The sequence below is a fragment of the Cellulomonas sp. URHE0023 genome (genome assembly GCF_000688475.1).
GTDB lineage: Bacteria > Actinomycetota > Actinomycetes > Actinomycetales > Cellulomonadaceae > Cellulomonas.
The window spans coordinates 57,672-114,474 of sequence record NZ_JIAN01000007.1; the positions used below are offsets into that span (position 1 = coordinate 57,672).

The window sequence follows — 56,803 nt, forward strand, 5'->3', positions numbered from 1 at the left end:
CCCCGGAAGGCCGCGAGACCGCTCGCGGCAGCGACCGGATCCGTGCCGAGGCGCCGTGCGGCCGCCCACGCGCCGCCCGCGTTGAGCGCGTTGTGCGCGCCGGGAACCGCGAGCCGGACTGTCAGCACGCCGTCGGGCGTCGTCAGATCCACGCTCCAGGCCGAGCCGTCAGGTCGCAGGTCCCCCACCACCACGTCCGCGCTGGGCGACGTGCCGTACGTGACGACGTCGACGCTGCGCGCGGTGAGCTGGGCGCGCGCACGGTCGACGAGACGAACCGCACCCGCGTCGTCGGCGCACGCCACCAGGGCACCCCCGGGTCGGATGCGCTCGGCGAACTGAACGAACGCGTCCTCGAAGGCCTCCACGGAGCCGTAGTGGTCCAGGTGGTCGGCCTCGACGTTCGTCACGACGGCGACCAGCGGTGCGTACGCGAGGAACGAGCCGTCCGACTCGTCGGCCTCTGCGACGAAGGCACGGCCGGAGCCGTCCCTGCTGCCCCCGAGAGGTCCGTCGGCGGTGAGCACGGTGCCACCGATCGCGAAGGACGGGTCGGCACCGGCGTCCAGCAGCGCCGTCGCGACCATCGCCGACGTCGTCGTCTTGCCGTGGGCGCCCGCGACCGCGATGGCGTCACGGCCGACCATGAGCGCGGCGAGGGCTTCCGACCGGTGCAGCACCCGGACGCCCTGCTCCCGGGCCCGGACGAGCTCCGGGTTGGACTCGCGCACCGCCGACGACACGACGAGCGTGTCGACCCCGTCGACGAGCGCGGCGTCGTGCCCGACGTGGACCGTCACACCGGCCTCCCGCAGCGCTGGCAGCGCCGGGCCGTCGGCGGCGTCGGAACCGCTCACGGTCAGCCCTCGTGCGACGAGCAACGCGGCGACAGCTGACATCCCCGCTCCCCCGACCCCGACGAGGTGCACCCGGCCCAGCGTGGCCGCCGGCAGCGGCTCCGGCGCAGGCTTCCGTGCGGCAGGGAGCTGGAGCTCGACGAGCCGGGCCACGCGGGCGGCTGCATCCCGGACACCGACGCTCGCGGCAGCGCGTCCCATCCGCGCACGCGTCTCGGTAGCCGTGTCCCCGACCAGCAGCACGGGCAGGTGCGCGAGCAACCAGGCGGGATCGAGGTCGCCGTCGTCGACGAGCAGTCCACCGCCCGCGGCCACGACCGCGGCTGCGTTGAGCCGCTGCTCGCCGTTGCCGACGGGCAGCGGGACGTAGACAGCCGGGATGCCCAGAGCGGCGAGCTCGCACACCGTGCCGGCACCGGATCGTCCGACCACGACGTCGGCGACCGCCAGGGCCAGATGCATGTCCGTCAGGTACTCGCGCACCTGGTACCGCTCCGCGAACGGCACACCGACGAGCGCCGACCGCACGGCGTCAGCCTTGCCGGCACCCGTGAGGTGCAGGACCTGCACCCCCCTGGCGAGGAGGTCCCGGGCGGCACCCGCGACAGCGGCGTTGACGCTCACGGCGCCGAGGGAGCCCCCCGAGACCACGAGCGTCGGGAGCGTCGGGTCCAGACCCAAGGACGCTGCAGCGGCGACGCGCGCGCTGTGTGCGTCCGCGGTGCGCTCGGCGAGCAGCCGGGCGATGGGCGCGCGCAGCGGCAGGCCCGTGACCTGTGCGCCGCGCAGCGCCGTCCCGGGGAACGTCACCGCCACCGACGCCGCCCAGCGGGCGCCGAGCCGGTTGGCCAGGCCCGGGCGCGCGTTCGCCTCGTGGATCACGACCGGGATCCCGCGCCGGCGGGCCGCAAGGTAGGCCGGGGTGGAGACGTACCCACCGAATCCGACGACGACCTGTGCGCCGGACTCGTCGATCGCGGCTCCAGCCGCCCTGACCGCGGCACGCAGCCGGCCGGGCAGGCGGAACCAGTCGAGGGTCGGCCGTCGCGGCAGCGGGACCCTCGGGACCAGGGCGAGCTCGAGCCCGTGCTCAGGCACGAGGCGCGTCTCGAGGCCCTGCGCGGTGCCGAGGACGGTCAGGCGTGCGTTCGGGTGCCGGCGGTGGAGCTCGTCAGCCACCGCGAGCAGCGGGTTGACGTGGCCCGCCGTCCCGCCGCCGGCGAGGAGCACCGACGGGACCCGGCGGTCGTCAGCCACGGGACCGCCCGATGACGGCGAGCGAGCGACGCACGACGCTCGGCCGTGCGGCGAGCGCCTCGGCAGCGCCCGGCTCCGACCGTGCGAACGCGATGAGCACCCCGAGGGCGGCCATGGTCATGACGAGTGCCGACCCACCCGCGGACACGAGCGGGAGCGGCACGCCGATCACGGGTGCGAGGCCGATGACGACGGCGATGTTCACGAGGGCCTGCCCGATGATCCAGCACAGGATCGCGCCGGTGGTGATCTGCACGAAGGGGTCGGGGTGCCGCCGGATGATCCGGATCATGGCGAACGCGAGCAGACCGAACAGGGCGAGCACCAGCAGCGTGCCGATCAGGCCGAGCTCCTCGCCGAGGATCGCGAAGATGAAGTCGTTGTGGGCGGCCGGCAGGTAGGACCACTTCTCGCGGCTCTCCCCCAGACCGAGGCCGCCCCAGCCGCCGCTGGCGAGCCCGTAGCCGCCGTGCAGGGTCTGGTAGCAGGACGACTGCACGTCGCACTCCGCGGACACCCAGTCGAGGATGCGGTGCATCCGGTTCTTGCTGGTCACCGTCAGCAGGGCCGTCATGCCGATCGCGAGCAGCGCTGCCAGGCCGAACATCCGCAGCGGCACACCCGCGACGAACAGGGCGCCCGCGACCAGGAGCAGGAGCACCATCGCCGTGCCGAGGTCGTGGCCCGCGAGGATGACGCCGAGAGCGAGCCCGGCGACCGGCACCGCCGGAACCAGCGCGTGCCGCCACTGGTGCAGGAGCGGGAGCTTGCGAGCCAGGACGGCGCCGAGCCACACGGCGAGCGCGAGCTTGATCGCCTCGGAAGGCTGCGCGTTGATGCCACCGATCCGGACCCAGTTCTGGTTTCCGCCGACGCCTGTGCCCACGTGCGGCACGAACACCAGCAGCTGGAACAGGATCGCCGCGCCGAGGACCGGCCAGGCGAACCGTTTGAAGATCCGCACCGGCATCCGCGACAGCACGATGAGGATCGGCAGGCCGATCAGCGCGAACTGCGCCTGGTTCAGGAACACGGCGTAGGGCGTGCCGTTCTTGTCCAGCGACTCCACGCTCGAGCTCGACAGGACCATCACGAGCCCGACCACGAGCAGCAGCGCCGCCGCACCGATGAGCACGTAGTAGCTGGTGACCGCACTGTTCCACTGCCCGAGCATCGACCCCGACCGCCCCGGCACGGTCGGCTCGCGTGCAGGCTCCCGGGCGGGTCGCGAGGTCGTCGCGGTCATGCCCAGGCTCCCCTCCGCCCTGCTCACACGTCCTCGCCGAGCGCACGCACGGCGGCGGCGAACTCCTCACCTCGGGCGGCGTACGACGTGAACTGGTCCATCGACGCGCACGCGGGGGCGAGCAGCACGGTGATGCGCCCGTGAGCAGGCAGCAGCCGGGCGGTGCCGACGGCGAGCCGACGAGCCTCGTGCACGGCGCGGGTCATCACCGCCTCAGTCTCACCGGCGTCCACCTCGACCACGGGGACCTCGGGTGCGTGTCGGGCGAGTGCCTCGCGCAAGGGCTCCCGATCCACCCCGATCAGGACCGCGGCGGCGAGACGGTCCTTTCTGCTGCGGACCAGCTCGTCGAACCGGGCTCCCTTGGCCAGGCCCCCAGCGACCCAGACGACGGACTCGGCGGCGAAGGCCCCGAGCGCAGCGGCCGCGGCGTGCGCGTTCGTCGCCTTCGAGTCGTCGACGTACGCGATGCCGTCGACGGTGGCGACGGTCTCCAGCCGGTGGGAGCCCGCGGAGTAGGCACGCAGCCCGGCGCGCACGACGGCGGGCTCGACACCGTGCGCGAGCGCCAGCGCAGCCGCGGCCAGGGCGTTGGTGACGACGTGCGGCGGCACGTTCCCGTCCGGGCCTGCCAGGTGCGCGAGGTCGTCGAGCGTGCCGAGCTCGGCAGCGTGGGTGTGCCGCAGGCGCGCGAACCCGCGGTCCACCAGCACGTCTTCGACGAGCCCCACCTGCCCGACGAGCGGTGTGCCGAGCGTGAACCCGACGGCCACGGCACCGTCGACCACGTCGGCGTCACGCACGAGGTCCTCGGTCCGCGTGTCGGCGAGGTTGTAGACGCACGCCACCTGGGCGCGCTCGAAGATCCGTCCCTTGTCCGCGGCGTACGCCTCGAGGGTGCCGTGCCAGTCGAGGTGGTCCGCGGCGACGTTGAGCACAGCCGCGGCCTGCGCCGACATCGAGTGCGTGAAGTGCAGCTGGAAGCTCGACAGCTCGACCACCACCACGTCGACGGACGGGTCGACCGCTGCGAGCGTGACGGGCGTCCCCACGTTGCCCACAGCCGCGACGTGCTCCCCGGCTGCGCGCAGGATCGACTCGAGCATGCCCACCGTGGTCGTCTTGCCGTTGGTTCCCGTCACCGCCAGCCACGGAGCGGGACCGTCGCCCGATGCCCGGTCGACTCGCACCCGCCACGCGAGCTCGACCTCGCTCCACACCGGCAGGCCCCGTTCGAGCGCCGCGGCGAGGAGCGGGTGGTGCGGAGCCAGCCCCGGCGAGGCGACGACGAGCGACGCTCGGTCGAGCGCAGTCCCGGCGAGCAGCTCGTCGGTGCCGATGACGTCGTCGGCGCGGTCGTCGACCGGCACCACACGAGCCCCCCGCGAGGCGAGCACCTCGGCTGCCGCGCGACCCGAGACCCCGAGGCCGGCGACGATCACCAGGGCGCCGTCGAGCTCGACCTCAGCCACCTAGCCGGACCCACTCGGCGTAGAAGATCCCGACGCCCAGCGCCACGAAGAGCCCGGCGATGATCCAGAACCGGATGACGATCGTCACCTCGCCCCACCCCGAGAGCTCGAAGTGGTGGTGCAGCGGCGCCATCTTGAAGACCCGTTTCCCGGTCATCTTGAAGAAGCCGATCTGGATGACGTCGGACATCACCTCGAGGACGAAGAGGCCACCGATGATCGCGGCCAGGATCTCCGTCCGGGTGAGGATCGACAGACCGGCCAACGCGCCGCCGAGGGCGAGCGAACCTGTGTCCCCCATGAAGATCTTGGCCGGGCTGGCGTTCCACCACAGGAAGCCGAAGCACGCGCCCACGATCGCGGCGGCCACGACCGCGAGGTCCAGCGGGTCTCTCGTCTCGTAGCAGCTCGGGCCCGCGGTCGCGAGGAACTGGCAGCTCTGGTTGTTCTGCCAGACACCGACGATGACGTAGGCGCCGAACACGATGAGAGAGACACCGGTGGCCAGCCCGTCGAGACCGTCCGTGAGGTTCACGGCGTTCGACCAGGCCGTGATGAGGAAGTTCGCCCAGACGACGAAGAGCAGGACGCCGACCGTCACACCCCAGAACGCCAGGTCGATCTTGGTGTCCCGGATGAACGAGATGTTCGTCGAGGCCGGTGCGCGGAACTTGTCGTTGGAGAACTGGAGCGCCGCCACGGCGAAAGTCACGCCGACGAGCCCCTGCCCGAGGATCTTCCAGCGCGCCTTCAGCCCGAGGCTGCGCTGGCGCGAGATCTTGATGAAGTCGTCGAGGAACCCGACCAGCCCGAGCCCCGTCATGAGGAACAGGACGAGGACCGCTGACGCACTCGGCATCGTCTGGGTGGCGAGCAGTCCGCCGATCCAGCCGAGCAGCGTGGCACCGATGATGACGACGCCGCCCATGGTCGGTGTGCCGCGCTTGGTGAAGTGCGCGGTCGGACCGTCCTGCCGGATGAACTGGCCGTACTGCTTGCGCACCAGGAACCGGATGAACACGGGCGTCCCGAGCAGGGCGATGATCATCGACAGCCCGCCGGAGATCATGAGCGCCCTCATGACGCGCCGCCCTCCACGAGCCGGTCGCCGAGACGCCACAGACCGGCGTCGTACGAGGACTTCACCAGGACGACGTCACCGGAGCGCAGCTCGGCCTCCAGGAACCGGGTCGCGACGTCGAGATCGTCGGCGAGCACGACCTCGTCCCCCCACGAGCCCTCGTGGTTGGCACCGTCACGGATGGCGCGGGCGCCCTCTCCGACGACGATCGTGAGCCCGATGTTCAACCGGACGCAGAGCCGCCCGATCGCGTCGTGCGCGGTGCGAGCTTCCGGGCCGAGCTCGAGCATCTCGCCGAGGACGGCGATCGAGCGTCGGTCACGGCCGGCCAGGACGGCGAGGGCCTTCAGGGCCGCGCGCATCGAGTCGGGGTTCGCGTTGTAGGAGTCGTCGACGACCGTGACGCCGTCGGCGCGGTCCACGACGTGCATGCGGTGCGGGCTGAGGGCGTCGGCGGCGGTCAGACCTGACGCGACCGCGTCGACGTCCAGCCCGAGGGCCACGGCCGCTGCTGCGGCGGCGAGGGCGTTGTGCACGTGGTGCTCACCGACCAGGCGAAGCTCGACCGCTGCGGTTCGCTCGCCTCGCTCCGAACGGGACACGAGCGTGAACCGCGCACGTCCGGCGCGGTCCAGGACCACGTCCCGGGCTCCCACCGACGCCTCCGGCGCGGCGCCGAAGGTCACCACGTCGCCGGGTGCGAGCGGAGCCATGGCCGTGACGCGCGGGTCGTCGATGTTGAGGACCGCGACACCGTCCCCCACCAGACCCTGCACGATCTCGGCCTTCGCTCGCGCGACCGCTTCGATCCCGCCGAAGCCGCCCAGGTGCGCCTGCCCGACGACCAGCACGACGGCGACGTCCGGCGGCGCGATCTGCGTGAGGTAGGTGAGGTGCCCCGGACCGCTGGCGCCCATCTCGAGCACGAGGAAGCGCGTGGACTCGTCGGCGCGCAGGACGGTCAGCGGAAGCCCGATCTCGTTGTTGAACGAGCGCACGGGCGCGACGGTAGGTCCGACGCTGCCGCACAGCTGTGCGAGCAGGTCCTTGGTGGTCGTCTTGCCGACGGACCCGGTGATGCCGATGACCTTGAGCCCGCTGCCGCCCGGTTCCCACGACGCCTCGCGCAACCGCTCCAGCACCACACGGGCGAGGTCACCGAGGGCCTTCTCCACATCGGGGACGACGACGCTCGGCACGGTGCGGCCGCCATCGCCCACCACTTCCCGCGCTGCGAGCACGAGCACCGCACCTGCCTGGACAGCGACGGACGCGTACTCGTGACCGTCGACGTGCTCACCCGGGAGCGCGACGAACAGGCCGCCGAGCACCTCCTCGCGGGAGTCGATGACCACCGGACCGCCGACCAGCAGCGCCGGGTCGACGTCTCCGCACAGCACGCCGCCCGTCGCGGCCGCGATCTCGGCCGCTGTCAGGGCGATCACGCGTGCAGCTCCTGACGGTTCTCGTGCACGGCGAGCAGCACGGACCGGTCGTTGTACCGGTGGAACACTCCAGCGATCTCCTGCGTCGGTTCGTGACCCTTGCCCGTGATGATCACGGTGTCCCGCTCGTCGGCGAGGGCGAGGGCGTCGCGGATGGCCTGGGCACGGCTCGTCGCCTCGTGGACGTCGGCCAGGTCGGGGCGCTTGACGCGCACTCCGTCAAGGATGGCCGACCGGATGGCCGCCGGCTCCTCGGATCGTGGGTTCTCGTCCGTGACGACGATCACGTCGGCCAGCTCGGCGGCGATCTCGCCCATGATCGGGCGCTTTCCCTGGTCCCGGTCGCCGTCCGAGCCGAAGACGAGGATCAGCCGGCCGGGGGTGATCGGCCGGACGGCCTGCAGCGCGAGGGTCAGCGCGTCGGGCGTGTGCGCGTAGTCGACGAGTGACAGCGGGAAGCCGTCGCCACGCTCGATGACCCGCTCCATGCGGCCGGGGATCTCGTCAGCGTGGCCGACCGCCTCGATCGCGACCGGGAGGTCCACCCCCGCAACGTGCGCCAGGACGACGGCCAGGGCTGCGTTCGACACGTTGACGAGGCCGGGCAGAGGGCTCGCAGCCTCGTGCTCCGTGCCGTCGGGGGCACGCAGCGTGAACGTGGAGCCCACACCGTCGAGCCCGACGTCCGCCGCGGTCACGGCCCAGTCGGCGTCGATGCCCGACCCCACGCGGGTCGAGAGCGACTGCACGGGGATCCGCGCCTCGGACACCAGCCGTCGACCCCACTCGTCGTCGACGACGACGACTCCCTGGCGTGCCTGGCCCGGGGCGAACAGGCGCGCCTTGTCCCGGAAGTACCCCTCCATGTCACCGTGGAAGTCGAGGTGGTCGCGCTGCAGGTTGGTGAACCCGACGACGTCGAACACGAGCCCGTTGACCCGGCCCAGCGCGAGGGCGTGCGAGGAGACCTCCATGGCGACGGCCGTCGCGTCCCGTTCGAGCGCCGCTGCGAGCAGAGCCTGCAGAGCGGGTGCCTCGACCGTCGTCCGCGGACTCTCGATCGCGTCGTCGCCGATCCGCAGCTCCACGGTGCCGAGCAGCGCGGTGAGCCGGTGCGCGGCGCGAAGGGCAGCGTCGACGAAGTAGGTCGTCGTGGTCTTGCCGTTGGTCCCGGTCACGCCGAGCGTGACGAGCCGGCTACCGGGATCGTCGTGGGCCCACGCCGCAACCGGTCCGGCGACCCCGCGGGGGTCCTCGGTCAGCAGGACGGGCACGCGCTCTGCCAGCGCGCCGAGCATCTCGAGACCAGCCCGGTCCGTGAGGATCGCCGAGGCGCCCGCGTCGACCGCCTGCGTGGCGTACGTCGCACCGTGCACCTTGAGGCCGGGGACGGCGACGAACACGTCACCGGCGACCACGTCACCGCTGGCCAGGCTCACACCGGTCAGCGTCGCGTCCGTGGCTACGGGCAGACCTGCCGTGACCAGGCCGAACGCACCGACGAGGTCGACGACCCGGTGTGCTGCGGGATGCTTCGGGCGCATCCGAGCCGGGGTCGTCATGGGGAGAATCTACCCTGGGCGAACCCGCAGGAGCGTTCGGCCGGGCGTGGGCGAGCCCACCTCACCACGTCGTCGGGAACAGGGTTCCCGCGGTGCCGGACGGCGCCACCCCGAGCTCGCCGAGCGTGTAGCCGGCGACGTCGCTGAACACGGGTGCCGCGACCACACCGCCGTAGACGGACGAGCGCGGGTTGTGCAGGATGACCGCGACCGCGATGCGCGGGTCGTCGGCGGGTGCGACACCGATGAAGGACGCCGTGATCCCCTGCGCCCCGTTGGCGAGCCACGCCTGCGCCGTCCCCGTCTTGCCTGCCACCCGGTAGCCGGGGATCGCAGCGCTGGAGCCCGTGCCGTCGTCGACCACGCTCTCCATCATCGTGAGCACCGTCTGCGCGGTCTCCGGCGAGACGACCTGCGTCGTGGTCGGCGGGTCCGACGGTGTGAAGGTGCCGTCGGGCGACGTCCACCCCTTGATGATGTGCGGCTCCACGCGGACGCCGCCGTTGGCGATCGTCGCGAACACCTGGGTGGCCTGCAGGGCGGTCACCGAGAGCGACTGCCCGAACAGCACGGCGAACTTGTCGCGTCGCTGCCAGCTGTCGACGGGGTGCAGGATGCCGACGGACTCCCCCGGCATCTCGATGCCGGTCTTCGACCCGAAGCCGAACTTCTTGAGGTAGTCGAACCGGGTCTGCACGGGAAGGTTCTGGCCGATCATCACCGTGCCGGTGTTCGAGGACTCCGCCAGGACACCGGTCGTCGTGAGCTGGAGCACCCCGTGCGGGTGGGAGTCGTGGAACGTCTCCTTGCCGTCCGGGGAGTACTCGTAGGGCACCGACCACTGCGACAGGGGCGTCGCCACGTGGTTGTCCAGGATGGCCGACATCGTGATGACCTTGCCCGTCGAGCCCGGCTCGAACACGTCGGAGATCGCGCTGGACAGCGAGCCGCCGTTCGAGTCACCCGGGTTGTTCGGGTCCACGGTGTTGGAGTCCGCGATCGCGTAGATCTCACCGGTCTTGGTGTCGATCACGATGACCGATCCCGAGTCCGCGCCGGTTGCCGCCACCTGAGCCTTGAGCGCCGCGTAGGCGCGGAACTGGATGTCGGACTTGAGCGTGAGGGTGACCGAGTCGCCCTGTCGGGCCGGGGTCTCCTGCGAGTAGCCGCCCGGGATCGCCTGACCCATGCGTCCCCGCTCGTACGTCTCCTCGCCGGCCGTGCCGGTCAGCCGATCGTTCAGCGAGAGCTCGAGACCGTCCAGGCCGGTCCCGTTGGAGTTGACGAACCCGAGCACGTTCCCGGCGAGGTTGCCGTTCGGGTAGACGCGCTCCGCGACACGGTCCACGTTGACCCCGGGCAGGCCGAGCTTGCGCACCTCTCGGGCGACGTCGGGCAGCACGCCCTTCTTGATGTAGACGAACCCCCGGTCACCCACGAGCTTTCCGCCCAGCTCGGCCGCGTTCATGTCGAGCAGGGGAGCCAGACGCGCTGCGACGCCGGCTGCACCGTCCGGACCGTCGACGGCCCCCGTCGACCGGTACTCCGGCACGGTCTTCTGGTTGACGGAGATGTCGTAGCGCTCGACGGACGCCGCGAGCGCGACCCCGTCCGCGTCGGTGATCTCCCCCCGCCCGCCGAGCTCGGCCACCGAGACGAGCCGCGCGTCACGTGCCTGCGCGGCGATGCTCGGGCCGCGCAGCCCCTGCACATAGACGAGACGCCCGCCGAACACGACGAGCGTCAGGACGATGGCGATCGTGAGGAAGGTCATCCGGCCGCGCGAACCGGACCGCGGCGGACGGCCACCAGGACGCGTCGGAACCTCGACCGTGCGGGGCGGTCCCGCCGCACCGGGGACGCGCCCGCCCGAGCGGGGCCGCGGGACGGTGCCGTTGCCCCCCGGGCGTGCAGCGCTCGGCGGGCGTGCGCCCGTGCGCGGGCGACCGGTGACCGGCGTCGTCATCCGGCGGCCCCGGCGGGTTCGGGTGCGCCCTGCACGCTGCCGTCGGCAAGCTTCAACCAGCCCGTTCCGTTGGTGGGCACCATCCCGAGCGCCGCCGCGGCCTCCGCGAGGTGGGCGGGCGACGCCTGGGCGTCCAGGGCCGCCTGCTTGTCCTTGGCATCCTGGTCGAGCTGCCCCAGCTGGTTGGACAGGTCGTACTTGGCGTAGGCGGTCGACGCCATCGAGGTGTTCAGCAGCAGGGCCGAGAGCAGAGCTCCCGCGAGGACGGCCATGCAGGCCAGGATGAACGGCATCCGGGTCCGAGCATGCAGCGGCGCGCGGACAACCCTCAGACGAGGGGCGGGTGGATTCTGTGGCGCGGTACGGGGACGTGCCGGGGCCGTTGCCGTGCGGACAGCTGACTGGGCGCTCATGCTGCCCTCCTTCCCGTGGGTCGCGTAGGTGGTGCTGGTCGGTTGCGCAGGTGGTCGGGTGTGGGACGGGTCCGCTCCGCGGCTCGGAGACGGACCGACTGCGAGCGAGGGTTTCGGGTGATCTCGGCCTCGTCGGCCTCCTCGGCACCGCGGGTGACGAGACGCAGGTAGGGCGCGTGGGTCTCCGGCTCGACGGGCAGGTCGGGGGGCGCGCTCGACGTCGCACCGGCCGCCATGGCCCGCTTGACGGCGCGGTCCTCGAGCGAGTGGTACGACTCGACGACCAGGCGGCCGCCCACGGCGAGCGCCTCGATCGACTCCGGCAGGGCACGCTCGAGGGTCTCGATCTCGCCGTTCACCTCGATGCGCAGCGCCTGGAACGTGCGCTTGGCCGGGTTGCCGCCGGTCTTGCGCGTCGCGGCCGGGATGTTCGCGCGCACGATGCTCACCAGCTCGCCCGTGCGCTCGAGGGGCCGACGAGCACGCTGGGCGACGATCGCGCGAGCGATCCGCGGTGCGAACCTCTCCTCGCCGTACTCGCGCAGGATCCGGGCGAGCTCACGCTCGTCGTACGTGTTGAGCACGTCGGCCGCGGTCTGCCCCGTCGTGGCGTCCATCCGCATGTCGAGCGGTGCGTCGGCCGAGTAGGAGAAGCCACGTTCGCGCTCGTCGAGCTGCAGGGACGACACCCCGAGGTCCATGAGGACGCCCTGGACCTGGTCGATCCCGAGATCGGCGAGCACGTCGTTGATCTCGTCGTAGATGGCGTGCACGCCGGTGAAGCGGTCACCGAAGGGTGCGAGGCGCCGGCCGGCCAGCTCGAGAGCCTGAGGGTCTCGGTCCAGCCCGACCACCCGAACCTGGGGAAAGGCGGCCAGGACCCCCTCGGTGTGCCCTCCCATGCCTAGCGTCGAGTCGACCAGCACCGCCGAGTCGCGGTCCGCGAACGCGGGTGCGAGCAGCTCGAGGCAGCGCTGCAGGAGCACCGGCGTGTGGCGGGAGGCGGCGTCGTCCAGGTCGCTCATGGCCTGCCTCCCAGCTCGTGTGCCGCGTCGTGCGTGGTGAAGATCGAGGTCGGACGGCCCTCCGCCGTCCGACCAGATCCCCCTCCGACCCTCTGACGCCGGGGAAGTGCGTCAGGAAAGTCGGGGGGAGGTCTCACCGGGCGGCCCACCGGGCCAGGTGCTGCTGTCAGAACGGTCCGTTCGGGAAGACCTCCTCCGCCGTGTCGGCGTAGCCGGCCTCCTGCTCGGACAGGTACGTCTCCCATGCCTGCAGGTCCCAGATCTCGACGCGGGTACCCGTTCCGATGACGGCGACGTCGCGATCCAGGCCTGCGTACTTGCGCAGCATCGGCGGGATCGAGATCCGACCCTGCTTGTCGGGCAGCTCGTCGCTCGCACCCGACAGGAACACACGCAGGTAGTCACGAGCCTGGCGGCTCGTCACCGGCGCCTGGCGGAGCTGGTCGTGCATGCGCTGGAACTCCGCCATCGGGAGCAGGAACAGGCACCGCTCCTGACCGCGCGTCATGACGAGACCCGGGGCGAGCTGGCCGCGGAACTTGGCCGGAAGGATGAGCCGGCCCTTCTCGTCCAGGCGGGGCGTGTACGTCCCGAGGAAGGGCGCGAACGAGCCAAAAGTGCCGGTCGTCGGCTCATAGGTCACCCCGCCTCCCCTCGGCCCTTTGGTACGACGCTCCCCGCCTCACCACGTGCCTCCACGCTACTCCACTTCGCTCCACCGAGGCCCGTTGAAAGGTCGGATTCACCCGGTCGGAGCGATAAACATGCAGGTCACAGCGGTGGAGCGAAGTGGAGGAGATTGGCAGACCCACACCGCACCCGCGTGTGTCCGGGCGCGCCGCAGGACGCCAGATCAGACAAACTGGGGCGAATCGGAGGTCCAGATCCACGTCGGCCGACGGTGAACCTCGCCGCCGCCGGCAACGTGGAGGGAAGTGGGGGGCCAGTGGGCGATGAATGTCGCCGCAACGGCCTTTAGGCTCGACCCAGTTCCGCCAAAGGAGGCGCCATGCTGCAGGCCACCCCGTCGTCGACCGAGCTCGAGGACGTCGTCGCCACCACGCTTCGGATGCGTGCGGGGATCGAGAGCGTGGTGACCGGTCGGCCCGAGCTCGTGCGCGTCACGGTCGCCGTGCTGCTCGCCGAGGGGCACCTGCTCCTGGAGGACGTGCCGGGAGTCGGCAAGACGACGCTCGCCAAGGCGCTCGCCAAGACCATCGACTGCTCCGTCGGGCGGATCCAGTTCACACCGGACCTGCTGCCCTCCGACCTCACAGGGGTCAACATCTACCGGTCGCAGACGCACGAGTTCGAGTTCCGACCGGGGCCTGTGTTCGCGCACATCGTGATCGGCGACGAGATCAACCGCGCCTCGCCCAAGACACAGTCGGCGCTGCTCGAGTGCATGCAGGAGGCGCAGGCCACCGTCGACGGTCGGACGTACCCGCTGCCACGCCCGTTCCTCGTCGTCGCGACGCAGAACCCCGTCGAGATGGAAGGCACCTACCCGCTGCCCGAGGCGCAGCGCGACCGGTTCATGGCCCGCCTGACGGTCGGCTACCCGAGCATCGAGTCCGAGCTCGACATGCTCGACCTGCAGGAGACGTCCGACCCGCTCGACATCCTCGTGCCCGTGACCGACGCCAAGCAGGTCAAGGCCGCCATCGACGTGACCCGACGCCTGTTCGCGTCGCCCGCGGTGAAGCGGTACATCGTCGACCTCGTGACCGCGACCCGCGAGGACTCAGGGCTCCGGCTCGGTGCGTCCCCGCGGGCGGCGATCCAGCTGCTCCGCGCTGCCAAGGCGCTCGCCGCGATGGACGGGAGAGACCACGTGCTCCCGGACGACGTCCAGCAGCTGGCCGTGCCGGTGCTGGCTCACCGGCTGCTGCCGAGCACCGAGTCACGCCTGTCGGGTCGCAGCACGTCGGACATCGTCGCCGACATCGTCGACCGCATAGCCCTGCCCGCACCGGCTGCGGCCGGACGAGCCCGTCGCGCCGTCGGCTGATGCGTCTGCGCCCCACCGCTCGTGGGTGGACCCTCGCGGCTGCGGGGGTCGCCGCGCTCCAGCTCGGCGTGGTGCTCGGCTCCGTCGACCTGGTGCGCATCGGCACGCTCGCCCTCCTGCTCGTGGTGGCTGCGGCGATCGGCGTGCTCGTGTTCGACCCGGGCCGCGGGCGGCACCGGCTCGCCGTCACCCGCAGCAGCACGCCGAACCCTGTCCACTCGGGAGCCGAGGCTCAGATCGAGGTCGTCATCGGCGCCACCGACCCCGCAGCGCGCGTGCGCCTGGCAGGGCTGAAGTTCGCCGAGCAGGCCGCGACCGAGCTCTCGGGAGGCCGGCCGCTGCGGGCTCGCGTCACCCGGGCACCGCGCCGCGTCACGGTCACCTACGCGGTGCAGGCCGCGCGTCGTGGCCGCTGGCCGCTCGGACCGCTCGTCGTGACGCGCAGCGACCCGTTCGGGGTCGTCAGGGCGTCGGCGACCCTCGGAGAGCAGGCCGAGGTCTCGGTGTGGCCGTCCGTGGTGCCGCTGCCGACCCCCGGTGACGTGCTCGTGGGTGAGCCCGACCGGGTCGCGCTCGGCGCTCGCACACCGTCCACCGACGACGCGTCCCTGCGGGACTACCGCGAAGGTGACGACCTGCGTCGCGTGCACTGGAGCAGCAGCGCGCGCCGTGGCGCCCTCATGGTTCGCTCCGACGAGCGCGCCGGGATGCGGCCCGTGTCCGTCCTGCTCGGCCTGCCCGCCCGCACGTCCGCGCTGGAGTGGTCGATCTCCCTGGCGGCCTCGATGGCGCTCGCGATGCTCGACGGCGGTCACCCCGTCCGGATGGTCGGCGGTGCACCGTCGGAGCCGGAGTCCGGTCCGTACCCGCTCGCGTTCGTGCACAGCCGATCCGGTCCCAGCGCGCGGGCCGCCGTGCTCGACCGGACGCTCGACCTCGAGGCGCCGCGCTCGAACGTGCAGGGCGAGATCGACCTGGTCGCGGCAGCGCGCATGCTGCACACCACCGACGCGGCGGGCGAGATCGTGCTCGCGGTGCTCGGTCCGCTCGGTGCGTCCGCACGCGCCGCGCTCGCCCACGTGGCCGACGACGCCCAGGCCTGGGCTGTCGTCCGTTCCGACACCCCCGGGCATGTCGTCGAGGCGAACGACACCGTCCTGGCGCTGCGCCGGGCCGGGTGGCGCGCCTGCCGTGTCACGCCCGACGAACCGATCGTCGACTGCTGGCTCCGCCTCCTGGGATCTGCCACATGATCGGCCGCCTGCACCCGATCCCCCGCGGTCCGCGCGCCGCCGTCGGCACCGGGCTGGTGGCCGCCGCGACCTGCTCGAGCCTGCTCGCGCTGCAGAACCTGATGGTGCGCGGGACCTGGCTCTCCACGGCGTGGTTCACGGTGCTCGTCGTCGCGGCGATCGTCATGGGCGCCCGTGCGGTGACCCGGTCGTGGTGGGCACCCTCGCTGGTCGGGCTCGTGGTGTCGGTCGCGATCATCCTGGTCCGCTACGGCGCCGCCCCTGGACGCGTCCGCGTGCTCCCGGACGCCAGCTCGTTCGAACGCACTCTCGCGACCGCCCGCGAGGGCGTCGCCGTCATCAACGCCTCACTCGTGCCGATGCAGAGCGTCCGATCCTCGGAGCTCCTCATCGTCACGGGCGCACTGGCCGTGTTCCTCCTCGCCGACCTCCTCGCGATCGGGCTCGGAGCGCCGGCCGCGTCAGGTCTGGCGTTCGCGACGCTCTGGATCCCCGCGATCGTCCTCGGCTTCTCCGCCAGCGGCTGGGCGCTCGCCTGGACCGCCCTGGCCTACCTGCTCCTGCTCGCTCTGAGCGCCGCGCCCACGACCGCCCACGCCGACCAGGGAAGACGTGCGTCCGTCGCGATCTTCTCGTCGGTGGCGCTCATCGTCGCGACGGTCGTCATCGGACCTGCAGTGGCCTCGTTCCCGGGCTGGGCGTCGATGAGCCTGCCGTCCTTCGGGTCCGGCCCGATCGGCCCGCTGCAGCTCAGCGACGACCTCGACCTGCGACAGAGCCTCGGCAGCCGCTCCGGGCAGGTCGTCATGACCTACACGGTGACGCCGCCGGCCGTCGTCACCGACCCGGCAGACCCGACGCCCACGCCCAGCGCGTCCAGCGCTCCCCTGGGTGGCGCCACCGCCCGGACCGTCGGCCCGCTGCGGGCCTTCACCCTCGCCGACTTCGACGGCACCACCTGGCAGCGCACCGACGCGCTCCGGCTCGACCCGTGGGACCCCGCGACGTTGCTCACGTCCGACTCGAGCATCGTCGGCACCACCCCCGACGCCGAGCGCGGCACGTTGGCCGACGTGGTCGTCGATGTAGGTCGTCTGCAGGAACGTCGCCTGCCGATCAGCACGTTCCCCCGAACGGTCGTCGTCGACGGTGCCTGGCAGTACGACCAGGCCCGCGACGAGGTCGTCGGCAGACGCGGCACGTACAACGGCCTGCAGTACTCCATGCAGGTGGAGATCCCGCGGCTGACCAAGGACGACCTCGCCACGGCGGACGTCGGTGACCCCGGTGACGGCGGCGCCACGCTCGAGGTTCCGAAGACGTCGCACAGCGACGACATCGCCGAGAAGGCCCGCGAGCTGACGGCCGATGCGAGCACGCCCTACCAGCGGGCGATGGACCTCCAGGGTTTCTTCCACGCGACGTCCAACTTCACGTACGACACCCACGTCGCACCCTCGCGCTCCGACGACGCGGTCTGGGACTTCCTGCAGTCCACCCACGGGTACTGCGTGCAGTTCGCGACCTCGATGACGATCATGGCGCGGACCCTCGGCATCCCGGCGCGCGTCGCTGTGGGGTTCCTGCCTGGGGAGGCCGACGACGACGGGAAGTACGTCATCACCGGACGGCAGTCCCACGCGTGGCCCGAGCTGTACTTCGAGGACTTCGGATGGGTGCGGTTCGAGCCGACCCCGGCGAGCCAGACAGGGCCGCTGCCGGCGTGGAGCGACCCGTTCGCAGGCGTCAGCGGGTCCGACGGCAGCCGGGAGGAGGGCGTTCCCGGGTCCAGCACCGGCGCCTCGTCCGCGCCGGTCCCCGCCACGCCGCAGTCGGCAACCGCAGCCGCGGACCAGAGCAGCATGTGGGTTCCCGTCGGGATCACCGTGGCGGTCGTCGTGGTGATCGCTTCGCTCGGCGTGATGCTCGTCCGGCGCCGGGCCAGCATGCTCCCGGAGCTCACGCCTGAGCGGGCCTGGTCACGTGCGCGTCGCCGGCTGGCCAAGCGAGGGCTGGTCTGGTCCGACTCCGACACACCCCGAACCGTGGTGTCGTCGGTCAACGCCCAGCTGCGGGCCCGCACCGGAGCGGAGCTGGCCGGCGACGCCTCCGCGGCCCTCGTGGCACTGGCGCGCGCGGTCGAGGCGGAGCGCTACGCGCGCGAACCGTCAGTGGTCGAGTCCGCGGTGCTCGCGCGGTGGGTGGACGACCTGGTCGACGGAGCGGAGAACGCGCTCAGCGACCGCTCTCACCGCGGCGCCGTTCCCAGCGCTCCTCGAGGCGACTCATAAGACCTGCACGCTGCTTCTTGACCGGCCGCACGGCACCGTCGCTCTGCACCACGCCACGCGGTCCGGAACGGCGACCAGAGTGGCGGGGGTCCGCGAAAGCGAACGCCACGGCGCCGAACATGATCACGAAGCCGACCACGCCCAGCCACGCCTGGCTCTGGGCTGCGCCCAGGACGAGCAGCAGCAGGCCGACGGTCGCACCGACGCCTGCGATGACATAGCGCCCGAACGGGCGGCGCCCGCGCTGGGTCAGCGTGTTGGCGAGCCGAGGGTCGTCAGATGTCAGCTGACGTTCCATCTGCTCGAGCACGCGCTGCTCGTACTCGGAGAGAGGCATACTGACCCCCGTTGTCAGCCGTAAGCACCTGTGTTGCCCTCAGGATAGATCCGCGGGAACGAAGGTGGTAGTCGAGCGTGAGGGTACTCCACCAACCTGCGTGTCCCCTGCGTGAGCGCAATTCCGCCTATACGGCCTCGAACCAGGTCGACTTGAGGCCCGGCACCCGGCCGTCCCGCTCAGGTTCACCCACCGCGTCGTCCAGCGTGGGGTGTCGGATGGTCTGGACGACCTCCGTGAGCCCGTCCACGGACAGCACGACCCGACGCACGGAGAGCCCGCCGAGGTCCACGCCGGCGATCAGCTCGCGCGCGGCGAGGTAGAGCTCGCGGCCGGCGTCCGTCGGTGTCAATAGCGTGCGCGACCGGCTGAGCGACCGGAAGTCTGACGTCCTTACCTGCACGCTCACACTCCGCGTCGCCAGGCCCCGCGCCCGCAGCCGGCCGGCGCAGAGGTCGGCCAGGTCACGCGTCACCGCCTGGACGACGCCGAGATCCGCGACATGGCCGACGAGCGTCTCCTCTGCGCTGACCGACGTCTCAGTGCGACGTGGGAGGACCGGACGCGGGTCCCGCCCCCACGAAAGGTCGACGAGGTGCGCACCCGCGACCCGGCCGACGGCCCGGTGCACGACGGTGACGTCGCTGTCCGCGAGCTCGGCGACCGTGTGGATCCCCCAGCGCGACAGAGCCTCCTCGATCCCGCCGTCGACCCCCTTCAGGGCGGACAGGGGGTGCGACCGCACGAAATCCACCGCGGCCCGCCGCGGGATCAGCAGAACGCCGTCGGGCTTGGCCCGGCCCGAGGCGAGCCTGGCGACGAGCTTGGTCGAGCCGATCCCGACCGAGCACGTGATGCCGTACTGCTCGTGCACGCGGCGCCGGACCACCGCGGCAATCTCGATCGGCGGCCCGAGGCGACGCCGTGCGCCGGCCACGTCGAGGAAAGCCTCACCGGCGCCGACCTGCTCCACGAGAACCGTGACGTCGCCCAGCAGCCGCATGACGCCGGTGGACACCTCTCGGTACACGTGATGGTCCGGCGGGACTACGATCGCCTGGGGGCACTGGCGCAGAGCTGTCGACATCGGCATGTCCGAGTCGACGCCGAACGCACGTGCCTCATAGGACGCCGAAAGGACGACTCCGCCGGGGGCACGGCCCACGATGACAGGCAGGCCGCGCAGCTGCGGGCGGCGGGCCAGCTCGACCGACACGAAGAACTCGTCCAGCTCGACGTGCAGGATCGAGCAGCTGTCCTCGCCTCGGCCCCAGTCGCGCCGCGTCTGCGCGGACCGGGGCGCGCGGCTCACGAGGCCCGCAGAGCGTGCGCTGCCGTGCCGACGTCGTCTCCCTGCACGGCGTCACGTGCCGCGTCCACGAAGTCCTCCGCCCAGAACAGCGCCTGCTCGGCCCTGCCGGCAGAGAGCTCGTCGAACCGTCCGGCGTCCACCGCCGAGCGCAGCGGCGCGGCATCGGCGAAGTACGTCGACCACGCCACCAGCTCGGGCGCGACCGCGTCGAGCAGCTCCCACACCGTGCGCAGCGCCTTTCGACCGGGAGCGGCGGTACGAGCCGCGACGACCGCCGCACCGGCCCGCAGGGCCGCGAGGTGCGCGTGCGTGAAGAGCTCCCACGCCTCCGAGGACAACCGAGCCGCCACCAGCTCGGCGTCGGCACGGCGGAGCAGCTCAGCGGCACGGGTCGACTGTGGCCCTGCCGTGGCCCTCGTGGACCTCATGTCGAGCTGCTGCGCCATCACGACCTCCCTCTCGTCCACCGAACCCGCCTCACCAAGCATCGAACACCTGTTCGATGCTGTCAACCGTCGGTGCCACCCGTACCGTGTCCGCATGGCCGCGCGAGATCGATCCCCCCGCCGGAGCACAGGTTCGCAGCGGCCACCCACACGCGCCGCGGCCCGGGCGCTCTGGCCGACCGGTCCGATGCCGATCTCGACCGGCACCGTCGAGCTCGAGCGCGACCCGGACGACCCCGACGGCGTCACGGTGCTGGTCAACGGAGTGCCGAGCTCCTACCTCGACCTCGTCGACCCCACGCACCTCGTCTTCGAGTACATGCAGCAGATGGCCGAGGTGATCGACCGGATCGCGCCCGCAGGTGGGCCGCTCGACGTCGTGCACCTCGGCGCCGCCGGCTGCGCGCTCGCGCGGGCCATCCACGCCGAACGGCCCGGCTCCCGGCAGCTGGCCATCGAGCTCGACACGGCGCTGCCCGAGCTCGTGCGCGGCTGGTTCGACCTGCCACGTGCACCCGCCCTGCGGATCCGCGCGGGCGACGCGAGGACCGAGCTCGAGAAGCTGCCGGATGCGTCCGCCGACGTCGTGGTCCGGGACGTGTTCGCCGGAGACACCACGCCACGGCACGTCCGGACGCGGGAGATGGTCGCGCAGGTCGCGAGGGTCCTGCGGCCCGGCGGCGTCTACCTGGTCAACACGGCCGACCGACCGCCGTTGTCAGGAGCACGCGCAGAGATCGCGACCATCGACCGGTGCTTCGCGGACGTCGTCGTCGTCGCCGAGCCCGGACTGCTGCGTGGCCGAGGCTACGGAAACCTCGTCGTCGCCGCGACCGACGACCTCGACCTGCTCTCCTCACCTGCGCTCGCGCGCGCGATCCGTAGCCTTCCCGCTCCGGCCCGGCTGCTCAGGGACGACGAGCTCGTGGGATACGTCGCGGGTGCCCAGGAGCTCCGCGACGGCCCGCCTGCGTCATAGGGCCACATGCGCGACAGGCTGCGCCCCCGGGATCCGGGGGCACAGCCTGTCATGTCGTGCGAGAGGTCAGATCAGAGCGGCCGGACGCTCTCCGCCTGCGGGCCCTTGGCGCCCTGGGTGATCTCGAACTCGACGCGCTGACCCTCGTCAAGGCTGCGGTAGCCCGAGGAGTCGATGGCGGAGTAGTGCACGAAGACGTCGGCACCGCCGCCGTCCTGGGCGATGAACCCGAAGCCCTTCTCAGCGTTGAACCACTTGACAGCACCCTGTGCCATGTTTGCTTCCTCTGTTCCCACCGGTGACGACGCCGACCCTGCTGTCCGCGCCATGCCGCAATGCCTCACGTCCTGCACCGGGTGACCCAGCCGAGAACGGCTCGTCGGAACCGCTTCCTGCGCGAATGCTCAGGTCACGGCGCCGGTCAAGCGAGTACGCCACTGCAACGGGTGCATCTTTGCACCCGTCCTGTGGGCTGCGCCACGTTTTCGCTCGTCCGGCACACCCGCTCGAGGCAACGATTGGATAAAGGTCGCTGCGACTCGCAGAATCAGGCGGGCCCGCCGTCGGACTGCTGGGCGAGGAAGCGCTCGAACTCGGCGCCGAGCTCGTCGGCCGTGGGGATGTCCGAGGACCCTGCGAGCAGGCTCGTGCGGCCGATGCTGCGCGTGAACGCGTCGTACTGCTCCTCGAGCGCGTGGACGACGGCGGCGACGTCCTCGGACGCACCGACCTGTCGCTCGATCTCCTGCATGGCCTCGTCGGCCGCCGGCGTGAGCGACTCGACGTTCAGCTCGAGGCCCGTCGCGCGCTCGATCTTGCGCAGCGCCGCCTGGCTCGCCTGCGGGAACGCCGACTGCGCCAGGTAGTGAGGCACATGGACCGCGAACCCGAGAGCGTCATGACCCGACTGCCCGAGCCGCAGCTCGAGCAGGGCACTCGCGCTTGCGGGCACCTGCACGGTGCCGAACCACGACTGGTGGTCGGCGACCAGCTCGGCTCGGGTGGCGTGCGCGGTCACGGACAGCGGGCGCGTGTGCGGGATGCCCATCGGGATCCCGTGCAGGCCGACGGTGAGCGGCACGTCGAACCGCTCGACGATCTGCCGTACCGCGGCGACGTACCGCTCCCACTGCACGTCCGGCTCGACGCCGTGCAGGAGAAGGAACGGCACACCGCTGGCGTCCTCGACGACGTCGACGACGAGCTCGGGCTCCGAGTAGGAGGCCCACGTGGTCTGGTCGAAGGTCATCAGCGGGCGTCGTGAGCGGTAGTCGAGGAGCTGGTCGACGTCGAACGTGGCGAGCCGGGTCGTCGTCAGCTCGTCGAGAAGGTGCTCGGCCGCCAGCTGACCGGCGTTGCCCGCGTCCACGAAACCCCGGACGGCGTGCACGAGCACCGGGCCTGCACCGTTGACGGTGCGTGCCTCCACCTCGGCGGCGACCTCAGGGTCGACGTCGTAGATCTCGCTCGGGTTCAACATGCTCGTCTCACTTCCGTCCGTGGGCCCCGGGGACCGCGTGCCCGAAGCTCCGAGCCCGCGGTCGCTCGCCGGTACGGGATTAACGCCACGCACCGCACAGATGTTCCGACGAGTCAGCGGTTCGGCAGGCGGACGACCTCGACGAAGAACTCATCGATCTGACGGACCACGTCGATGAACCTGTCGAAGTCGACAGGCTTCGTGACGTACGCGTTGGCATGCAGCGAGTAGCTGCGCACCACGTCCTCCTCGGCCTCCGACGTGGTCAGCACGACCACAGGGATCTTGCGCAGACGCTCGTCGGACTTGACGGCCTCGAGCACCTCGCGCCCGTCCATGCGGGGCAGGTTCAGGTCCAGCAGCACGAGGTCCGGGGTCGGGGCGTCCTTGTGCGGACCCTCCTTGCGCAGGAACTGGAGCGCCTCGACGCCATCGGCCACCACCGAGAGCCGGTTGCGCAGCTTGTTGTCCGAGAACGCCTCCTGCGTCATCAGGACGTCGCCCGGGTCGTCCTCCACGAGAAGGACGTCGATGACCTTGGAGTCAGGCATTGCTGGGCTCGCTCTCGTGGTGACTGTCGTGCGGTGCAGGCTGTGGTGCGGGCAGGGTCCACCGGATGGCGGTGCCGGGACCGTCGGGCTGCGCGATCCAGATCCGACCGCCGTGGAACTCGACGATCTTCTTGCACAGCGCCAGCCCGATGCCTGTGCCCTCGTAGACGTCCTTCGGATGCAGGCGCTGGAAGATCACGAAGACACGTTCGGCGTACTGAGCATCGATCCCGATGCCGTTGTCCCGGCACTCCAGCTCCCAGGAGTCTGCCACGCGATGAGCGCTGACGTGGATCGAGGGCAGCACGTCGGGCCTGTGGAACTTGATGCCGTTCGCGACGAGGTTCTGGAGGAGCTGCACCAGCAGAGGCGCCTCGCCCTGGACCACGGGCAGCTCGTCGTGCGTGACCACCGCTCCCGAGTCCGCGACCGCCTCGCTCAGCTGGTCGAGCGCGATGGCCAGGGCCTCGCCCAGATCGACGTCGGTCACCTCGCCGCCTACTCGTCCGACGCGCGAGAAGCCGAGAAGGTCCTGGATCAGCCGCTGCATCCGCTTCGCGCCGTCCACCGCGAACTCGATGTACTGGTCGGCACGCTCGTCGAGCTGTCCCCCGTATCGCTTCTGCAGGAGCTGCGTGAAGCTGGCCACCTTGCGCAGCGGCTCCTGCAGGTCGTGCGACGCGACGTACGCGAACTGCTCGAGGTCACGGTTGGAGCGCACCAGCTCCTGGGCCTGCTCCGTCAGCAGCTGGTTGGCCTCGGCCACCTCCCGGCGGGCCGCCTCGAGAACCTGTACCTGGTCGACGAGCGCCGTGCGCATGCGATCCACGTCGTCCGCGAGATCGGTGATCTCGCCGGGCCCCGTGACGACCACCCGGTGGTGCAGGTCGCCGGACGACACCGCCTGAGCCTGGGCTGCCAGGTCGTCCAACGGTTCGACGATCCAGCGACGCAGGGTGACCCACAGCGCGACACCGAGCCCCACCGCCGACAGGACCAGCAGCGCGACGGTCGCGGCGCCGATCCACGTCCACGCGTGGAGCTCGCCCAGTGCCGAGTCCCGCTCGGCACGAAGCGCGTCGATGTACGCCTGGGCGGCTACGCGTGCATCGTCGAACAGCGTCTTGCCGCGCTCGATGTCCTCGGCACCGACCGTGCCGCTCGCACGCACGTCGGCCATCGCGGGAACGGCGAACTCCTCGTTCCAGGCCTGCGACGCGTCGGCCGCCGCCCGGGCCGCCGACGCGACCGCATCGCTCGACCCGTCCCGGGCCGCTGCCCCGGCGAGCGAGCGGAACGGCACGTCGTCCGCGAGCGCCCGGTCGTACGGTTCGAGGGTCACCGGGTCGCCGGTGAGGGCGAAGCCGCGCAGGCCGGTCTCCGCGTCGAGCAGTCGGATGTAGGCACCGTCCGCACGCGTGATCGCCGTGAAGTACGTCTCCGTGACCGCCTGCTGACGGTCGATCAGCCGAACCAGGACGACCGCCGCGAGGACGACCACGATCGAAAGCGCGGCACCGGCCACGACGATGAGGGTGCGCAGCCGCGCGCGCAAGGTCGACGAGCGTCGCACGGGCGACGCGGCACCGTTCACGGCCGCCATCCGACGACGACCACGGCGGAGTCGTCGACGAGGTCGCCCCCGTGCAGCTCACGGACCTCGCGCAGCAGCCGGTCGCCGATGTCGTCGGCACCCTCGGCGAGAGCGCGGTCGATCAGCGCGAGCAGACCTGCCTTGCCGACACGCTCTCGTCCCCCGGCGACCGTCGCCTCCATCACGCCGTCGGTGTACAGCAGGATCCGCCACGTGTCCGGCAGATCCAGGCGCACCGGTGCCCAGCCACCCGGCACCGGGATACCGAGCGCGCGGCCCCGGCCGTGGGTGGGCAGCAGGCTCGCCGTCGCCCCGAGCTCGATCGGCGCCGGGTGGCCGGCCAGGTAGAGGTCGACCGACGCACGATCGGACGCCACCTCGAGCATCGCCACCGTGGTGAAGATCTCGGGGCGGCCCCGCTCGGCCACGAGGACGCGTTCCATCAGGTCCAGGATCTGGTCGGCAGGTATGTCGGCGAGCACCAACGTCCGCCAAGCGGTCCGCAGCGTCGCACCGAGGGCCGCCTCGTCGGGCCCGTGACCGCAGACGTCACCCACCAGTGCCAGGACGGAACCGTCCGGGCGCTGGACGACGTCGTAGAAGTCGCCACCCAGCACGCCGTCGCGCCCCGCCCGGTAGCCGACGCGCACGTCGAGGCGCTCGTCCACGACAGCGGGCGTGGGCAGCAACGCGCGTTCGAGCCGGTTGACCTCCTCCGCACGGACGAGGCTCCGGTAGAGCGCACGGTCGGCCTCCTCCAGCCTGCGACGCTGCACGGCGTACCGCACGGACCTGGCGAGGAGCTCGGGGCCCACCTCACCCTTGACCAGATAGTCCTGCGCGCCCGCGGCGACGGCGCGGACTCCGACGTCCCCGCCCGCCAGCCCCGTCAGGACGACGACGCCGGGAGCACCGCAGGCGAGCAGCTGCTCGAGAGCGTCGATGCCGGTGGCGTCGGGCAGGCCGAGGTCGAGCAGGACGAGGTCGAACCGACCTCCCGCGTCGGTGCCCGCGGTCGGATCGACGTGAAGCAGCTCGATCGCGCGATCGAGCGTCTGGACCCAGGACATGGTCACGGACAGCCCCGCGTCGACGAGCAGCTCGCGAACGAGGATCGCATCCCCCTCGTCGTCCTCGACCAGCAGGAGCCGCAACGCGGGGTCGCGGTCCGTCGGGACGCCTGCGCCCCTGCTCGGGCGCACGTCGGCTGGGGGCTGGATCACCTGTACTCCTCACATGTGTGCACCGCAGGGTAGGTCGACCGCGCCCCCGGCGCCCGTCGTGCACAAAACGCCACTCGGACGGCGGGTGCGAGCACGCCCGAGTCGGCGGATAATGGACGGCCGCTCCGTGCGCCGCGCGTCCCCCGACGCCGCGCACGAGCGCAGACGCACGGCCGGTCGAACCGGCGGAACGGAGAACGCCCACGTGGCAGGCATGGACAACGAGCTGATGGGCGAGCAGGTGGTCGTCGACCAGCTCTACGGGCGGCTCGACGACCTCCGGGCGCAGACGCGTGGGCGCCTGGCCGACATCCGGCGCGAGGGCCCGTCGGGGTCGCCGCAGAACCGCAGCGAGCGTGACGCGTTCGCCACGTTGTACGAGGACCGGATCGCACAGCTCGAGGCTGTGGAGGAGCGGCTCGTCTTCGGCCGGCTCGACCTCGCCGACGACACCCGCCGCTACATCGGTCGCATCGGGCTGACCGACGACGAGCAGTCACAGCTCCTCACCGACTGGCGCGCGCCGGCGGCGCAGCCGTTCTACCGCGCCACCGCCAAGAACCCCGACGGCGTGGTCCAGCGCAGGCACGTCGTCACACGGGGCCGCACCGTCACGAGCGTCGAGGACGAGGTGCTCGACCTCGACCGGCTCGGTGACTCCGAGGCGCGCCTGTCCGGGCTCTCCGGCGAGGGGGCACTGCTGGCGGGTCTGGCCGCCGGACGCACGGGCCGGATGGGCGACATCGTCGCGACCATCCAGGGCGAGCAGGACGCGATCATCCGGTCCGAGCTCGGTGGCGCACTGGTGGTCCAGGGCGGTCCGGGCACCGGGAAGACGGCCGTCGCGCTGCACCGAGCCGCCTACCTTCTGTACGCGCACCGTCGCGTGCTCGAGCGCTCGGGTGTCCTCCTCGTCGGACCCAGCCGCACGTTCTTGCGGTACATCGACCAGGTGCTGCCCTCGCTCGGGGAGACGGGTGTGGTGACGACCACGGTCGCCGACCTCTATCCGGGCATCCTGGCCACGGGGACCGAGGACGAGAGGGTGGCCGAGCTCAAGGGACGCGCCCTGTGGGCGGACGTCATCGCCCGGGCCGTACGGGACCGCGAGCGGATCCCGGCGCAGCCGGTGCACGTGCGCGTCGAGGGCCACGACCTCGTGATCCGTCCGAACGACATCGCGTCGGCGATCGCCCGTGCCCGCCGCAACCACCGACCGCACAACCAGGCCCGCATCTCGTTCGTCCGGGACATGCTCGGGCGGCTGGCCGACCAGTACGTCACCTCCCTCGGGCAGGAGGTCCCCTCCGACGAGCGCGGCGAGATCATCGAGGAGATCCGGACGAACCGCGAGGTGAGGATCGCCCTGAACCTCGCCTGGATGCCGATCACGCCGCAGAAGCTGCTGTCGGACCTGTTCAGCAAGCCCGCCCGGCTCGCGAGGGCTGCGCCGGGCATGGCCCCGCAGCAGCGCGCGATGCTCGTGCGTGACCCGGATGCCCCGTGGACGCCCGCGGACGTGCCGCTCCTCGACGAGGCGGCCGAGCTCCTCGGCGAGGACGACCAGGCGGCTCGCGCTCAGGCGCGCGCAGCCGCGGAGCGGCGCGAGTCAGAGGTGGCCTACGCACGGCAGGTGCTCGAGTCGACCGGCGCCGGGGGCATGGTGTCCGCCGAGATGCTGGCCGATCGATTCGCGACGACCGGGCCGACGCTCACCACGGCTGAACGGGCCGCCGCCGACCGCTCGTGGACCTACGGTCACGTCGTGGTCGACGAGGCGCAGGAGCTGTCCGCGATGGCATGGCGATGCCTGCTCCGTCGGGTGCCCACACGGTCGCTGACCATCGTCGGCGACGTCGCCCAGACGACCGCAGCAGCCGGCGCCCGCTCCTGGGCCGGCCAGCTGGACCCCGTGATGCGCTCGTCGTGGAGGCTCAACGAGCTGACGGTGAACTACCGGACGCCCGCCGAGGTCGCGGACACCGCCCGCCGCGTGGCGGTCGCCGCCCGGCTGCCTGTCAGCCCGCTGACGTCCGCTCGCGAGGTGGCCGACTCGCTGCTCGTCGAGCGCGCCTCGGCGGACGGTTTCGCGGAGGCGGTCGCCCGCCGGGCCGAGAAGCTCACGGCCGAGATCACCGACGAGACCGGCGCCGGTCGCCTCGCCGTCATCGCGGTCGAGGACCGGATCGCCGCCATCGCCGACTCCCTGATCGCGGCAGGCATGCGTCCCGCGGTCGGGTCGGGCAAGTCCGCGGCCGACCTCGACGCACCGCTCGTCGTGCTCACACCTCGCGAGGCAAAGGGGCTGGAGTTCGACGTCGTCGTGCTGGTGGAGCCTGCCGAGGTGCTGGCCGCGAGCGCCGGTGACCTGTATGTCGCCATGACGCGGCCCACCAGGACGCTCCAGGTGATCCACGACAGACCTCTGCCGCGCGGCTGGTGAGCTGTCCGCTGGTCGGACCGCTGTAGGTCCCTGCCGCGAGCAGGCGCACCATAGGGGCGTGCCCAAAGCCCTCCTGCTCGAAAACCTGCACCCTCAGGCCGTCTCGATCCTCGAGGCCGCCGGCTACGACGTGACCACCCGGACCGGTGCGCTCGACGAGTCCGAGCTCATCGACGCCCTCGCCGGCGTGCAGGTGCTCGGCATCCGGTCCAAGACCCACGTGACGGCCGAGGTGCTCGCGAACGCCCCTGACCTCGTGGCGATCGGCGCGTACTGCATCGGCACGAACCAGATCGACCTGGCCGAAGCGGCGGCACGCGGCATCGCCACGTTCAACGCACCGTTCTCCAACACACGGTCCGTGGTGGAGATCGCCCTCGCCGACATGATCTCGCTGACCCGTCGTCTCACCGAGTTCGACAAGGCGATGCACGACGGCGTCTGGAACAAGTCCGCAACCGGCGCGCACGAGATCCGCGGTCGCACGCTCGGCATCATCGGCTACGGGAACATCGGCACGCAGCTCTCGGTGCTCGCGGAGAACCTCGGCCTGTCGGTCGTCTTCTACGACACCGCCGAGAAGCTCGCGCTCGGCAACGCACGCCGCATGGACACCCTCGACGAGCTGCTCGAAGCCGCGGACATCGTCACGCTGCACGTCGACGGCCGCAGTGGCAACGCAGGCCTGTTCGGAGCCAAGCAGTTCGCGCAGATGCGGCCCGGCGCGGTGTTCCTGAACCTCTCGCGGGGGTTCGTCGTGGACTACGCCGCGCTGCGCGACGCCGTCGTCTCCGGTCACGTCAGCGGTGCCGCAGTGGACGTGTTCCCGGTCGAGCCCAAGCGCAAGGGCGACCCGTTCGACTCCGAGCTGCGCGGTCTGCCGAACGTCATCCTCACTCCGCACACGGGCGGGTCCACCGAGGAGGCGCAGGAGGCGATCGGGCAGTTCGTCTCGGCGAAGCTGCGCGACTACATGATCACCGGCTCCACGACGCTGAGCGTCAACGTGCCGAACCTCGCGCTCGAGCAGAAGCCCGGGGTGCATCGTCTGGCGTATCTGCACCGGAACGTTCCCGGTGTGCTGGCCGCCGTCAACGCGACGCTCGCCGAGCACGGCGTGAACATCGAGGGCCAGCTGCTGACGACGAGCGGCGAGCTCGGCTACGTGGTGACCGACGCCGACGCACCGATCGACTCCGCGGTCGTGGACGCGCTCACCTCGCGGCCCGAGTCGGTCCGCCTGCGCGCGCTGTCCTGACGCACAACGCCGAGGGCCCGACCGAATCCGGTCGGGCCCTCGGTGTTCGTCGTGGTCAGGCGGAGCCTGACTTGCGCTGGAACCGGCGCTGCGAGGGCCCGGCCGTCTCCGATCCGTGCACCTGACCGGTGTTCGCGGTGCCGTCGGACGTACGGTGCTGGTTCGACTTCTTGCGCTCGAGGGCCTCGCGGTACTTGGCCTTCGCGTCCTCGCTCACCGCCGCCGTGGTCGCCTTGTCGTCGCTCTTCGCCATGGGCGTCTCCTTGTGTGCGGTGTACGTCTGCGGTGGGGCGTGTGCGCCCTCCCCCCGCCAGCGTCCCTGAACCGGGCCGTCGGCGCCACCTCTTCTCAGAAGCGGCGAGGGTAGCGTCGCACGGGTGCCCCCTGCCGAGCTCCCGCACCGCCGTGCCGGCGGCCTCTCGCTGCCCGTGATCTCCCTCGGGCTCTGGCAGAACTTCGGCGAGTCCACCCCCTTCGACGACCAGCGTCGACTCGTCCTGCACGCGGTCGACCGGGGCGTCGTGCACCTCGACCTCGCGAACAACTACGGACCGCCACCGTTCGCTGCCGAGGAGTCGCTCGGACGGATGCTGAGCCGCGACCTGCGTCGAGACGAGCTCCTGATCACCACCAAGGCCGGTTACCGAGCGTGGCCTGGTCCGTACGGCGAGCAGGGGTCACGCAAGTACCTGCGCGCATCCCTCGACGAGTCGTTGCGACGTCTGGGGACCGACCGCGTGGACGTGTTCTACAGCCACCGTTTCGATCCGCACACGCCGCTGGAAGAGACCCTGGGTGCACTTCGGGACGCGGTCCGGTCCGGCAAGGCCCTCTACGCGGGGATCTCCTCGTACTCCGCCGACAGGACCGCCGCAGCGCTGGTGGTCGCTCGATCGATCGGGCTGCCGCTCGCTGTGCACCAACCGGCGTACTCGATGCTCAACCGGTGGGTGGAGCGCGCCGGAACGGACGGCCGGTCGCTCCTGGATGTGGCGGCGACCGCCGGCATGGCCGTCGTCGCGTTCTCCCCGCTCGCGCAGGGGCTCCTGAGCGACCGCTACCTGAACGGCGTCCCTGCCGGTTCGCGGGCCGGCCGTGGCGGCCCGCTACGGCCTGAGTGGCTGACCGACGAGGTCCTCGCACACGTTCGCGCACTGGATGTGATCGCCCGCGCCGGCGGGCGAACCCTTCCCCAGCTGGCGCTCGCGTGGGTGCTGCGCGACCAGCGCGTGACGTCGGTCCTCGCCGGCGCCCGCACCACCGACCAGCTCGACGAGAACCTCGCGGCCGCTGCAGCCGAACCGCTCGACGACGACGAGATCGCCGCGATCGAGCCGCACGCCGTCGAGGCCGGGATCAACCTGTGGGGTCCGCGGTCGAGCGACCTGTGACCGGCAGATGCCGCTCCCACCAGCGCAGGACGTGCTCGAACCGCACCTGCCGGTGCCTGGGCGTTCCGGAACGCGTGAGCTCGTGGCCCTCACCCGGGAAGAGGAGCAGCTCCGCCTCTACCCCGCGGCGCTTGAGCTCCACGAACCAGCGCTGCCCCTGCTCGACCGGGCAACGCCAGTCCTGCTCGGAGTGGATCACCAGGGTCGGCGTCCGGACCTCCCCGACGTGCGCCATGGGCGACTGCGCGGCCACCGCGGCCGCACCGACCTCGTCGGCCGCGTCCCCGAGGTAGTCCAGGCCGAAGAACCAGCCGATGTCGCTCGACCCCACGAAGCTCACAGGGTCGAGGAACCCTCGCTCGACGATCGCCGCGGCGAAGCGGTCGGTCCGGGTGGTCAGCCAGGCCGTCAGGTAGCCGCCGTACGAGCCGCCCATCACCCCGACGCGCTCACCGTCGAGCGCCGGGTCCGTGAGGGCCGCGCCGAGCAGCGCGAGCACGTCCTCGGTGTCCACCGAACCGAACGCCCGCTGCAGGGCCCGACCGTGCTCGGCTCCGTACCCTGAGGACCCCCGCGGATTCCCGTACACGACGGCGTACCCCGCCTGCGCGAGCACCTGGACCTCGTCGAACAGTGCGTGGGTGTACTGGGAGAACGGCCCGCCGTGGATCATCAGGATCGTCGGGTGCGGTCCCGCGCCGTCCGGGCGGACGACCCAGCCGTGCACCGGGTACCCGTCGGACGACCGCGTCGTGAGCTCGACCGGCGTCCGAACGCGCCCGGTCGCCCGCAGCGCGGCAGACAGGTCCGTCCTGAGGGTTGGCTCACCCACCGCATCGACGACGAGCACGTCACCGAGGGACGTCGGTGAGGCAGCCGTGACGACGACACGTCCGCCGCCCCCAGCCGCACCGGAGACGACCGCTACCCCGTCGACGAGCGTGCCGATCGCGCCGTCGGCATCCACCCGCAGCAGATGCACGGCGCCGCGAGCCTCGGCGGCCACCAGTGCGGCACCGTCGTGCTCGGCGAGGACGCTCGTCAGCAGGCTGACGCCCTCCGGGTCCGTGAGTCGCACGGGTCGGCCGAGAGGGTCGCCGAGCTCGACGCGGAAGAGCCCGACCTGCGCCCCGACGAAGTCCCGACCAGACGCGCCGACGTCGCTCGCCAGCAACCAGACGGACGCACCGTCGGATGACGGAAGGACCGCCTCGACGTCCAGGGTGCTCCCCGCGTCAGCGTCGGTGAGCGCGGCAGGCGGCCGAGGCTTCCCCGTCGCACGCGCTTCGACGACCACGGCGTCCTGCCGCAGATCGGTCTCCCGGCTCTCGTGCCGGGCGCTGACCGCCACGAGAGCCTCGCCCGAGGGCAGCCAGCGCGCACCCTCCACACCGACGTCGCCAGTGGTCAGGGCCACAGGGTCGGGCAGCGTGTCGCCGCTCCCGTAGCCGTGCGCAGGCAGGTCCACCACGAACAGGTGCTGCGGTCGGTCGCGCACGAAACCCACGCCGTCGGCGCGGTACTTCAGCTCGGTGATGTGCCGCGGCGGCTCGGACGCGGGGCGCCCATCGGGTTCGTACCGTCCGGGCTCCGGGACCCGGGACAGGTACGCGACCCTGCCGCCGTCCGGGGAGATCCGCGGCGACGAGGCCCCGAGGGGGGCGTCGGTCAACCGGAACGGCTCACCGCCGGCCGTCTCCACCACGTGCACCTGCGGCCTGCCCTGCGGCTCTGCGCGCAGGAATGTCACCCACCGGCCGTCCGCCGAGACGTCGGGCGCGGTGTCACGGTGGCCCCGGGTGAGCCGGTAGGGGGTTCCGTCCCCGACGAGCGGCACCATCCAGAGGCCACCCGTGTACTCGTCGTCCGAGAGCCGTGGGTGGATGACCGGGACGACGGCGTGCGTCCCGTCCGGGAGGACCGCAGGCGTGCCGGGCAGCTGGAAGAGCTCGAGGTCTGTGGGAAGCACGGGACGAACCTATGCCGACTCCACGCCGTGCGTCGCCGCCGGCGTCGTCAGTCCCGGAAGGTTCGCTCCGTCGCGCTGCCGTCCGAGGGAGCGACATCGGGGTCAGCACCGACCTCTGCCTCGTGCTCGGCACGCAGCACCGTGATCGCGGCCTCGAAGTCCTCCAGGGAGTCGAACGCCTGGTAGACCGACGCGAAGCGGAGGTAGGCCACCTCGTCGAGCTCACGCAACGGGCCGAGGATCGCGAGACCGATCTCGTAGGCGTCGATCTCCGCCGATCCCGCGCTGCGCAGGGTCTCTTCGACCTTCTGCGCCAGAAGGGCCAGGTCGTCCTCGCTCACCGGGCGCCCCTGGCACGCCTTGCGCACTCCCCCGGCGATCTTCTCGCGACTGAAGGGCTCGGTCGCCCCCGACCGCTTCACGACCGACAGGCTCGCGGTCTCGACGGTCGTGAACCGTCGGTTGCAGCTGGGGCACTGGCGCCGACGCCGGATCGTCGAACCGTCGTCGGAGGTGCGGGAGTCGACCACGCGAGAGTCAGGGTTTCGACAGAACGGACAGTGCACCGGAGCCCCTTTCGCGTGCCTGGCGCCGTGGTTCCGAGCGCAATGTCATCGATGCCTCCGCGACCGTAGGCCAGCGGCCGCGCAGTCGCAAGGCGCCTCGCACGCGCTGCTGGCACAGGCCTCGCACGCGCCGCTCGCACAGGCCTCGCGCGCGCTGCGTCGCACAGGCCCCGTCGCTGCGTCGCACAGGCCCCTGGCCCGTCCCACGGGCCGTCCCGTCCCGGACGTCGCGAGGGCGGTCGCCGCCGCGGCAACCGCCCTCATGCACTTCTCGCCCGTGCGAAACCGCTGACACGCGGGGCCAGGTCCGTTCAGTCGAGCGGAATGACGATCACCTGTCCCGCGGTGAGGCCAGCACCAGGTAGGTCGTTCAGGCGGACCAGCTCGTACACGACGTCACGGACGTCCTCCCCCGGTTCCGCGATGCCGCTCGCGATCTGCCACATCGTCTCGCCGCTCTGCACGACGTGACGCTCGACCTGCTGGGCCGCCTGCGGGCCGTACGCAACGGCTCGTCCGGCAACCAGCACCACCATGGCGACGATCACCAGCGCGAGGAGCCAGAGCACGGCGCGCCCACGACCGGTGAGAGAGAGGTCCGCCAAGCGGCCGTCGACCTCCGACGCACGAACCTCGGCCCGCCGGGTCACGTGGGGCATCGTCGGTGCCATCGCCATTGCGCTCATCGCGTCCCTCGTTCTCTTGGGCCGGGTCCTACCGGCGGTATCGCGGGTGCGGCACGAGCGCCGCTACCTACAGCTGTCGAGTGCACCGACGCGTTCGAACGTGTGTTCGTCGTACGTCTGTACGATTTCTACCGCACACCCCGCCCTTTGTCGAGACACGATCGAACAGATGTTTGATCTTCGTGCCCGCGTTCCCTAGGGTGGCGTTGCGGGTCACACACCACCACGAGCCACTGACACGACAGCCGAGGGGCCCACCGGCACCCGCGTTGTTGCAGGTCAGCGGCCCGTGCGAACAGCAGTGACAGAAACGGCGGAGCTCACGGCCGCCCGACAGAGGAGGCGCAGTGACGGACTCACGGGACACGTCCCGGCCTGACCGACCCGAGGAGGAGCTGGCGACGATCCACGCCCTGCCGGACGGCGCGCCCGGGCCCGACGGCCTGACCGCGCGCCAGCGACTCGTGCTCGACACCATCCGCACGTCGGTCGAGTCCCGTGGCTACCCCCCGAGCATGCGGGAGATCGGCGAGGCCGTCGGCCTCACGAGCCCGTCGAGCGTCAAGCACCAGCTCACGGCACTCGAACGCAAGGGCTACCTGCGTCGAGACCCCAACCGTCCCCGCGCCATCGAGGTCGTGCACGCGGACGACTCACGGGGCGTCGGCACGTGGACCGCCCCGGACGGCAGCCGTTCGGCGTTCCCCGACCACGGCGAGGGTGAGCCGATGCCGGCGCCGTCGTACGTGCCGGTCGTCGGGCGGATCGCCGCCGGTGGTCCGATCCTCGCCGACCAGGTCGTCGAGGACGTCTTCCCGCTCCCCCGCCAGCTCGTGGGTGACGGCGACCTCTTCCTGCTCAAGGTCGTCGGAGACTCGATGATCGACGCGGCCATCTGCGACGGAGACTGGGTCGTGGTTCGGCGCCAGCCGGTGGCGGAGAACGGCGAGATCGTGGCGGCGATGATCGACGGTGAGGCGACCGTCAAGACGCTGAAGCGGATCGACGGTCATGTATGGCTGATGCCGCACAACCCGTCGTACCAGCCGATCCCCGGCGACGAGTCGACGATCCTTGGCCGAGTCGTCAGCGTCCTGCGCAGCCTCTGACTGGTGTCGGGCGCGTCCGCGCGACGCGCCCGCCCTGTCAGGATGCGGCACCCGCGCATCCGGTCCAGCCTGGACGAACCACAGCCGAAGCAGGAGAGCACCGATGCCAGGACGCCTACCGGACCCCCGGATGCGGGACGCCTCCGTGTACGAGGACCTGCTGGGCGGCAGCGCCCGTCAGCAGAAGGCCGCACGCGACGCCGAGGCAGCAGTCTCCACGTCCCGCGCCGACGCGTCGACGACGGTCGGCGGGTCGGGCCCCTACGAGGACTGGTCCGTCGAGGAGCTGCGTCACCGAGCGGCAGAGCTGGACATCGCGGGGCGCTCGACGATGGACAAGGACGAGCTCGTCGCCGCGCTGCGACACCGCTGACAACCGTCGAGTGCGGTCCTCGCACCGGCGACTCGCGGGCTAGAAGCCGAACCTCTGGGCGACGGCACGGACCGCCTCGGCGGAACGACGAAGACCCGCAAGCTCGTCGTCGGACAACGGGACGGCGAGCCGCTCCCCGACCCCGTCTGCACCGACGATCGCCGGCACCGAGAGGCACACGTCGCTGATCCCGTAGTAGTCCGTGAGGAGCGACGAGACGGGAAGCACCCGACCTTCGTCGTTGAGGATCGCCTCGATGATCCGCGACCCCGCGAGGGCCACGGCGTAGTTCGTCGCACCCTTGCCCTCGATGATCCGGTACGCCGAGTCGACGACCTCCCGGGCGATCGCGTCCCGGACCTCCGCCGTGAGTGGTCCGTGACCGTCGTGCCCGTGCCACTCCAGCAGCGGTACCGAGCCGATGCTCGCCGAGCCCCACAGCGGGAGCTCGCTGTCACCATGCTCGCCGGCGATGTACGCGTGCACGTTCTGCACGGCCACCCCGGTGTGCGCCGAGATCAGGTAGCGCAGCCGCGACGAGTCGAGCACCGTCCCCGAGCCGAACAGCTGCGTCGGGGGCAGGCCCGAGACCTGCAGCGCCGCGTACGTCACCACGTCCACCGGGTTGGTCACCATCACGTAGACCGCGTTCGGCGCCACCTCCACGAGCTTCGGCAGCACCTTCCTGACGAGCCCGATCGTGGCTTCCGCGAGCTCGATGCGGGACTGACCAGGCTTCTGCTTGGCACCCGCGGTGAACATCACGACATCGGCGTCCGCGCACACCGCGAGATCGTCGGAGCCGATCACCTGAGCCATCGGCATGAACTGGATGCCGTGCCCGAGGTCGAGCGCCTCGGCCTGCACCTTCGCGGCGTTGACGTCGTACAGGGCGACCGTTCGTGCGGCTCCGCGCAGCAGGGCGGCGTACGCCATCGTCGACCCCACCGCCCCAGCGCCGACGATGGCCAGCTTGGTGCCCCTGGCAGCGCGGGAGTGCTGCAGGCCGAGGTCTTCCACGTCCAGGCTCTCGGTCACGTACAGCCCTTCCAGTCGTCGGTTTCCATGCTCGGCCTTCGAGGCTAGTCGGAAGCCGTCAGGCGGCGCAGCGCGGACACCGCGGTCGTCCGGTCGGTCGTCCGCCAGAAGTCCGGCAGCGACCGCGTCAGGAAAGGCGCGTACCGTGCGGTCGCCAGGCGCGGGTCGAGAACGGCGACAACACCGCGGTCGTTGCTGGTACGGATCAGCCGACCGGCGCCTTGGGCGAGCAGCAGTGCGGCGTGGGTCGCGGACACCGCGAGGAATCCGTTCCCGCCGGCTTTCTCGACGGCGTCGGACCGCGCGGACTGCACCGGGTCGTCGGGCCGCGGGAACGGGATGCGGTCGATGATCACGAGGGTGCACGTGCTTCCGGGCACGTCGACCCCCTGCCACAGCGAGAGGGTCCCGAACAGGCAGGTCGCCTCGTCCGCGATGAACTGTGCGACGAGCGTGGGCAGCTGGTCGTCCCCCTGCACGAGGATCGGCACGTCGAGGCGTTCGCGCATCGCGGCTGCTGCCGCGTTCGCGGCCCGCCGGGAGGAGAACAGCCCGAGCGTTCGACCACCGGCTGCGGTCACGAGCTCCGCGATCTCGTCGAGCTGGGCCTCGGTCGCGGGCTCGCGTCCCGGCGGCGGCAGGTGCCGGGCGAGGTAGAGGATCCCCTGCTTCGGGTAGTCGAACGGGCTGCCCACGTCGAGCCCCTGCCACGGGACCGACGACGGCGGCGCGGGTGAGTCCTTGTCGATCGAGGCCGGGCCCACGGCCGCTGCGTCGGGCTGCACCTCGAGGCCCACCGCACGAGCGATGGGATCGAACGAGCCGCCCAGCTCGAGCGTCGCTGACGTGAGCACCCCCGACCGGCCCGACAGCAGGTGCGTCCGGATCAGTCCGTTCACCGCGAGAGGTGCGGCGTACAGCCGGGTCGAGACGTTGCCTCGGCGGTCCTCGGATCGAGCGCACCACAGCACCGTGTGCTTGTTGTCGTCCGGGTCGGCTGCCATCCGGTCGGCGACCTCGTAGAGGGCAAGCATGGTGGCCTGTGCCATCTTGCGACCAGCCTCGGGCGGCGCCTGCGGTCCCGACTCGGGCTTGAGCACGCTCAGCAGGGCACGCGTCGCATCGCGCACGCTCCCCACCGCGTCCCGGGCCGCGGGAGGGAGCCCGTCGCGGAACCGGGCCTCGGGCAGGTTCACGAGGACGCCGGCGAGCGCCTGGCTCGCCGAGTCCAGGTCGGTCGTCGGGATGCCGCCGTGTCGTCGGGCGAGCCGGGACGCGTGCTCGATGACCGCCACGGACAGCTCGGACGTCGCCTGCGCCGTCACACGTTCGGTCAGCTCGTGCGCCTCGTCGACGACGAGCACCTGGTGGTCGGGCAGCACGTTCGGCGAGCCCGACGCGGCGATTCCGAGCATGGCGTGGTTGGTCACGACGACATCGGCCTCCCGTGACGACGCCTTGGCCTTCTCGGGGAAGCACTCGGCGAGCATCGGGCACTTGGTGCCCAGGCACTCGAGCGACGCGACAGACACCTGACGCCAGGCCCGGTCGGTCACACCCGGCACCAGGTCATCGCGGTCGCCGGTCGTGGTCTCCTCCGCCCACTCGCGCAGCCGGACCACCTGGGCCCCGAGGTTCTCGCCGGCACCCTCGGCGGCCGGGTGCTCCGCCGCACCGGCGTGGTCACCCAGGTCGAACAGTGTCGCGGCCTCGTCCTCGGGGTAGCCGCCGGCCACCTTGTGCACGCAGACGTAGTTGTGCCAGCCCTTGAGCAGCGCGATGCTCGCGGGCCTCGGCAGGTGCGGTTCGAGAGCCTTCGCGACGAGCGGCAGGTCGCGCGTCATGATCTGCCGCTGCAGGGCGAGGGTGGCGGTGGAGACGACCACGTGCTCGTTCTCGAGCACCGCATGCCGCACCGCGGGGACGAGGTAGCCCAGAGACTTTCCGGTGCCCGTACCGGCCTGAACGAGCAGGTGCTCGCCCTTGTCGATGGTCTCGGCGACCGCGACCGCCATCTGGTGCTGGCCGTCTCGTCGCACGCCGCCGAGGACGCCGACCGCGACGTCGAGGAGGTCCTCGACAGAGGGGTTGTCCGGCACCGCGTCAGCCTAGTGGCGCGCCGCCGCCTCGAGCTCCGCGGCCAGCCCGGCGTCCACCCGGGCCCGGATCGCCGTGCCGTCGGCCGTGTGCTCCTCGGTCTGGATGTCGCCGTGCTCGTGGACCCGGCTGACGAGGTCACCACGGTCGTACGGCACGACGAGATCGATGCTCACCCCCGGGCGCGGGAGCTGGTCGGCCACCAGCGCCTGCAGCTCCTCGATGCCCTCGCCGCTGTGCGCCGAGACGACGATGGAGTGCACCTCACGCGACCGGAGCCGCGCGATGGCCTCCGGGGTGGCGAGGTCCGCCTTGTTGAGCACGATGATCTCGGGCACGTCCATGGCGCCAGGGATGTCCGCGAACACGTGCCTCACGGCCGCGATCTGCCCCTCGGGGTCGGGGTGCGACGCGTCGACGACGTGCAGGATCAGGTCGGCGTCGGCCACCTCCTCCAGCGTCGAGCGGAACGCCTCGACCAGCTGGTGCGGCAGCGAGCGGACGAACCCGACGGTGTCCGCCAAGGTGTAGATCCGCCCGTCGATGGTCTCCGCGCGGCGCACCGTGGGATCGAGGGTCGCGAACAGGGCGTTCTCGACGAGCACGCCGGCATTGGTCAGCCGGTTGAGCAACGACGACTTCCCCGCGTTGGTGTAGCCCGCGATCGCGACCGACGGGATCGCGTTCTTCTTGCGCGAGGCCCGCTTGGTCAGCCGGGCGGGCTCCATCGCGGCGATCTCGCGACGCAGCTTGGCCATGCGGTTACGGATGCGGCGCCGGTCCAGCTCGATCTTCGTCTCACCGGGACCACGAGAGCCCATGCCCGCGGCGGCGCCACCGACCTGGCCACCCGCCTGCCGGGACATCGAGTCGCCCCAGCCACGCAGGCGCGGCAGCAGGTACTCGAGCTGCGCGAGCTCGACCTGCGCCTTGCCCTCACGGGACTTGGCGTGCTGCGCGAAGATGTCGAGGATCAGGGCGGTCCGGTCGACGACCTTGACCCGCACGATGTCCTCGAGCGCACGCCGCTGCGAGGGAGCCAGCTCCCCGTCGACGACCACGGTGTCGGCGCCGACCGCCGCGACGAGCGTCGCGAGCTCGGCCGCTTTGCCGGAGCCGAGGTAGGTGCCCGGGTCGGGCTTGGCCCGCCTCTGGAGGAGCCCGTCCAGGACCTGGGATCCGGCGGTCTCGGCAAGTGCGGCGAGCTCACGCAGCGAGATCTCGGCGTCGGTCACCGTGCCCGAGCCCCAGACGCCGACCAGGACCACCTTCTCGAGCCGCAGCTGGCGGTACTCGACCTCGGTGACGTCCTCGAGCTCCGTCGACAGGTTCGCGACGCGGCGCAGGGACGTGCGCTCCTCGAGCTCGAGCTGGTCACCGTCGTAGGACGAGTGGATCGTCACGCCGGCCTGCAGCGCGGTCCCGGCCCTGGCCAGCACACGGGCCACGACATCGTCGGCCACGTCTTGCGCGGACCGGGCCACCGGGGTGTCCTGCATCTCGCGACTGGTGTGCTGCGGGTCGTTCACGCGGTTCCTCTTCTCGTCGGCTGCCTCCAGGGTCCCACGGCCGTCCGTCCACTGCCGAGGCATTTCGCTGCGGGCCGATCGCGAGGGCGGCCGACGGGATGGGTAGGGTCGGCGCCGTGAGCGAGCACGACCACTACTTCACCGCCCAGCCCGCGTCCGCCGACGAGCGGCGGGTGCTGCGGGTGCACCTTGCTGGTCGGGACCTCGAGGTCGAGACCGCGGGCGGCGTGTTCTCCCCCGACCACGTCGACCTGGGCACCCGCGTGCTCCTCGAGCACGCGGCGCCCGCACCCGCCGCCGGTGACCTCCTCGACCTCGGCTGCGGGTGGGGACCGATCGCACTGACGCTCGCGCTCGCGTCCCCCGGCGCCCGGGTGTGGGCCGTCGACGTCAACGAGAGGGCCCTCGACCTCGTGCGACGCAACGCCGAACGAGTGGGCGCGACCAACCTCACGGCCGCCCGACCGGACGACGTACCTGACGCGATCAGGTTCTCCGCGATCTGGTCCAACCCGCCGATCCGCGTCGGCAAGGCCGCGCTGCACGAGCTGCTGCTGCGCTGGCTGCCGAGGCTGGCGGACGGCGCGCATGCGCAGCTCGTCGTCGGCAAGAACCTGGGGGCGGACTCCCTGCAGCGCTGGCTCGCCGCCGAGCTGCCCGTCACGGTCGAGCGAACCGCCAGCGCGAAGGGGTTTCGCGTCCTGAGGGTGTCGTGAGCGTCCCGGGCGGTGTCGACGACTGGCGGCGCCTGCGCCCGACCACCTGGAGCATGTGCGTCCTGATCTTCCTGGTCGCGTTCGAGTCGTTCGCGGTGACCACGGTGATGCCGACCGTGTCGGCCGCGCTCGACGGCACCGCGCTGTACGCGTTCGCGTTCGCCGGGCCGCTCGCCACCGGCGTCATCGGCATGGTCGTCGCGGGCTCGTGGTCCGACCGCCACGGACCTCGAGCGCCGCTGGCCGTGGCGGTCACCCTGTTCGCCCTCGGACTGGTCGGAGCCGGTCTGGCGCCGTCCATGGGCGTCCTGGTGGTCGGTCGTCTGGTCCAGGGCCTCGGCGGCGGTGCGATGACGGTCGCGCTCTACGTCATCGTCGGGCGGCTGTACCCGGCCGTGCTGCACCCGCGGGTGTTCGCCGGCTTCTCCGCCGCCTGGGTGCTTCCGGCGCTCGTGGGGCCGGCGCTGGCCGGGGCAGTAACCCAGAACGTCGGCTGGCGTTGGGTGTTCCTCGGCGTAGCCGTCCTGGTCCTGCCCGTGTCCCTGGTGCTGATGCCGGCCGTCCGCCGGATCGGGCCCCCGAGCACACCGGCGGAGCGCCCGCGACGAGGCCGGCTGGCCTGGGCGATGCTCGCGGCCGCAGCGGTGCTCGGCCTCAACCTGGCCGTCTACGTCCGGCTGCCGTGGTCGGTCGTCGTGGCGGCGGTCACCGCCGCGGCTGCGATCGCCGCGCTCCGGCCGCTCGTACCCGCAGGCAGCCTCCGTGCCGCTCGAGGGCTGCCGGCGGTCATCGCGACCCGCGGGCTCGTCGCGGGCGGCTTCGTGGGCGCCGAGGTCTACCTGCCGTACCTGCTCACCGACCGCTACGGCTTCTCGCCGACCACCGCCGGTCTCGCGCTGACCTTCGCGGCGCTGGCCTGGGCAGGGACCTCGTGGCTCCAGGGCCGGCTCGGTGACCGCCTCACCAGTCACCACGCGATCGTGCTCGGTGCGGCGCTGGTCGTGGTGGCCGTCGGCGGGGTCGCGGTCACGGCGGCTCTCCACCTCGCACCCGCCGTGGCGATCACGTGCTGGACCGTCGGCGGTGGCGGCATGGGGCTCGTGTACTCGCGGCTCACCGTGCTCGTCCTTGCCTACTCGGCGCCCGGCAGCCAGGGCACCCACACCTCGGCCCTGTCCATCGCCGACTCGATCGGCGCCGCGCTCGCGCTCGCGCTCACCGGTCTCGCGTTCACCTCGGTGCTGGGCTCCGACGCCTCACCGGACCTGCCCTTCACGGCCAGCCTGCTCGTGGCGCTGCTGTTCGCCGTGGGCGCGCTCGTCGCAGCGCCACGGGTGCTGACGCGTCAGACGGGCGACGAGACCGCCGACGCCGCCGCGTCGAGCGCGCTGCGCACCTGAGCGAGCGTCGGGGCGCCGGAGGCTCGACGGACGACCTCACCGGTGGCGTCCAGGACGAGGACGGTCGGTGTGACGTCGACGCCGAGCCGCTCGCCCAGGGCCGTGTGCTCGGCGACGTCGAGGTCCACGTGCGCCACCCCGTCGGCCGTGGCGACGGCGCGCTCCACGACGTGCCTGGTCGCGCGGCACGGGGCGCAGAACGTGCTCGAGAACTGCACGACGGTCGCGCGCTCGCCGAGCGCGACGCCGAGCTCCTCGGTGGTGAGCCTCATCTCAGCGCCGACAGGTCGACGTCAGCAGTCGCGACGAGAACGGCGGGACCGGCGAGCTCGACATGGCCGCTCGGCAGCACGGTGACCCGCACCGTCCCGCCGGGAACCTCCACGAGCCACACGTCCGGCGCACCGGCACCTGCCCAGGTCCGCACCGCGAGCGCCGCGGCGCACGCACCCGTGCCACAGGAGCGGGTCTCCCCGACTCCGCGCTCGTGGACCCGCATGCGCACACGGCCCACGAGGGTGCCGTCCGTCGCGCGCTTCTCACCCAACGGGAGCACGAGCTCCACGTTGGTGCCGTTCGGCGGCACCGGCATGACCTGGGGCGCACGTGTGAGGTCTGCAGCGGCCAGCTCCGTCTCGTCCTGCAGCGCGAGCACCACGTGCGGGTTGCCGAGGTCGACGCTCAGACCGGGACGCGCGTCGTCGACCCCGACGACGAGCACCTCGGCGTCGGCACCTCTGGCGGACGCTGCGTCGCCCCCCGGCAGCAACCAGCGGCCCATGTCCACGGCATACCAGACGTCGTCGCCGATGCCGGCCGGCACCGCGACGCGACGCACTCGCTTGACGCCCGCGCGGGTGCCGAGCGCGAGCTCGCTCTGCTCCGGGTCCCACAGTCCGAGCCGCTCGAGGAACGCTGCGAAGACACGGACCCCGTTGCCGCACATCTCCGCGACCGATCCGTCGCCGTTGCGGTAGTCCATGAACCACTGCGCACCCGGCTCCTCGGCCAGCACGGCCGCACCCTCGGGCAGGTGCTCGGTGCCGATCACGCGGATGACGCCGTCGCCGCCCAGGCCGCCGCGGCGGTCGGCAAGCTCGCGCACGAGCTCCGTGGACAGATCGATCGTGCCGGAGCGGTCGTCGAGCAGCACGAAGTCGTTCTGCGTGCCGTGGCCCTTGGTCACGTGCAGCGTCGAGGTCGCGACGGCCGTCATGATCCCAGGCTACGTCGCGGAGCCGGGTCGTCGGTGGCGAGCCCCAGCTCGCCCGTGTCCGCGGCGGCGACCAGGCTCAGCGCGCGACCCAGGAGGTCCGGGTCAAGCGCGTCCAGCCAGTGCACGCGTGGGTCGCGGCCGAACCACCCCATCTGCTTGCGCGCCAGCCGACGCGTTCCCGCTGCGATCGCGTCGAACGCCTCGTCGAGCGTGAGCTCGGCCCGGAGCATCGCGAGGATCTCGGCGTAGCCCACCGCGCGCGACGCGGTCCGGCCCAGACCGGACGTCACCAGCGCCCGCACCTCGTCGACGAGCCCGCTGCGGCGCATCCGGTCGACACGTCCGGAGATGCGCTCGTCGAGCACGGCCCGGTCGCAGTCGAGCCCGATCTGGACTGCCGGCACCTCGTAGACGTGCTGCGGAAGGGACGCCGAGTACATGCGACCGGTCAGCGCGATGACCTCGAGCGCCCTCACGATCCTGCGTGCGTTCCGGGGTCCGATGCCCTCGGCGGCTTCCGGGTCGACCGATGCCAGCTCGGTGTGAAGCGCCCGGGACCCTTCGGCCTCGACCCTGGCCTCCAGCGCCGCGCGGACCTCCGGGTCGGTTCCGGGGAACTCCATGTGGTCGAGCAGCGCCCGCACGTACAGCCCTGAGCCACCGACCGCGACCGACCTGTGCCCGCGCCCGTCGATCTCCCCGAACGCGGCCCGCGCACGTGCCTGGTAGTCCGCGACGGATGCGTCCTCGTGCGGGTCAAGGATGTCCAGGAGATGGTGCGGGATGCCGCGCCGCTCGTCGACCGTCAGCTTCGCGGTCCCGATGTCCATGCCGCGGTACAGCTGCATGGCGTCGGCATTGACCACCTCGCCACCCAGCGCCTCGGCGAGTGCGAGCGCGAGGTCCGACTTGCCGGTCGCAGTGGGCCCGACGACCGCGACGACGAGCGTCACTCTGCGGTGGGCCGCGCGGGGTCGTGGTACGCCACCGGCGCGGCCGGCGTCTCGGGGACGAAGCGCTTGGTCATCTCGCGGAAGAAGCCCAGGGACGAGCCGATGCTGGTCGAGAGCTGCAGGTCCAGCTGCTCGTCGGTCACGCCGCGGTCCCAGGCGATCGTGTGCTCGGTGTAGACCGCGACCTCGTCCTCGTCCGCCTTGACGTAGACCTTGGGCCAGAGCATCTGCTGGGACCACTCGTTGCACGCGATGAGCATGGTGCCGAGCTGGTTGCGCGGCACGGTGTGACCCCAACGCCCCCTGACCTGGAAGTAGGCCTTGTCGGGGCCCATGGTCATGAACCAGAACGGGTTGCCGTCCCACGCCGCGAACAGGTCTCCGTCGGCGTCCGTGCCGTACTTCGCGCCTTGTGCGTCAAGCAGGCGCGCGGCCCGCTCGATCGCCAGCGGCGCAAGCGTGGGCTCGGTGTTCTCGACAGACATCGGTACCTCGTCGGGTCGGTCCGTGGCGGCGCCGCGGGCGTTGGTGGGTACGCAGACCTTACCGGCGCCGTGCCGTCACACCGGGACGGTCCACAGCAGCACGGCGTGCTGCGCGCCCAGGACGACCTCGTCTGCCAGGAGCCTCGCAACGACCGGGACGTCAGCCGTCGCGCCCACGAGGACCTGCCAGGGCGCCCAGCCACGTACCGCGAGCTCGGCGGCGACACCGGCGTCCGCCGACGCGAGGCGAGCACGCGCCTCCGGACTCGCGTCGGCCAGGTCGGCGAGGAGTGCTGCGTCGTACGCAGGCGCCCGGTCGTCGTCGGCGAGCGGGGCGTCGGGGCCGTGCCGGCCGCTGCCGGACCCGACGACGACCAAGCCAGTCCGCCGTCCGGCGACGAACGAGGACCCGAGTGCCTGCAGCGCGTCGGCCCCCGCCGCGGGCGTGACCTCGACGACGCGCACGGCGCGGGGCTGCCCGGCTCGGTGGACCAGGTGCAGCGCGACGACGCTCGCGACCGACGGCTGGACGCGGCTCGTCGCATCGTCCTCCAGGGTGACGTCCTGCGCGGGCCACCGGACCTGCGCGTCCGGGATCCCCGCCGCGCCGAGCGAGCTGCTGACCGTGCCGCCCAGGACGCGGTCCACCGGACCGGGGGCGACGACGACCACCACGTCGGGCGACAGCGCCATGAGCTGCTCGATCGCCGACATCGCGGGCCCGAGGAGCCCGTGGACGGGTCCCGCGCCGCCTGTGACGCCCGGGACGAGCGTCGCGGTGTCCGGGACCAGGGCGGCGGCGACGAGCATGCTCCGACGGTAGCGGCCGGACGGAGGGACTCTGGACGCTGGCGCTCGCATCGTCGGTGGCCCCCGGTATGGTCGTGCGCATGAGCTCGTTCGGGGATCGTGCGCGGCGTTGGTTCCGCAGCCCGGCGCGCCCCACGCCCGCGCGGCCCGTCGTCCCGATCCCGACGGACGACGAGGAGCTCCACGACCGCGTCGCCGAGCTCCTGGCCAAGGAGCTGGGGGTCGCGGAGTCGTCCAACGACCTGCCGACTGAGGTCTCCCCCGCGCGCATCGCATCGTGGATGACCGACAACGCGTTCTCCTACTTCGTGGACAACGACGGGGACCTCGGCGGGTTGTGGCGAGGTCGGCTCTTCTACTTCTTCCTGTTCGGGGAGGACTCCGAGATCCTGCAGATCCGTGGTCAGTGGCATCGCGAGGTCGCGATCGAGCGGCTCGAAGAGGTGCTCGACATCTGCAACGAGTGGAACGCCGACCGCATCTGGCCGAAGGCCTACGTCCGCGTGCGGGACAACGGCCGCATCCACGTGGTGTCCGAGGTGGCGACGGACCTGGAGCACGGCGCCACCGACGCGCAGCTCAGCCAGATGCTCTTCTGCGGGCTCTCCACCGGCAGCATGTTCTTCGACGCCCTCGACGAGCGCTACCCCGACCCGGCAGGAGTCGCGCCGTGAGCGGCCCCGGCTGGCTGCTGCGGGTCCTCGGCGGGCTCCCGAAGCCGACCAAGAAGCCCGACCCCGGCGACGGGCCGCCCTACCCGCTGACCCGGGAACGCATCGCGGACTACCTCGTCGGGCGCGGCTACCGGTTCGTGATCGACGATGACGGCGACCTGACCGGCACATGGGACGGCAGCCGCTTCTGGTTCCTCATGCTGGGCGAGCAGCAGGAGATCCTCCAGGTACGCGGCCGTTGGCACCGCAGCCTCCCGCTGGACCAGCGGGCATCTGCCTCTTTGGCGGTCAACGACTGGAACCGCGAGCGGATCTGGCCCAAGGCCTACATCCGTGAGGAGGAGGGCGTGCTGGCTCTCTACAGCGAGGTCTCCGCCGACTTCGAACCGGGCGTCACCGACGTCCAGCTCGCTCAGCTGCTGGCCTGCGGGCTGGGCACGGGCGTCCAGATGTTCACGACTCTCGAAGCACTGCTGCCGCGCGACGACGTCACGCCACCAGACGTCCCCGACAACTAGCGCAACGTCGGCAGCCCGAGCGCCACAGGACCGACCGGTGCGGCGGACCCGCACGCGTCGCCGGAACCACCGTGGCTGTGGTCGTCGTCGGTGCGACGTTCCCAGGCGTCACCCGCACGCGTGGGTCGGACGTCGAACCGGCCGCCCGGAACGACCGCTGAGTCCGCCACCAGGTGGTACGGCGCTGCATACGTGACGTCCACGCTCACCAGGTCGCCGGGACGAGGGACCGCACCACCGTCCGGAACAGCGAGGTGCACGAGGCGGTTGTCGGCGGCACGCCCGGTCAGCCGGTGCGACGCGCCGTCCTTGCGGCCCTCGGCTTCCGCCACCAGCACCTCGACCGTGCGGCCGACCTGGGCGCGGTTCTCCTCGAGGGAGATCCGGTCCTGCAGCGCGGCGAGCCGGACGTAACGCTCCTGGACCACCGCCTTCGGCACCTCGTCCGGCAGGTCGAACGCCGCGGTGCCGGGGCGGGGCGAGTACTGGAAGGTGTAGGCCGACGCGAACCGGGACGCCTCGACGACCCGCAGCGTCTCCTCGAAGTCCTCCTCGGTCTCACCGGGGAAGCCGACGATGATGTCCGTCGTGATCGCGGCGTCCGGCATGGCGTCTCGCACGCGGTCCAGGATGCCCAGGAACTTGTCCGACCGGTACGAGCGGCGCATCGCGCGCAGGATCCGGTCCGAGCCCGACTGCAACGGCATGTGCAGCTGCGGCATCACTGTCGGAGTCTGCGCCATCGCCTCGATGACGTCGTCGGTGAACGCGGCCGGGTGCGGCGAGGTGAACCGGAGCCGTTCCAGCCCTTCGACGGCCCCCACCGCCCGGAGCAGCTTGGCAAACGCACCCCGGTCACCGAAGCCCACACCGTAGGAGTTCACGTTCTGCCCGAGCAGCGTCACCTCCACGGCGCCCTGACCGACCAACGCGTCGACCTCCGCGAGGATCTCGCCCGGGCGTCGGTCGCGCTCCTTGCCGCGCAGGTGCGGCACGATGCAGAACGTGCACGTGTTGTTGCAGCCCACGCTGATGGACACCCAGCCGGCATAGACCGACTCTCGCCGGGTCGGGAGCGTCGACGGGAAGACCTTGAGGGACTCCTCGATCTCGACCTGCGCCTCGGCGTTGTGCCGCGCCCGCTCGAGCAGGACCGGCAGGACGTCCAGGTTGTGGGTGCCGAAGACGACATCCACCCACGGGGCACGCTCGACGATCCCCGAGCGGTCCTTCTGCGCGAGGCACCCGCCGACGGCGATCTGCATCCCAGGACGAGCCCTCTTGGTCCCGGCCAGTCGGCCCAGGTTCCCGTAGAGCTTGTCGGCCGCGTTCTCGCGGACGGCGCACGTGTTGATGACGATGACGTCGGCGTCCTCGGACGCAGCGTCCGCTGGGCTGGCCGCCACGTAGCCCGCTCGCTCGAGCATGCCGGCCATGTGCTCGGAGTCGTGCACGTTCATCTGGCAGCCGAGCGTCTTGACGACGTAGGTGCGCGCTCGGGGATCACCGACGGCGGCGTCGGGGGCTGTGGGCACCGCGCTCGTAGACATCGCCTACAAGGGTACGGCCGGACCGGAGGGGCTCAGATCACCGCTGCGCGAGACTCAGATCAGCACTGTGCGAGGTGGGACATTTCGGACTAGCATGACGGAATGGGGGAATGTCGGGGGGCACCGCCGCCCGCGCATAGAAATGACGCACCGGTGCCATTCCGGGGCGCCGACCGGAATTTCAGGACCCCACACGCCGGCGACCGCATTCCGGGCGCCATGTCCCACCGTCTGTCGGTCGTGTCCAACGGCCCGCGGGCACCGGCGCACCGACTCGTTGCCTGACGACGCCCGAGCACAGGGTTGTGCTCCCGCAGGTCAGGCCGTCCTGTCGGTCAGATCGACGACGACGCACCATCCGCACAGGGCGGTCTCTTAGCGCCCCGCCGACCTTTTGTCTGCGGAAGATCGATTGGGCGAAGCGCTCTGCGCACGTTCCTGCTCGCGCACATCCGACCCACCGAGCCACCTCTCGGGCAGCCCGCCCGAGAAAAGCACACGACACCACGGGGGAACACACGATGCCCAAGAGACAACCGATGACGATTGTGGGGAACATGTCGATGTCCGAGCACGCCGACCGTTCACGCGCGGGCGACGCCATCGCCAGCCACCGCACCACGTGCGCAGGTGCTACCTCATGAGCGGGAGCATCCCCATCCCGATCCCCCTGTCCGAGACCTCGGTGCCCGTCAACGCGACGTTCCTCGGGCAGGTCACGGGATCGATCAGGCTCTCCATCAAGGGTGTCCTGCGCGTCAGGGTCGAACCGCCAGACGGCGGCGGCGGCGGAACGACACCGCCCCCGGTCTTCGTGGTCGGGGAGACGTACCCCGACGAGACGACAGTCGGCGCGGGCATCATCCGCCCCTACCCGACGAACGTCGTCACGACGGCGACCACCTTCACCGGGACGTCGACCGAACCGATCGTCGACACGATCTTCGAGAACCTCGTCACGATCGACGGGAACGGCTTCGAGTTCGAGAACTGCGTCTTCCGCGGCCCGGTCACGCGCACGACGAACGCCGGCAACCTGATCAACGTGTTCTCCGACTCGAGCGGGACCGTGCTGCGGTACTGCGACATCAACCCGCAGACGCCGTTGTCCTACTGGAACGGCATCGGGTACAAGAACTACCGCCTGGAGCAGTGCCACGTGTGGGGCTGCACCGACGCTTTCGCGGCGTTCGCCCTCCAGGACGACCCGGACCCGTCGGTCAACGTCAAGATCATCGGAACCTGGGCCGAGAAGCTCTCACAGTTCAAGCCGGACGAAGCCGGCAACCGTGACGTGACGCACAACGACGTGATCCAGTGCCAGGGCAACGTCGGACCCGACGACGACATCCTGATCGACGGGTCCCGGTTCGACGCCTACCACTCGCTCGAGCAGTCCGACCCGACGCCGCCTCAGCACACCCAGATCAGCGCGATCATGATGACGCCGAGCGGTTCGTGCCAGGACCGCGTCTGCCTGACCGCTCGTCGCTCCTGGTTCACGGGTGGCATCTTCACGCTGAACGCGACAGCTCCGTCCCTGGGGCTGTCGGTCCTGGTCCTGGAGGACAACATCTGGGAGAAGCCGCGCAGTGGGGGCCCGTCAGCCGCCATTGCGATCGACACCGTCCTGACAGACCGGGTGGTCACCGGAAACGTCTACGAGGACGGCACCGACGTGCCGATCTACAACGGCTGACCAGAGCAGTCGACGCCCCGGAGGCCCCTCGGCCTCCGGGGCGTTCGCCGTCTCGGGCTCCCTGATGTACCCGTCCCCATCATGCGGCGTCGGGCAACTTGTCCTAACGTGTCCGGATGGCGGACCTCCCGGCGGCGCTCCCGGCTGTGCACGCAGAAGATGCCCTGGTCTCGCTGAGAGGCGTCGAGAAGTACTTCGGCCAGCTGCATGTCCTGCAGAACATCGACCTCACCGTGGCTCGCGGTGAGGTCGTGGTCATCATCGGCCCGTCGGGCAGCGGCAAGTCGACGCTGTGCCGGACGATCAACCGTCTGGAGACGATCGACGCCGGCGTGATCGAGGTGGACGGCAGACCGCTCCCCGAGGAGGGACGAGCGCTCGCGCGTCTGCGAGCGGACGTCGGCATGGTGTTCCAGTCGTTCAACCTGTTCGCGCACATGACCGTGCTGCAGAACGTCGTCCTCGGGCAGGTCAAGGCCAAAGGCGTCAAGGCGTCCACCGCACGGTCCACCGCGATGGAGCTGCTCGAACGGGTGGGCGTCGCAGACCAGGCGGACAAGCTGCCCTCGCAGCTCTCCGGAGGCCAGCAGCAGCGCGTCGCCATCGCCCGCGCTCTCGCGATGCAGCCCAAGGTGATGCTCTTCGACGAGCCGACGTCCGCCCTCGACCCCGAGATGATCAACGAGGTCCTGGACGTCATGGTCGGCCTCGCGCACGACGGGATGACGATGCTCGTGGTCACGCACGAGATGGGCTTCGCACGCCGCGCAGCACACCGGGTGGTCTTCATGGACGCCGGCCAGATCGTCGAAGAGGCCGATCCGGAGACGTTCTTCACGGCACCGACGAGCGAGCGGGCCCGCGACTTCCTGTCCAAGATCCTGACCCATTGAACCTCGGTCACCGCCGCGCCGTACAACCCAGAAGACCCGAAACGACACCGCACACAACACACCACAAGGGGAACCCACGATGCGCACAGGACGACTGTTCACTGCCATGGCGGCGGCGGCGATGCTCACGCTGGCCGGATGTTCGAGCAGCGACGACGACTCCGGCTCGGACTCCGGATCGACGCCGGAGGCCTCCGAGAGCAGCGGCGGCGCCGAAGGCACCATCCGCATCGGCATCAAGTTCGACCAGCCGGGCCTGGGCTTCAAGGACGGCAACGAGTACACCGGCTTCGACGTGGACGTCGCGAAGTACGTCGCCGGTGAGCTCGGGTACGGCGAGGACCAGATCGAGTTCGTGCAGTCGCCGTCGGCCCAGCGGGAGAACCTGCTCCAGACCGGGCAGGTCGACATGATCTTCGCGACGTACTCGATCACCGACAAGCGCAAGGAGGTCATCTCCTTCGCCGGTCCCTACTTCGTCGCCGGGCAGGACCTGCTGGTCGCTGCGGACGACGACTCAATCACCGGACCCGAGGACCTCGAGGGAAAGAACCTCTGCTCGGTCACCGGCTCGACGTCCGCCGAGCGGATCAAGAACGAGTACGCCACCGGTACCAACCTCCTCCAGCAGCCGGGGTACGCCGAGTGCGTCACAGCGCTCACGGCCGGACAGGTCGACGCGGTCACGACCGACGACATCATCCTGGCCGGCCTGGCCGCCGTGCCGGCGAACAAGGGCAAGGTCAAGGTGGTCGGCAACCCGTTCTCCGAGGAGAACTACGGCGTCGGCCTGCCCAAGGGCAGCGACAAGTGCGAGGCGATCAACACCGCGATCAGCAAGATGATCGACGACGGCACCTGGAAGCAGCTCCTCGCCGACAACGTCGGCGCATCCGGCTACGAAGCGAACGCGGACCTGAACCCGCCGGAGCCGGCAGCCTGCAGCTGACCCACTGACGTCCTGGGGGCCTCGCCCGAGGCCTCCAGGACGGCCCTGCGACCGGTAAGGAGAGCCGGTGGACGACGGGTTTCTCGAGCAGTACCTGTCCCTGTTCGACGAGTTCGACGTCCTGGCTGCCTTCTGGGTGAACATCCAGCTCACCGTGTACGCCGGGATCCTCGGCCTCGTCCTCGGCACCCTGCTGGCCACGATGCGGATCTCGCCCGTGCCGAGCCTGCGCTGGGCGGGCTCCGCGTACGTCACCGTGTTCCGGAACACCCCGCTCACCATCATCATGGTGTTCTGCGTGCTCGGTCTCTGGGGACAGCTCGGCTGGACGCTCTCTGCGGACTTCACCACCAACTTCTTCCGGTTCGCGGTCGTCGCCCTCGCGATCTACCACGCCGCCTTCTTCTGCGAGGCCCTGCGCTCCGGGGTCAACACGGTACCGATCGGGCAGGCCGAGGCCGCTCGGGCCATCGGGTTGAGCTTCCTGCCTGCCGCCCGACTCGTCATCCTGCCTCAGGCGTTCCGGGGATCCGTCGCCCCCCTCGGCAACGTGCTGATCGCCCTGATCAAGAACTCCACGGTCGCGGCCGCTGCTGGTGTCGCGGAAGCCGCCGGCCTCATGAAGACGATGATCGAGTTCCGGCCCGACGTCATCCTCGCGATCTTCCTGACGTTCGCGTTCGGCTTCGTCGTCCTCGTGGTGCCCGTCGGTCTCCTGACCACCTCGCTGTCCCGCCGACTGGCGGTGGTCCGATGACCGACTCTCCGCTCTTCGACGCTCCGGGGCCTCGGGCGCGTCGCCGGATGCTGTGGGCGAACATCATCGGCACCGTCGTCGTGGTCGGGATCGGGTTCCTGGTGCTGCGGGCGTTCGCCGCCAAGGGCCAGCTCGACGGCGCGCTGTGGAACCCGTTCATCGGCTCGCGTTCCTGGGAGAACTTCCTGCTGCCCGGCCTGAGGGACACCCTCAAGGCAGCAGGCATCGCGATCGTGACCTCGAGCCTCTTCGGCGCGCTGTTCGGGATCGGCCGGTTGTCCAGCTCGGCAGCCGTCCGCGCCGTCAGCGGAGCCATCGTCGAGTTCTTCCGCGCAGTGCCCGTGCTGCTGATGATGATCTTCTTCTACTTGGGGATCGCCCAGCTGCACGTCGTGGAGCCAGCCGACCTGCCCCTGGTCGCCGTCGTGCTCGGCCTGACGTTCTACAACGGCTCGGTGTTCGCCGAGCTCATCCGTTCCGGGGTCCACAGCCTGCCTCGGGGGCAGCGCGAGGCCGCACTCGCCGTCGGACTTCGCCCGACGCAGTCACTGCGCCTCATCGAGGTTCCCCAGGCGCTGATCGCCATGCTCCCGGCTATCGCCAGCCAGCTGGTCGTCATCCTCAAGGACACTGCGCTCGGTGCGATCATCACCTACCCGGAGCTGCTCGACGCAGCCCGGCGGCTCGGGTCGAGCCAGGGCAACATCCTGCAGTCGCTGGTCATCGCCGCCGTGGTGTTCATCATCATCAACTACGCGCTGACCCGGCTCGCAGGGCGGCTCGCCAAGCGTGTCGGAGGCCGGACCGCGGGCAAGCCGCGGGTCGAGGTCCCCGGCCTGGCGGTGGGCCCCGGGGCGGTACCTCCCGGAGTCAAGTGACGCGTCAGCCTGCGGTCGCGCTGGCGCGGATCTCCCGGATCACGGTGACCTTGATCTCGCCGGGATAGGCCAGATCCGACTCGATGTGCCGGGCGATCGCGACCGCGAGCTGCGGGAGCGCGTAGTCATCCACCTCCGACGGCTCCACCACGACCCGGACCTCGCGCCCCGCGGACATCGCCAGTGCGCGACGCACGCCCGCGTGGGCCGCGACGAGATGCTCGAGCTTGTCGATCCGCTCGACGTACTGGTCCAGCTCCTCGCGACGAGCACCAGGGCGGGACGCCGAGATCGCGTCCGCGACCTGGACGAGAACCGCCTCGACCGTCTCGGGCGGAACCTCGTCGTGGTGTGCGGCTATCGCGTTCACCACGGCTGCCGACTCCCCATGCCTACGCGCGAGGTCCGCGCCGACGGTCGCGTGCGTCCCGGGCACCTCCGACGTGAGGGCCTTGCCCAGGTCGTGCAGGAAGGCACCGCGCCTCGTGACCTCGACGTCGGCACCGACCTCCGCGGCGAGAGCGGCGGCCAGGAGACTCGTCTCCACCAGGTGCTCGAGCACGTTCTGGCCGTACGAGGTACGCAGACGAAGCCGCCCGAGCGTCTGGACCAACGTCGGGTGCAGTCGCGTGACCCCCGCCCGCTCGGCCGCGTCGTGACCCGCCGACTCGGTGCGCTCGCCCGCGCTGGCAACGGCCTCGGCGTACGCCTGCTCGATCCGCTGCGGGTGGATCCGACCGTCCGCCATGAGCGCCTCGAGTGTCACCTGCGCGACCTCTCGCCGCTCGGGGTCGTAGCAGGACAGCACCACCGAGCCCGGTTGGTCGTCGACGAGGACGTTCACGCCCGTCAACGCCTCGAAGGACCTGATGTTGCGACCCTCCTTGCCGATGATCCGGCCCTTCATGTCGTCCGACGGCAAGGGCAGGACGGAGATCGCTCCCTGCGAGCTCGTCGCGACCGCGAGCCGTTGCACGGCGGTCGTGACGATCCGCCGCGCGCGTGCCTCCGCCGTTCGCCGCGCCTGCGCCTCGGCGCGGCGAACCTGGGCAGCGGCGTCGTTCTCGGCCTGGGCGGTGATCCGGGAGGCGAGCTCGTCTCGCGCCTCCTCAGCGGTCAGCCCGGAGACCGACTCGAGCTCGGCCTGCACCGCGCGGTCGGCCTCGGCGACCTTGCGGGCGACCTCCTTGTCGACGTCCTCGCGCAGACGGATCGCCTCACGTTCGTCGCGCGCCAGGGCTTCGACCCGGACGCGGGTCGTGCGCTGCAGCTCGTCGATCTCGGCCCGTTCGGCCACCAGCGCCTGCTCACGGTCTGCCACCCGCCGGTCACGCCGTTCGACGTCCGCCAGGAGCGCCCGAGCCTCGTCCTTGATCGTGGCGACGTCCTCAGCGGCGCGAGTTCGCTGCACCCCGGCCTCGCGGCGGGCCACGAGAACGAGAACGAGCGCCACGAGGCAGGCCCCGAGAAGTCCGACGACAGTCGCCAGGGCACTTGAGTCCACCGAGTCATCCTCCGTCGTCGTCCACGCTGAGTGGTGCACCCGCGTCGAGGCGTGCCCTGCGGCCATTGTCTCGCAGGTGGGGTGCGCAGTTGACGGACCGCCACCCCGCAGGCCCACATGGGTTCCGGACGGGATCGCTCGGTAGGACTGTCGGTCAGTACGGCGAGACGGCGCCGTCGAGGCCTTCGAGCGTCTCATCGGTGCTGTCGATCGCCGCGAGCTCCTCGCGCACGAGCCGCGACACGAGCCCTGGCGGGTACCCCTTGCGCCCGAGCGCCGCGTAGGTGCGCCGCGCGCGCGTCTGCACGTCCAACGTCGAGGTGGCCGCAAGCTTGCGCCTCACGAGCGCCCGTGCAGCGATCTCCTCGTCATCACTGTCGACCTCGTCGAGTGCAGCGGCGGCCAGCTCGTCGTCGATCCCCTTGCGGCGTAGCTCGACCGCGATGGCTCGGCGAGACAACCCTCGTTCGGCGTGTCGGGTTCGCACCAGCATGCGCGCGAACTCCTCGTCGTCGATCAGGCCGACCTCCGTGAACCGGTCGAGCACCTTCTCGGCGACCGCGTCCGGGACCTCCTTGCGGGCCATCGCCTCCGCGAGCTGGGCGCGACTGCGCGCCGCACCGGTCAGGAGCCGGAGCGCGATCGCTCGCGCCACCGACTCCTGATCCGGTTCGGCGTCCATCGCGGCTGCACCGGACGGGGGCGGCTCCTCCGTCCGGCGCCCCCGCCGGCTCGCCTGGAACGTCATGCCTCTCAGAAGTCGACGGGCGCGGGGACGTCGACCGCCGGTGCGTCGATCCTTGCGCCGATGCCGAGCTTCTCCTTGATCTTCTTGTCGAGCTCGTTGGCCAGGTCGGGGTTGTCCTTGAGGAAGGTCCGGGCGTTCTCCTTGCCCTGCCCCAGCTGGTCGCCCTCGTAGGTGTACCAGGCGCCCGACTTACGCACGAAGCCGTGCTCCACACCCATGTCGATCAGGCTCCCCTCGCGGGAGATGCCGACGCCGTAGAGGATGTCGAACTCTGCCTGCTTGAAGGGCGGGGCCATCTTGTTCTTGACGACCTTGACGCGGGTCCGGTTCCCGACTGCGTCCGTGCCCTCCTTGAGGGTCTCGATGCGACGGATGTCCAGTCGCACCGAGGCATAGAACTTGAGCGCCTTGCCACCGGTCGTCGTCTCGGGAGAGCCGAAGAACACGCCGATCTTCTCGCGCAGCTGGTTGATGAAGATGGCAGTGGTGCCGGACTGGCTCAGCGCGCCCGTGATCTTGCGCAGCGCCTGGGACATGAGCCGCGCCTGCAGACCGACGTGGCTGTCGCCCATCTCGCCCTCGATCTCGGCCTTGGGCACGAGGGCTGCGACCGAGTCGATGACGACGATGTCGATCGCGCCGGAGCGGATCAGCATGTCCATGATCTCGAGCGCCTGCTCACCGGTGTCCGGCTGGGAGACGAGCAGCGCGTCCGTGTCCACGCCGAGCTTCTTGGCGTACTCAGGGTCGAGCGCGTGCTCGGCGTCGATGAAGGCGGCGATGCCCCCGGCGC

The 56,803-nt window shown here is 71.2% G+C and carries 52 protein-coding genes (2 of these 52 only partly in view); 18 read left to right on the forward strand and 34 right to left on the reverse strand.

From position 1 onward, the window contains the following. The 10 genes from murC to mraZ all read right to left on the reverse strand — a co-directional run. A protein-coding gene (gene murC / locus N553_RS25920) for a UDP-N-acetylmuramate--L-alanine ligase (protein ID WP_034622439.1) crosses the window boundary here: on the reverse strand, positions 1-2,114 show its 5' portion. It extends 454 nt beyond the left edge of the window; only the first 2,114 of its 2,568 coding nucleotides appear in the window; it begins with the start codon at positions 2,112-2,114; its stop codon lies beyond the left edge, outside the window. Then, complete coding sequence (ftsW, locus tag N553_RS0113350; RefSeq protein WP_028046936.1) at positions 2,107-3,360, reverse strand: putative lipid II flippase FtsW; 1,254 nt, start codon at positions 3,358-3,360, stop codon at positions 2,107-2,109. The genes murC and ftsW overlap by 8 nt, the downstream gene beginning before the upstream one ends. Before the next feature lie 23 nt (positions 3,361-3,383). Further along, a complete protein-coding gene (gene murD / locus N553_RS0113355) occupies positions 3,384-4,832 on the reverse strand; it encodes a UDP-N-acetylmuramoyl-L-alanine--D-glutamate ligase (RefSeq protein ID WP_028046937.1) in 1,449 nt (482 codons plus the stop codon). Beyond that, a complete protein-coding gene (mraY, locus tag N553_RS0113360) occupies positions 4,825-5,913 on the reverse strand; it encodes a phospho-N-acetylmuramoyl-pentapeptide-transferase (RefSeq protein WP_028046938.1) in 1,089 nt (362 codons plus the stop codon). Before mraY ends, murD begins: the two co-directional genes overlap by 8 nt. Continuing rightward, positions 5,910-7,358: a UDP-N-acetylmuramoyl-tripeptide--D-alanyl-D-alanine ligase gene (gene murF, locus N553_RS0113365; protein ID WP_028046939.1), complete on the reverse strand. Its 1,449-nt coding sequence runs from the start codon at positions 7,356-7,358 to the stop codon at positions 5,910-5,912. The genes mraY and murF overlap by 4 nt, the downstream gene beginning before the upstream one ends. Continuing rightward, on the reverse strand, positions 7,355-8,920 hold the full coding sequence (locus N553_RS0113370) for a UDP-N-acetylmuramoyl-L-alanyl-D-glutamate--2,6-diaminopimelate ligase (protein ID WP_028046940.1): 1,566 nt from the start codon (positions 8,918-8,920) through the stop codon (positions 7,355-7,357). Before N553_RS0113370 ends, murF begins: the two co-directional genes overlap by 4 nt. A gap of 61 nt (positions 8,921-8,981) precedes the next feature. Continuing rightward, positions 8,982-10,694 (reverse strand): penicillin-binding protein 2, encoded by a 1,713-nt coding sequence (locus N553_RS22710; RefSeq protein WP_034622444.1) that lies wholly within the window; start codon positions 10,692-10,694, stop codon positions 8,982-8,984. Positions 10,695-10,882: 188 nt separating this feature from the next. Next, complete coding sequence (locus tag N553_RS22715) at positions 10,883-11,158, reverse strand: hypothetical protein (protein WP_231505277.1); 276 nt, start codon at positions 11,156-11,158, stop codon at positions 10,883-10,885. Between the two features lie 137 nt (positions 11,159-11,295). Next, positions 11,296-12,324 (reverse strand): 16S rRNA (cytosine(1402)-N(4))-methyltransferase RsmH, encoded by a 1,029-nt coding sequence (gene rsmH / locus N553_RS0113380; protein ID WP_028046941.1) that lies wholly within the window; start codon positions 12,322-12,324, stop codon positions 11,296-11,298. 166 nt (positions 12,325-12,490) lie between these two features. Then, positions 12,491-12,967: a division/cell wall cluster transcriptional repressor MraZ gene (gene mraZ / locus N553_RS0113385; protein WP_028046942.1), complete on the reverse strand. Its 477-nt coding sequence runs from the start codon at positions 12,965-12,967 to the stop codon at positions 12,491-12,493. 366 nt (positions 12,968-13,333) lie between these two features. Between mraZ and N553_RS0113390 the strand changes: the two genes are divergently transcribed. Genes N553_RS0113390 through N553_RS0113400 form a run of 3 tightly spaced genes read left to right on the forward strand, consistent with a single transcriptional unit; the run spans position 13,334 to position 17,879 of the window. After that, the gene (locus N553_RS0113390) at positions 13,334-14,335 is read left to right on the forward strand and encodes a MoxR family ATPase (protein WP_028046943.1); all 1,002 of its coding nucleotides are present in this window, start codon (positions 13,334-13,336) and stop codon (positions 14,333-14,335) included. Continuing rightward, the gene (locus tag N553_RS0113395) at positions 14,335-15,588 is read left to right on the forward strand and encodes a DUF58 domain-containing protein (protein WP_028046944.1); all 1,254 of its coding nucleotides are present in this window, start codon (positions 14,335-14,337) and stop codon (positions 15,586-15,588) included. The genes N553_RS0113390 and N553_RS0113395 overlap by 1 nt, the downstream gene beginning before the upstream one ends. Continuing rightward, a complete protein-coding gene (locus tag N553_RS0113400) occupies positions 15,585-17,879 on the forward strand; it encodes a DUF3488 and transglutaminase-like domain-containing protein (RefSeq protein WP_028046945.1) in 2,295 nt (764 codons plus the stop codon). The genes N553_RS0113395 and N553_RS0113400 overlap by 4 nt, the downstream gene beginning before the upstream one ends. Here the strand turns inward: N553_RS0113400 and N553_RS0113405 are convergent. The 3 genes from N553_RS0113405 to N553_RS22725 all read right to left on the reverse strand — a co-directional run bounded on the left by N553_RS0113405 (position 17,824) and on the right by N553_RS22725 (position 19,974). Continuing rightward, on the reverse strand, positions 17,824-18,216 hold the full coding sequence (locus N553_RS0113405; RefSeq protein WP_028046946.1) for a DUF3040 domain-containing protein: 393 nt from the start codon (positions 18,214-18,216) through the stop codon (positions 17,824-17,826). The two genes, N553_RS0113400 and N553_RS0113405, sit on opposite strands and share 56 nt — an antisense overlap. A gap of 127 nt (positions 18,217-18,343) precedes the next feature. After that, positions 18,344-19,528: a DNA polymerase IV gene (locus N553_RS22720; RefSeq protein WP_156043842.1), complete on the reverse strand. Its 1,185-nt coding sequence runs from the start codon at positions 19,526-19,528 to the stop codon at positions 18,344-18,346. Beyond that, positions 19,525-19,974: an SAV_6107 family HEPN domain-containing protein gene (locus N553_RS22725; RefSeq protein ID WP_197030083.1), complete on the reverse strand. Its 450-nt coding sequence runs from the start codon at positions 19,972-19,974 to the stop codon at positions 19,525-19,527. The genes N553_RS22720 and N553_RS22725 overlap by 4 nt, the downstream gene beginning before the upstream one ends. Positions 19,975-20,161: 187 nt before the next feature. Here N553_RS22725 and N553_RS22730 point away from each other — a divergent pair, with 187 nt between their 5' ends. Further along, positions 20,162-20,953, forward strand: a complete 792-nt coding sequence (locus N553_RS22730) for a spermidine synthase (protein ID WP_231505278.1) — start codon at positions 20,162-20,164, stop codon at positions 20,951-20,953. Positions 20,954-21,024: 71 nt separating this feature from the next. Here N553_RS22730 and N553_RS0113425 read toward each other — a convergent pair whose 3' ends face one another. The 5 genes from N553_RS0113425 to N553_RS22740 all read right to left on the reverse strand — a co-directional run bounded on the left by N553_RS0113425 (position 21,025) and on the right by N553_RS22740 (position 25,801). Further along, positions 21,025-21,228, reverse strand: a complete 204-nt coding sequence (locus tag N553_RS0113425) for a cold-shock protein (RefSeq protein WP_028046947.1) — start codon at positions 21,226-21,228, stop codon at positions 21,025-21,027. A gap of 272 nt (positions 21,229-21,500) precedes the next feature. Beyond that, positions 21,501-22,433, reverse strand: coding sequence for a PAC2 family protein (locus N553_RS0113430; protein WP_028046948.1), 933 nt, complete (start codon positions 22,431-22,433; stop codon positions 21,501-21,503). Between the two features lie 113 nt (positions 22,434-22,546). Beyond that, the gene (locus N553_RS0113435; RefSeq protein WP_028046949.1) at positions 22,547-22,984 is read right to left on the reverse strand and encodes a response regulator; all 438 of its coding nucleotides are present in this window, start codon (positions 22,982-22,984) and stop codon (positions 22,547-22,549) included. Beyond that, positions 22,977-24,587: an ATP-binding protein gene (locus N553_RS22735; RefSeq protein ID WP_034622453.1), complete on the reverse strand. Its 1,611-nt coding sequence runs from the start codon at positions 24,585-24,587 to the stop codon at positions 22,977-22,979. Before N553_RS22735 ends, N553_RS0113435 begins: the two co-directional genes overlap by 8 nt. After that, positions 24,575-25,801: a PP2C family protein-serine/threonine phosphatase gene (locus tag N553_RS22740; protein WP_156043843.1), complete on the reverse strand. Its 1,227-nt coding sequence runs from the start codon at positions 25,799-25,801 to the stop codon at positions 24,575-24,577. Before N553_RS22740 ends, N553_RS22735 begins: the two co-directional genes overlap by 13 nt. Positions 25,802-26,015: 214 nt before the next feature. Between N553_RS22740 and N553_RS0113450 the strand changes: the two genes are divergently transcribed. Both N553_RS0113450 and serA read left to right on the forward strand, forming a co-directional pair. Then, positions 26,016-28,244 carry an AAA family ATPase gene (locus N553_RS0113450; protein ID WP_231505279.1) on the forward strand — a complete coding sequence of 743 codons (2,229 nt, stop codon included), beginning with the start codon at positions 26,016-26,018 and terminating at the stop codon, positions 28,242-28,244. Positions 28,245-28,302: 58 nt separating this feature from the next. Beyond that, positions 28,303-29,502 (forward strand): phosphoglycerate dehydrogenase, encoded by a 1,200-nt coding sequence (gene serA / locus N553_RS0113455; RefSeq protein ID WP_028046951.1) that lies wholly within the window; start codon positions 28,303-28,305, stop codon positions 29,500-29,502. A 55-nt stretch (positions 29,503-29,557) separates the two neighbouring features. Here serA and N553_RS0113460 read toward each other — a convergent pair whose 3' ends face one another. Further along, positions 29,558-29,755: a DUF5302 domain-containing protein gene (locus tag N553_RS0113460; protein ID WP_028046952.1), complete on the reverse strand. Its 198-nt coding sequence runs from the start codon at positions 29,753-29,755 to the stop codon at positions 29,558-29,560. Between the two features lie 124 nt (positions 29,756-29,879). Between N553_RS0113460 and N553_RS0113465 the strand changes: the two genes are divergently transcribed. Further along, positions 29,880-30,893, forward strand: coding sequence for an aldo/keto reductase (locus tag N553_RS0113465; protein WP_028046953.1), 1,014 nt, complete (start codon positions 29,880-29,882; stop codon positions 30,891-30,893). Here the strand turns inward: N553_RS0113465 and N553_RS0113470 are convergent. From N553_RS0113470 to N553_RS0113480, 3 genes are all read right to left on the reverse strand, one after another. Then, positions 30,859-32,862, reverse strand: a complete 2,004-nt coding sequence (locus tag N553_RS0113470; RefSeq protein WP_028046954.1) for a S9 family peptidase — start codon at positions 32,860-32,862, stop codon at positions 30,859-30,861. The genes N553_RS0113465 and N553_RS0113470 overlap by 35 nt on opposite strands. Before the next feature lie 47 nt (positions 32,863-32,909). Continuing rightward, complete coding sequence (nrdR, locus tag N553_RS0113475; protein ID WP_028046955.1) at positions 32,910-33,428, reverse strand: transcriptional regulator NrdR; 519 nt, start codon at positions 33,426-33,428, stop codon at positions 32,910-32,912. Between the two features lie 311 nt (positions 33,429-33,739). Continuing rightward, positions 33,740-34,114 (reverse strand): LysM peptidoglycan-binding domain-containing protein, encoded by a 375-nt coding sequence (locus N553_RS0113480; RefSeq protein ID WP_081844592.1) that lies wholly within the window; start codon positions 34,112-34,114, stop codon positions 33,740-33,742. A gap of 347 nt (positions 34,115-34,461) precedes the next feature. Between N553_RS0113480 and lexA the strand changes: the two genes are divergently transcribed. Both lexA and N553_RS0113490 read left to right on the forward strand, forming a co-directional pair. Next, positions 34,462-35,223: a transcriptional repressor LexA gene (gene lexA / locus N553_RS0113485; protein ID WP_028046957.1), complete on the forward strand. Its 762-nt coding sequence runs from the start codon at positions 34,462-34,464 to the stop codon at positions 35,221-35,223. Between the two features lie 103 nt (positions 35,224-35,326). Further along, a complete protein-coding gene (locus N553_RS0113490; RefSeq protein WP_028046958.1) occupies positions 35,327-35,596 on the forward strand; it encodes a Rho termination factor in 270 nt (89 codons plus the stop codon). Between the two features lie 39 nt (positions 35,597-35,635). Here N553_RS0113490 and N553_RS0113495 read toward each other — a convergent pair whose 3' ends face one another. The 3 genes from N553_RS0113495 to hflX are packed head-to-tail and all read right to left on the reverse strand — an operon-like array spanning position 35,636 to position 40,230. Continuing rightward, a complete protein-coding gene (locus tag N553_RS0113495; protein ID WP_051640174.1) occupies positions 35,636-36,634 on the reverse strand; it encodes an L-lactate dehydrogenase in 999 nt (332 codons plus the stop codon). A gap of 44 nt (positions 36,635-36,678) precedes the next feature. Then, positions 36,679-38,733 carry an ATP-dependent DNA helicase gene (locus N553_RS0113500; protein WP_028046960.1) on the reverse strand — a complete coding sequence of 685 codons (2,055 nt, stop codon included), beginning with the start codon at positions 38,731-38,733 and terminating at the stop codon, positions 36,679-36,681. 9 nt (positions 38,734-38,742) lie between these two features. Continuing rightward, positions 38,743-40,230, reverse strand: a complete 1,488-nt coding sequence (gene hflX / locus N553_RS0113505; protein ID WP_051640214.1) for a GTPase HflX — start codon at positions 40,228-40,230, stop codon at positions 38,743-38,745. 146 nt (positions 40,231-40,376) lie between these two features. Here hflX and N553_RS0113510 point away from each other — a divergent pair, with 146 nt between their 5' ends. Both N553_RS0113510 and N553_RS0113515 read left to right on the forward strand, forming a co-directional pair. Continuing rightward, positions 40,377-40,976, forward strand: a complete 600-nt coding sequence (locus N553_RS0113510) for a class I SAM-dependent methyltransferase (protein ID WP_028046962.1) — start codon at positions 40,377-40,379, stop codon at positions 40,974-40,976. Next, the gene (locus N553_RS0113515; RefSeq protein ID WP_028046963.1) at positions 40,973-42,376 is read left to right on the forward strand and encodes an MFS transporter; all 1,404 of its coding nucleotides are present in this window, start codon (positions 40,973-40,975) and stop codon (positions 42,374-42,376) included. Before N553_RS0113510 ends, N553_RS0113515 begins: the two co-directional genes overlap by 4 nt. On the opposite strand, the gene N553_RS0113520 is transcribed toward N553_RS0113515, so the two are convergent. The 5 genes from N553_RS0113520 to N553_RS24360 all read right to left on the reverse strand — a co-directional run bounded on the left by N553_RS0113520 (position 42,322) and on the right by N553_RS24360 (position 45,840). Beyond that, positions 42,322-42,648 carry a thioredoxin family protein gene (locus N553_RS0113520; protein ID WP_028046964.1) on the reverse strand — a complete coding sequence of 109 codons (327 nt, stop codon included), beginning with the start codon at positions 42,646-42,648 and terminating at the stop codon, positions 42,322-42,324. The two genes, N553_RS0113515 and N553_RS0113520, sit on opposite strands and share 55 nt — an antisense overlap. Beyond that, the gene (gene dapF / locus N553_RS0113525; RefSeq protein WP_028046965.1) at positions 42,645-43,592 is read right to left on the reverse strand and encodes a diaminopimelate epimerase; all 948 of its coding nucleotides are present in this window, start codon (positions 43,590-43,592) and stop codon (positions 42,645-42,647) included. The genes N553_RS0113520 and dapF overlap by 4 nt, the downstream gene beginning before the upstream one ends. Beyond that, positions 43,589-44,545 (reverse strand): tRNA (adenosine(37)-N6)-dimethylallyltransferase MiaA, encoded by a 957-nt coding sequence (gene miaA, locus N553_RS0113530; protein WP_028046966.1) that lies wholly within the window; start codon positions 44,543-44,545, stop codon positions 43,589-43,591. Before miaA ends, dapF begins: the two co-directional genes overlap by 4 nt. Further along, positions 44,542-45,030 (reverse strand): YbjN domain-containing protein, encoded by a 489-nt coding sequence (locus N553_RS0113535; protein WP_028046967.1) that lies wholly within the window; start codon positions 45,028-45,030, stop codon positions 44,542-44,544. Before N553_RS0113535 ends, miaA begins: the two co-directional genes overlap by 4 nt. Before the next feature lie 75 nt (positions 45,031-45,105). Then, positions 45,106-45,840, reverse strand: coding sequence for a hypothetical protein (locus tag N553_RS24360; RefSeq protein ID WP_028046968.1), 735 nt, complete (start codon positions 45,838-45,840; stop codon positions 45,106-45,108). An 80-nt stretch (positions 45,841-45,920) separates the two neighbouring features. Between N553_RS24360 and N553_RS0113545 the strand changes: the two genes are divergently transcribed. Then, complete coding sequence (locus N553_RS0113545) at positions 45,921-46,514, forward strand: YbjN domain-containing protein (protein WP_028046969.1); 594 nt, start codon at positions 45,921-45,923, stop codon at positions 46,512-46,514. Further along, on the forward strand, positions 46,511-47,032 hold the full coding sequence (locus N553_RS0113550; protein WP_028046970.1) for a YbjN domain-containing protein: 522 nt from the start codon (positions 46,511-46,513) through the stop codon (positions 47,030-47,032). The genes N553_RS0113545 and N553_RS0113550 overlap by 4 nt, the downstream gene beginning before the upstream one ends. Here the strand turns inward: N553_RS0113550 and miaB are convergent. Further along, on the reverse strand, positions 47,029-48,582 hold the full coding sequence (gene miaB / locus N553_RS0113555) for a tRNA (N6-isopentenyl adenosine(37)-C2)-methylthiotransferase MiaB (RefSeq protein ID WP_028046971.1): 1,554 nt from the start codon (positions 48,580-48,582) through the stop codon (positions 47,029-47,031). The genes N553_RS0113550 and miaB overlap by 4 nt on opposite strands. A 640-nt stretch (positions 48,583-49,222) precedes the next feature. Here miaB and N553_RS0113560 point away from each other — a divergent pair. The 5 genes from N553_RS0113560 to N553_RS22750 all read left to right on the forward strand — a co-directional run bounded on the left by N553_RS0113560 (position 49,223) and on the right by N553_RS22750 (position 53,758). Next, entirely contained in the window at positions 49,223-50,281 is a 1,059-nt protein-coding gene (locus N553_RS0113560; protein ID WP_028046972.1) for a hypothetical protein, read from the forward strand. Positions 50,282-50,397: 116 nt separating this feature from the next. Continuing rightward, positions 50,398-51,174 carry an amino acid ABC transporter ATP-binding protein gene (locus tag N553_RS0113565; protein WP_028046973.1) on the forward strand — a complete coding sequence of 259 codons (777 nt, stop codon included), beginning with the start codon at positions 50,398-50,400 and terminating at the stop codon, positions 51,172-51,174. A gap of 79 nt (positions 51,175-51,253) precedes the next feature. Continuing rightward, entirely contained in the window at positions 51,254-52,123 is an 870-nt protein-coding gene (locus N553_RS0113570) for a glutamate ABC transporter substrate-binding protein (RefSeq protein ID WP_028046974.1), read from the forward strand. Between the two features lie 67 nt (positions 52,124-52,190). Beyond that, positions 52,191-52,880: an amino acid ABC transporter permease gene (locus tag N553_RS0113575; protein ID WP_028046975.1), complete on the forward strand. Its 690-nt coding sequence runs from the start codon at positions 52,191-52,193 to the stop codon at positions 52,878-52,880. Next, positions 52,877-53,758 (forward strand): amino acid ABC transporter permease, encoded by an 882-nt coding sequence (locus N553_RS22750; protein ID WP_034622460.1) that lies wholly within the window; start codon positions 52,877-52,879, stop codon positions 53,756-53,758. The genes N553_RS0113575 and N553_RS22750 overlap by 4 nt, the downstream gene beginning before the upstream one ends. 4 nt (positions 53,759-53,762) lie before the next feature. On the opposite strand, the gene rny is transcribed toward N553_RS22750, so the two are convergent. From rny to recA, 3 genes are all read right to left on the reverse strand, one after another. Then, positions 53,763-55,262 carry a ribonuclease Y gene (gene rny / locus N553_RS0113585; RefSeq protein ID WP_028046976.1) on the reverse strand — a complete coding sequence of 500 codons (1,500 nt, stop codon included), beginning with the start codon at positions 55,260-55,262 and terminating at the stop codon, positions 53,763-53,765. A gap of 154 nt (positions 55,263-55,416) precedes the next feature. Beyond that, on the reverse strand, positions 55,417-55,944 hold the full coding sequence (locus tag N553_RS0113590; RefSeq protein ID WP_081844641.1) for a regulatory protein RecX: 528 nt from the start codon (positions 55,942-55,944) through the stop codon (positions 55,417-55,419). 71 nt (positions 55,945-56,015) lie between these two features. After that, on the reverse strand, positions 56,016-56,803 hold the 3' portion of the coding sequence (gene recA, locus N553_RS0113595) for a recombinase RecA (protein ID WP_028046978.1). The gene runs 256 nt beyond the window's last position; the window shows 788 of its 1,044 coding nt (coding positions 257-1,044); the start codon falls outside the window, past its right edge — the gene reads right to left on this strand; the stop codon is at positions 56,016-56,018.

Excerpts from the sequence above, each read along its gene's own strand:
- miaB (WP_028046971.1), bottom strand. The coding sequence starts at position 48,582 with ATGTCTACGAGCGCGGTGCCCACAGCCCCCGACGCCGCCGTCGGTGAT.
- N553_RS0113490 (WP_028046958.1), top strand. The coding sequence starts at position 35,327 with ATGCCAGGACGCCTACCGGACCCCCGGATGCGGGACGCCTCCGTGTAC.
- N553_RS22750 (WP_034622460.1), top strand. The coding sequence starts at position 52,877 with ATGACCGACTCTCCGCTCTTCGACGCTCCGGGGCCTCGGGCGCGTCGC.
- N553_RS0113390 (WP_028046943.1), top strand. The coding sequence starts at position 13,334 with ATGCTGCAGGCCACCCCGTCGTCGACCGAGCTCGAGGACGTCGTCGCC.
- mraY (WP_028046938.1), bottom strand. The coding sequence starts at position 5,913 with ATGAGGGCGCTCATGATCTCCGGCGGGCTGTCGATGATCATCGCCCTG.
- N553_RS0113435 (WP_028046949.1), bottom strand. The coding sequence starts at position 22,984 with ATGCCTGACTCCAAGGTCATCGACGTCCTTCTCGTGGAGGACGACCCG.
- N553_RS0113395 (WP_028046944.1), top strand. The coding sequence starts at position 14,335 with ATGCGTCTGCGCCCCACCGCTCGTGGGTGGACCCTCGCGGCTGCGGGG.
- N553_RS22730 (WP_231505278.1), top strand. The coding sequence starts at position 20,162 with ATGCCGATCTCGACCGGCACCGTCGAGCTCGAGCGCGACCCGGACGAC.
- ftsW (WP_028046936.1), bottom strand. The coding sequence starts at position 3,360 with ATGACCGCGACGACCTCGCGACCCGCCCGGGAGCCTGCACGCGAGCCG.
- N553_RS22725 (WP_197030083.1), bottom strand. The coding sequence starts at position 19,974 with ATGGCGCAGCAGCTCGACATGAGGTCCACGAGGGCCACGGCAGGGCCA.
- N553_RS0113430 (WP_028046948.1), bottom strand. The coding sequence starts at position 22,433 with ATGTTGAACCCGAGCGAGATCTACGACGTCGACCCTGAGGTCGCCGCC.
- N553_RS0113565 (WP_028046973.1), top strand. The coding sequence starts at position 50,398 with ATGGCGGACCTCCCGGCGGCGCTCCCGGCTGTGCACGCAGAAGATGCC.
- N553_RS0113570 (WP_028046974.1), top strand. The coding sequence starts at position 51,254 with ATGCGCACAGGACGACTGTTCACTGCCATGGCGGCGGCGGCGATGCTC.
- N553_RS22735 (WP_034622453.1), bottom strand. The coding sequence starts at position 24,587 with ATGGCGGCCGTGAACGGTGCCGCGTCGCCCGTGCGACGCTCGTCGACC.
- N553_RS0113370 (WP_028046940.1), bottom strand. The coding sequence starts at position 8,920 with ATGACGACCCCGGCTCGGATGCGCCCGAAGCATCCCGCAGCACACCGG.
- N553_RS0113545 (WP_028046969.1), top strand. The coding sequence starts at position 45,921 with ATGAGCTCGTTCGGGGATCGTGCGCGGCGTTGGTTCCGCAGCCCGGCG.
- N553_RS0113535 (WP_028046967.1), bottom strand. The coding sequence starts at position 45,030 with ATGTCTGTCGAGAACACCGAGCCCACGCTTGCGCCGCTGGCGATCGAG.
- N553_RS0113400 (WP_028046945.1), top strand. The coding sequence starts at position 15,585 with ATGATCGGCCGCCTGCACCCGATCCCCCGCGGTCCGCGCGCCGCCGTC.
- N553_RS0113460 (WP_028046952.1), bottom strand. The coding sequence starts at position 29,755 with ATGGCGAAGAGCGACGACAAGGCGACCACGGCGGCGGTGAGCGAGGAC.
- N553_RS0113560 (WP_028046972.1), top strand. The coding sequence starts at position 49,223 with ATGAGCGGGAGCATCCCCATCCCGATCCCCCTGTCCGAGACCTCGGTG.
- N553_RS0113480 (WP_081844592.1), bottom strand. The coding sequence starts at position 34,114 with ATGAGCGCAATGGCGATGGCACCGACGATGCCCCACGTGACCCGGCGG.
- N553_RS0113590 (WP_081844641.1), bottom strand. The coding sequence starts at position 55,944 with ATGGACGCCGAACCGGATCAGGAGTCGGTGGCGCGAGCGATCGCGCTC.
- N553_RS0113520 (WP_028046964.1), bottom strand. The coding sequence starts at position 42,648 with ATGAGGCTCACCACCGAGGAGCTCGGCGTCGCGCTCGGCGAGCGCGCG.
- N553_RS0113450 (WP_231505279.1), top strand. The coding sequence starts at position 26,016 with ATGGACAACGAGCTGATGGGCGAGCAGGTGGTCGTCGACCAGCTCTAC.
- N553_RS22715 (WP_231505277.1), bottom strand. The coding sequence starts at position 11,158 with ATGGCCGTCCTCGCGGGAGCTCTGCTCTCGGCCCTGCTGCTGAACACC.
- N553_RS0113405 (WP_028046946.1), bottom strand. The coding sequence starts at position 18,216 with ATGCCTCTCTCCGAGTACGAGCAGCGCGTGCTCGAGCAGATGGAACGT.
- N553_RS24360 (WP_028046968.1), bottom strand. The coding sequence starts at position 45,840 with ATGCTCGTCGCCGCCGCCCTGGTCCCGGACACCGCGACGCTCGTCCCG.
- N553_RS22710 (WP_034622444.1), bottom strand. The coding sequence starts at position 10,694 with ATGACCTTCCTCACGATCGCCATCGTCCTGACGCTCGTCGTGTTCGGC.
- dapF (WP_028046965.1), bottom strand. The coding sequence starts at position 43,592 with ATGACGGCCGTCGCGACCTCGACGCTGCACGTGACCAAGGGCCACGGC.
- rsmH (WP_028046941.1), bottom strand. The coding sequence starts at position 12,324 with ATGAGCGACCTGGACGACGCCGCCTCCCGCCACACGCCGGTGCTCCTG.
- hflX (WP_051640214.1), bottom strand. The coding sequence starts at position 40,230 with ATGCAGGACACCCCGGTGGCCCGGTCCGCGCAAGACGTGGCCGACGAT.
- N553_RS0113425 (WP_028046947.1), bottom strand. The coding sequence starts at position 21,228 with ATGGCACAGGGTGCTGTCAAGTGGTTCAACGCTGAGAAGGGCTTCGGG.